Origin of the sequence: Anaerosphaera aminiphila DSM 21120 (genome assembly GCF_900129925.1) — a bacterium.
Taxonomy (GTDB): Bacteria; Bacillota; Clostridia; order Tissierellales; family Peptoniphilaceae; genus Anaerosphaera; species Anaerosphaera aminiphila.
In genome coordinates this window covers 1-54454 of record NZ_FQXI01000013.1, presented here as the reverse complement: position 1 = coordinate 54454, position 54454 = coordinate 1, and the positions used below count along the sequence as shown (strand labels likewise).

Below are 54454 nucleotides of genomic sequence, written 5' to 3'. Positions count from 1 at the left end.
GCCAAAGGGGACGGACTGTAAATCCGTTAGCTTAGCTTTCAGTGGTTCGAATCCACTCTCCTCCACCAAGAAAATTTAATAAATACATCATGCGGGTGTAGCTCAGTGGTAGAGCCCCAGCCTTCCAAGCTGGTTGCGAGGGTCCGATTCCCTTCACCCGCTCCAAATGCACCTATAGCTCAGTTGGATAGAGCAACGGACTTCTAATTCGTGTGCCGGGGGTTCAAATCCTCCTAGGTGCACCATAAAAAGTCGAAATAAAAATAGAATAAAAACAAATAGAAAATTTAATTTAAATATTATGCACCTATAGCTCAGTTGGATAGAGCAACGGACTTCTAATTCGTGTGCCGGGGGTTCGAATCCTCCTAGGTGCACCATTTTGGGGTGTAGCCAAGTCGGTAAGGCACCAGACTTTGACTCTGGCATTTCGTAGGTTCGAGTCCTGCCACCCCAGCCAAATTTTGACCCATTAGCTCAGCCGGCAGAGCACCTGACTTTTAATCAGGGTGTCGCGCGTTCGAATCGCGCATGGGTCACCAATTTAATACTGTGGAGAGGTACCGAAGTGGTCATAACGGGGCGGTCTTGAAAACCGTTAGGGTGCAAGCCCACGTGGGTTCGAATCCCACCCTCTCCGCCAAAATTCTGTAGTAAAAACTACAGAATTTTCTATGAAAAACGTAAAATTAAATATTTGATCCATTAGCTCAGCCGGTAGAGCACCTGACTTTTAATCAGGGTGTCGCGCGTTCGAATCGCGCATGGATCACCATTTAGAAGACAAATCAATTTATTGGTTTGTTTTTTTGTTTAAAACTATATTATTATACTTATAAAATATATTTAATTTAATAGTTGACTTTAGAAATTAAAAGTAGTAAGATTACATACAATATATAAAACTATATAAGAAGAAGAGTACTTTATTGAAATGAGCACAGAGAGCTTCGGTTGGTGAGAGAAGTAGAATGACAATAGGGGAACATGGTCTTTTTTTGGGAAGTGTCGAATTTATTTAGACATTTACGGGGGCGCCCGTTATAGCGATAGAGTATGAAGTACTTGAAGAGGTTATTATTGTGAAATAGTAACGAATAAAGGTGGTAACACGGAGTTTAACTTTCGTCCTTATTGGGATGGAAGTTTTTTTATTGCAAATTTTAAAGTGGAGGTAAAAAATGAAAGAATTAAAAGATTTAACAGTTGAAACGCTATGTGTACAAGGAGGATATCAACCTAAAAATGGTGAGCCGAGAATTTTACCGATTTTTCAATCAACTACTTACAAATATGATGATGCGGATGAGGTTGCAGCACTATTTGATTTAGAAAAAGATGGGCATATGTATTCAAGAATATCAAATCCAACAGTAAATGCCTTTGAAGAAAAAATAGCGCAAATGGAAGGTGGAGTTGGAGCCTTGGCCACTTCTTCAGGTCAAGCAGCGACTCTATTGGCTATCTTAACTATTTGTAGTGCAGGTGAACACATAGTTGCCATGAATAACCTATATGGAGGAACTTATACTCTTATTGGTTCTACTTTAGAAAAGTTTGGAATAAAAACTACATTCGTTCACTTAAATAATGTTGAAGAATTAGAAAATGCAATTCAAGATAATACTAAGTTAATTTTTTCAGAGACAATTGGAAATCCGGGAGTAGATGTTTTAGATATAGAATTAGTTGCAAATGTTGCACATAAAAATAACATTCCATTAATTGTAGACAATACTTTTGCCACACCTTATCTGTGTAGAGCTTTTGATTTTGGAGCTGATATAATAACACACTCTACTACAAAGTTTTTAGACGGACATGCTACAAGTGTAGGTGGAATAATTGTAGATAGTGGGAAATTTAATTGGAATAACGGAAAATTTTCTTGTCTAACTGATAAAGATCCAAACTATCATGGATTAAGTTATACTGAAACTTTTAAAGAGCAAGCTTATATTACAAAGGCAAGAGTAGTGTTTATGAGAGATTTAGGAACTACAATGAGCCCCTTTAATGCTTTTTTAACAAATCTTGGAGTTGAAACACTGGCTCTTAGAATGGATAAACACTCTACAAATGCTCTAAAAGTTGCAAAGTATTTGGAAAAGCAAGAAAAGGTAGATTGGGTAAATTATCCACTGTTAGAAGAAAATAAGAACTATGAGTTAAGTAAGAAATACTTATCTAAAGGCGCTAGTGGAATAATATCTTTTGGAGTTAAGGGCGGAACAGAGGAGACAAAGAAGTGGATTAATAATCTAAAACTTACAACTTTAGTAGTTCACGTGGGAGATATTAGAACTCATGCCCTTCATCCGGCTAGTATGACTCATAGACAATTAAGCGAAGAGGCACAAATTGAAGCAGGTATTTTACCAAACATGGTTAGATTATCTGTAGGAATAGAAAATGTAGATGAAATAATAGAAGACTTGGATCAGGCTTTTAAAAAAATATAGTAATGTTGTAAGGAGTTGAGAAAATGCCAGTAATAATACCTAAAGATTTAGTTGGAGAAGATGTTTTAGAAAGAGAGCAAATATTTATAATTGGTGAGAATAGAGCACAAACTCAAGATATTAGACCTATTAAAATTGCTATTGTGAATTTAATGCCCAAAAAGGAAGAGACAGAAATACAATTTTTAAGAATGTTGTCTAACACAGCACTACAAATTGATTTAGATTTAATACGTATGGGTTCACACCAATCAAAAAACACTGAAATGGAACACTTAAATAAGTTTTATAAAACTTATGATGAAATAAAAAATAATAAATATGATGCCATGATTATAACAGGAGCTCCAGTTGAAAAATTAGAATATGAAAATATCAAGTATTGGCAAGAGCTAAAAAATATATTGGAGTTTGCAAAGACTAATGTATATTCAACTATGTTTATCTGCTGGGCAGCTCAAGCAGCTCTTTACTACTACTATGGAATAAAAAATGAAGTAGTTGATGGAAAAATATTCGGAGTTTTTGAATACGAAAAACTAGAAGAAGATAAGTTATTAAAGGGATTTGATGATGAATTTTTAGTTCCTCAATCAAGGCACACCTATGTTAAGGAAAAAGAAGTTAGAAAACATTCAGATTTGAAAATTTTAGCAAGTAGAGAAGATACGGGAGTTGGGTTAGTTACAACTAGAGACAACAGATTTATATTTTCTTTTGGACATTGGGAGTATGATAGAGAAACTTTACACAGTGAGTATATAAGAGATTTAGAAAAGGGACTGGAAGTAAGTGTACCAAGGAATTACTATAAAGATGATACTCCTGAAAAAGGTATAAATGTAAAATGGAGATCAGCGGGAAATTTATTTTTTTCAAATTGGATAAATTACTGTGTATATCAAGTAACACCCTTTCATCTTGAAGAAATTCAACAGAAAAATGTATCAAAATTTGGTGGTACCTCTCTAAGTGATGCAAAGCAATTTTCAAAAGTTAAAAATATAATTTTATCTGAAGATGATAGGGGAGTTATTGTAGTATCTGCACCGGGAAAGAGAAGTAATGAAGATGAAAAAGTTACGGATTTATTAATAAAAACCAGTGATTTAAAAAAGAGACAAGAAAAAATAAATAAAATTCTAGCTAATTTAAAAAGAGAATTAAATATTTGTAATTTTGAAATATCAAAGGTACTTGAAACTGTAAAGAAGAGATTTGAAGATATTTCCTTGGATTTAAATTTAAATGAAGACATCTACTTGGAAATAGAAGAGTGTTTTAAAGACATAGAAGATTCTAGAGATCCAGATTTTATCATTAGCAGAGGAGAGTATTTAAATGCCAAATTAATGGCAAAATACTTAGATTATGAATTTATAGATGCTCTTGAGTTAATAGCTTTTGATGAAGCTGGAGAAATAAATGTGGAAGAGAGTCAGTCAAATATCAGAGAAAAGATAAAGTTAAATAAAAAATACGTAGTTCCGGGATTTTATGGTAAAGACTTAAGTGGAAATGTGAAAACATTTAACAGAGGAGGCTCTGACTTTACAGGTTCTATTATAGCCAGTGCTCTGGACTCAAATATATATGAGAACTGGACAGATGTAGACGGAGTAATGACTTCAGACCCAAGGAAAGATAATAATGCAAAAACCATACCTTCTTTAAAGTATAGTGAGCTTGCAAAAATTATTGACGATGGAGCAGAAGTCTATCAAAAAGATGCAATTGCTCCTGTAATGGAAAAAAATATAACTATAAAATTTTTAAATACAAATAGTCCCGATTCAAAAGGTACAGTAGTTAAAGATTAATAAAAAATTCTAGTAAAGTGCAGAAACATTTTACTAGAATTTTTTATATGCAAATTTAGCTTGATTAAAGTATTTAGTGTGGTAAAATAGAGCACAATATAAAAATCTTTATATACTATAAAATAGGAGGAAAGAAGGGAATGGAGAAAGCGGAGGGGTCAAAGAAAAATGGAATAATTATTTTATTTATTGTGTTATCTCTGTCATATTTTATTTCAAGTTTTCACAGAGTGGCATTATCAGTACTATCAGTACCTATTATGGAAGAAATAGACATAACCATAGATACTATTAGTACTTTGGGATCGGTATTATTTTTTATATACGCAATAATTCAAATTCCATGTGGACATCTATGCGACAGAATAGGGCCTAGAAAAATAATGTTAGTAAGCCTTGTAATCACATCACTAGGTTCGTTGTTGTTTGGATTAGCCAATAACTCAACAAGTTTACTCTTGGCTAGAATGGTGCTAAGTGTAGGTATATCAACTGTATATATCCCAGCTATAAGCTTTGTCCGACTGTTGTTTAAAAATGAAAAGCTGGGCACTTTTACAGGGGGACTACTGGCATTTGGAACTTTTGGAACTGTAGTTGCATCAAAACCTCTGCAAATTTTTATTGACCATTTTAGTTGGAGAATTTGTTTTTATATTTTTGCAGCCTTATCTTTAGTTTTATCTATAGTAATTGCAAGATTAACTAAGAACATTAAAATGGATACAGTGCAAAGTAAGTCAAATGATTTACAAAAATCAAAAGGATTGGGATTAAATACTTCCTTTGTACTCTTAATACTTATTTTTACTGCTTGTAGTGGAGCTGTTCAATCATTTCAAGGTTTATGGTTTATTCCATACTTTACAGAAGGATATAATTTCAGCTTTGAAAGTGCAAGTAATTTATTGCTGATGTTTTCCAGTGGATACTTTTTAGGCTCGCCAATAATGGGATGGATGTGTGACAGATTTGATACTAAAAAATTAGTTTCAATAGTTGCACTGTGCAATGCTTTTATTTGGGTGTTACTAGGAACAGAGTTAGTTCAGTCAAGTGGAGTTTATCTAATGCTTACACTATTGTTATTAGGATTTTTTAGCTCTGGAATGACTTCAATAGGATTTTATTATGTTGGAAAATATGCACGTTTAGACAAGAGAGCACTGATAACCAGTATCTTGGGCTTTGGTGGATATATGACTACTTCTATATTATTAAAGCTGATGGGAAGCATAATTTCAAGTTCAGGAGGAAACATGGGTAAATTGAACATGATTTTCTTAATTTATTCAGCTTTTATATTTGTTGCAGGAGTGCTATTTATAATTAATAAAAAAGAGAAAGTGTAAACTTTCTCTTTTTTATATTCTACAATGTGAAAAGTATTTTATATTTCGGGAAAAGACTTTACTTTTTGGAATACGTTATGTATAATGGAATTAATAAAAATAAGAAGGGAATGTTTTTTTGTGAAAGAATTTAGTACGTCTCAACTTGTTCTTATGGGAGATTTAAATCACCATGGAACACTTTTTGTAGGTAAGGCACTTACTTGGCTATCGGAAACTGGATTTATGACTGCTTCTATGAGTTATAAAAATCCTGATGAGCTTGTATTTTTGGCAATGAATGGGTTTAAGTTTTTAAAACCAGTTCCCAAAGGAGACATAGTTACTTTTACAGGAAAAATTGTCCACTTGGGAAATTCAAGTATAACAGTTTATGTTAAGGGAGTTTCGGCATTGACAAATGAAATACATGTAGAGGGTTTTATTACTTATGTTTGTATAGATCAAGTTACAAGAAAAAAGAAAAATCATGGTTTAATTATGGATGATGCATCTAGCACTGAAGAAATTAGAGTTAGGAATCGTGTATTAGAACATGTAAGTTAATTGCATAATTTAAATTTGGTGGTTAATAAATGTAAAATGCTATAAAACATACCTGATATTTAATAAAATATTGGGTATGTTTTATTTAAAATTTACTAATATTTTTAGCTAAATATGGGAATAAAACTACTTTAATAGTATATAATTAAGAGAGTTTTTAAATATATATAAATTGTGTTTTTTAGTTGTTTTAATGCAGTAAAGTGGGAATTGCTGGGGTATAATTTAAAATGAAGAGATTTAAGATATAGTAGACAAAAAATATTTAAAACGTTATGCTAATTTAATTTTAATTTATTAAAATCGCATAATGACTTTAAAAAAGTATATAATATAGTGAATAATGAGGGGTGGAAAATTGAAAAAGAAAATTGAATTTACAGAAACAATATTACGAGATGCACATCAGAGTTTAATGGCAACTAGAATGAAATATGAAGATATGCAAGGTGCTTTAGACCTTATAGATGAAGCGGGATATAGAGCGGTTGAATGTTGGGGTGGAGCAACTTTTGACTCATGTATCAGATTTTTAAATGAAGATCCATGGGAGAGAATAAGAAATATAAAGTCAAAGATGAAAAATACAAAGACTCAAATGCTCTTAAGAGGTCAAAACTTATTGGGTTATAAAAACTATCCAGACGATATAGTTGAAAAGTTTATTGAACTTTCAATAAAAAACGGAGTAGATATAATTAGAATATTTGACGCTTTAAATGACGTTAGAAATTTAGAAACTTCTATAAAGACTACTAAAAAATTTGGAGCAGAGGCACAAGTTGCTATAAGTTATACTGTTTCAGAAGTTCATACTATTGATTACTTTACAAAATTAAGTGAGACAGTAGCAGAAATGGGTGCTGACAGTATAGCAATAAAGGATATGTCAGGAATACTGACACCTTATGAGGCCTATGAATTAGTAAAAAATTTAAAGGGAAGACTTTCTATACCAATAGAGCTTCACACACATGAGACAACTGGTATGGGTTCAATGACTTATTTGAAATCAGTTGAAGCAGGAGCTGATATATTAGACACTGCAATTTCACCATTTTCAGGAGGAACATCTCAACCACCTACAGAGACACTTTATATGTTAGTTAAGGAAATGGGATATGACACATCACTAAAAATAGACAAGTTGGAAGAAATAGCAGATCACTTTGAAAAAGTTAAACAGAAGTATATAGAAGATAAAACACTTCCAATTAAAATGTTGTCAATAGATCCAAAGGGCTTAATTTATCAAGTTCCAGGTGGAATGTTATCTAATTTATATACTCAACTTGAAGGCTTAAAAAAACTTGAAAAATACAATGAAGTATTAGCGGAAATACCTAGAGTTAGAAAAGACTTAGGTTATCCACCACTAGTAACTCCAATGAGTCAAATGGTTGGAACTCAAGCTACATTTAACATAATACTGGGTGAGAGATATAAAATGGTTCCTACAGAAATAAAAGAGTATCTAAAGGGAAATTATGGAAAGCCGCCAGTAGAAATAGATGAAGATTTTAGAAAGTCAATAATAGGAGATGCTCCAGTAACTAAAGATAGACCAGCTGACCACTTATTACCTAGATTTGAAGAAGCAAAAAATGAAATAGGAAACTTGGCAAAAAGTGATGAAGACGTGTTGACTTATGCACTATTCCCAGAAGTTGGTAAAAAGTTTTTAGAAAATAGAAATATTTAAAATATTTTGTTTAATACACCTTTGAAAGTTAAATTTAACTTTTAAAGGTGTATTTTAATATCTAAGAAAAGGTTAAGTTTATGTAACTACATAAATTATTTTAAGCAATTTCATTGACTTTGTTTAATCTAAAAACTATAATAAGTATATAAAATAAATTACATAAAGAAATTTATACAAGTTACTTTATGTGTGGAGGTAAAAAAATGATATTAGATGATGTAAAAGAATTAGTAGCGGAAAACCTAGGTTGTGAAATAGAAGATTTAACTGAAAACACAAATTTAATAGACGATCTTAATGCAGATTCACTAGATATAGTTGAACTTACTATGGCAATAGAAGATAAATTTGGAGTTCAAATTCCAGATGAAGATTTGGAAAAAGTTAGAACTGTAAGTGATATTGTAAAGTATGTAGGAAAATAATGGATAAAGAGTTAAAAGATTTAATTAATTTATTTTCTAAGTCTAATTTAACTACTTTAAAATACAAAGATGAAGAAATTAGCTTAGAATTGGGAAAAGGAAGTACGGAAGTTAAAGAGAATGAGCTAAATATACCTGATGAGAGCATTCCTGTTAAAAGTATAGAAGAAAAGAGAGATTCTAATTCTAATATTGAAAGTCAATCGTATTATAAATTAGAATCTCCTCTTGTAGGAATATTTTTCTCAAGTCCATCGCCTGATAGTCCCAGCTTTGTAGAAGTGGATAAAGAAGTAAAAAAAGGTGACGTTCTCTGTATTGTTGAAGCTATGAAAATGTTTAATGAAGTAAAATCTCCAATGGATGGAATAGTTAAGAAAATTAACTTTAAAGATGAAGACTTAGTCCAATTTGGAGATATTATTTTTGAAATAGAGGAAAAATGATAAAAAAATTATTAATTGCAAATAGAGGAGAAATTGCTCTTAGAATTATTCGATCTGCTGAAGAGTTACAAATTAAGACAGTTGCAGTTTATTCTACAGAAGATGCGGAACAACTTCATGTTAAATTTGCCGATGAAAGTGTATGTATAGGTCCTGCTAAGAGTAGTGAGAGCTATTTAAATATAAATAACATTATTTCAGCCGCTTTGGCAACTAAGTGTGATGCTGTTGCTCCAGGATATGGATTTTTATCAGAAAATGCAAAATTTGTAAGAGCTTTAGAAGAAGCTGGTCTGAAGTTTGTTGGTCCATCATCAGAAGTAATTGATATGATGGGAGATAAAATTGCTGCAAGAGACTTGATGAAAAAAAATGGAGTACCCGTAGTTCCCGGTTCAGATGGTGAAGTTGTAGATGTAGAAGAAGCTTTTATTATAGCAGAAAAAATAGGATACCCCGTACTTATTAAAGCCTCTGGCGGAGGCGGCGGAAAGGGTATGAGAAGAGTATATAAAAGTGAAGATTTAAAAATTGAATTTGAATCTGCCAAGTCTGAAGCTATAGCGGCTTTTAACAATGGCAGTATGTATATAGAAAAACTTATAGTAAGCCCTAAACACGTTGAAGTTCAAATATTAGCTGATAAGTATTCAAATATTATAGCTCTGGGAGAACGAGATTGTTCCATTCAAAGGAAAAATCAAAAGATGATAGAGGAAACACCTTGTATTAGATTGACAGAAGAAAAGAGAAAAGAGCTCTATAGTGCTGCAATTAAAGCAGCAAAAGCTTGTAATTATGAAAATGCCGGCACAGTTGAATTTGTTCTAGATAGAGAAAATAATTTTTACTTTATTGAAATGAATACTAGAATTCAAGTTGAGCACCCGGTAACTGAAATGGTAACTGGAGTTGATTTGGTAAAAGAACAGTTAAAGATTACATCGGGATTAAAGTTAAAAATTAAGCAAGAAGATATTAATATTAATTCATATGCAATAGAGTGTAGACTAAATGCTGAAAAGCCTTTGGAAAATTTTCTTCCTGAATCTGGAAATGTCAACTTTTTTTATGCACCAGGAGGAGTCAATACGAGAGTTGACTCATACCTCTATAGTGGAGCAAAGGTAAGTCCCTACTATGATTCAATGCTTGGGAAAATAATTGTAAAAGATTCAACTAGAATTGGTGCAATTAGAAAGATGAGAAGAGCATTAGAAGAACTGATTATTGAGGGAATTAAAACCAATCAATATTTACTTTATGCTATATTATTTGACATGGATTTTATTAGGGGCAATTATTCAACTTCTTTTATTGAAGATAAATTGGAGGAATTGCTTAATTTAATGGAGGCATATAGATAAGATGGATTACTTTAAAGTAAATACAGACATATTTAAAAAAGTTAAAAACTTAAGGGACAGAAGAGAAAAGAAAATTTTAAAAAAACTGGAAAAGAATCAAGTAGAATTTATTCAATGTAAAAAATGTGGTTCTACAGTATTGAAAGAAGACCTAGTTGAAAATGAATATATTTGTCCAAAGTGCAATAAACACTTGAGAATGCCTGCAAAAGATAGATTGAATTTAATTCTGGATGAGGGATATGAAATAATAGAATCTGAGGAGAAGACTTTTAATCCCCTTAGATTTTCAAATTATGAAGAGAAGATTAATTCTCTTAGAGAAAACGACGGATTAAATGAAGCTGTGGTTCTTGCAAAGGGTAGCATTTATGGAAATAAATGTTACGTTTTTGTTATGGACAGTAATTTTTTAATGGGTAGTATGGGGCTTTACGTTGGAGAAAAAATTTCAAAGTGTTTTGAACTGGCTAAAGAAGAAAATTTGCCTGTAGTTTCATTTTCAGCAAGTGGTGGAGCGAGGATGCAGGAGGGGATTTTTTCTCTAATGCAAATGGCGAATACAACTTTTTCTCTTAGAGAACACAGCGAAAGTGGCAACCTATATGTGTCAGTTATGACGGATCCAACATCTGGAGGCGTTACTGCAAGTTTTGCAAGCTTAGGAGACATTATTATAGCAGAACCTGAGGCTCTTATTTGTTTTACAGGAAGAAGAGTAATTGAGCAAACTATAAAAGAAGAATTGCCAAAGGAGTTTCAAAGTGCAGAGTGTTTGCTTGAACATGGATTTTTAGATGACATTGTTCCAAGAAAAAAATTAAAAGATTATTTAGGATTAGTCTTAAAATATCACAGGAGAAGTTATGAAACTGAAGTTAGTATTTGAGGATTTAATAAAAGAAGAAAAAAATAGTGAAGAATATAGAAATTATAAAAAATTAAAATTAGAAGAAGCAAAGAAAAATATAACAGTTGAAGATAGAGTGTTTTTAGCTAGATATAAGAATAGACCCAAGGCAATGGACTTCATAAAAAATATTATTGAAAGTCCATTATTTTTTCATGGAGATAGAAAGTATGCAGATGACAAGGCAATTGTTGGTGGAGTGGGAATGTTGGGAGATATTCCTGTAACCTTTTTAGGTATTGAAAAGGGCAGAGGACTTGAAGAGAGTTTAGCTGCAAATTTTGGAATGCCACACCCTGAGGGATATAGAAAAGTACAAAGACTTGCCAGACAAGCTGAAAAATTTAATAGACCAATTATTTGTTTTGTAGATACACAGGGAGCATATCCGGGTGTTGAGGCGGAAGAAAGAGGTCAGGCAGAGGCAATTGCAAGTACAATTTATGAAATGTGTGGATTAAAGACAAATATAATATCCGTTATTATCGGAGAGGGATCAAGTGGAGGAGCATTAGCTCTTAGTGTTTGTGATCACTTAATAATGATGGAAAATTCAATATATTCCATACTTTCACCAGAGGGATTTGCATCAATATTGTGGAAGGACTCTCTAAGGGCTAGTGAAGCTATGGAAGTTATGAAATTAACTTCTGAAGATCTATTAAAATTTAAAGTTTGCGATGAAATTGTAGAAGAAGATTTAGCAGTAGAGCTAGAGGACTTTGAAGAAAACTACAATAGGTTAAAGAAATCCCTTAAGAAAAATTTAGAAATACTAGGAGATATTCCAATGGATAAGCTACTGCAAAATAGAAAAGGAAAATATAGGAATTTGGCATGGGACTAAAATTAATTAAAGCAGGTTATTATAAACCTAAAAATATTGTAGATAATAGTTTTTTTGAAAGTTACCTAGACACTACAAGTGAGTGGATAGTACAGAGAACTGGAATAAAGACTAGATATTGGGAAGAAAATGTAGATACTTCTGATATGGTTTTAGAGTCAGTTGGTGACTTAAAACTAAGTGAAGAAGATGTAAGTAAAATAAAAGTAGTAATAGTTGCTACAATTAGCCCGGACTATATAATGCCTTCAATTGCTTCAATAGTTACTAAAAAATTTAATTTAAATGAAGATGTATTTTCTGTAGACATAAACATGGCCTGTACCGGATTTGTCGGAGGGGCAATAATGGCACATGGTATGTTAGAAAATGGAGAATGTGCAATTATTATTGGAGCTGATAAACTTAGCAAACTCTTAGATAAAGAGGAAAGGTCTACTGTTGCTCTATTTGGAGATGGCTCCGGAGCAGTGCTGTTTGAAAAGACAGATGGAGACTTTTTTAATGAAAAGGGCACTATTGGAAGTGACGATTTAAGACTACTTAGAAGTGATGAAGATAAAATATATATGAACGGTCAAAATGTCTATAGATTTGGAATTGAAATCGTTCCAAAGTGCATTAAGAACTTACTTAATAAATCAAATATGACAATTGAAGAAATTGACCATGTTGTACTGCATCAAGCCAATATAAGAATAATAAATTCAGTTGCCAGAAAACTTGGTTCTTCTGAAAAATATTATACAAATATTGAAACATATGGAAATACGTCATCAGCTAGTATTCCAATATGTTTAGGTGAAATGCAAGAAAAAGATATGTTAAGAGAAAGAGAAAGTATATTAATGTTTGGATTTGGAGCAGGTCTTAGTTTTGCAGGCATAATTGTAGAGGTATAGAAATTAGGGAGAAAAGATGAAATTACAAGAAGTTTTAAATATAAAATATCCTTTTATTCAAGGGGGAATGGCTCATATTGCAACTGGAGAATTTGCAGCAGCAGTTAGTAATGCAGGCGGACTTGGATTAATAGGCACAGGTGGGTTAAGTGCACACGATTTAAGAGAGCAAATAGAAATTTGTAAGTCAAAGACAGACAAGCCCTTTGGAGTAAATATACTCTTAATAAATCCCGAAGTGGAAGAAATAGTAGAGATTACACGTGAATATAAAGTGCCGGTAGTAACAACTGGAGCTGGAAATCCAGGAAAGTACATTGAAAAATGGAAAGAGATAAACACAAAAATATTTCCAGTAGTGTCTTCAAAAGCACTGGCTATTAGAATGGAAAGACTGGGAGTAGATGGAATAATTGCAGAGGGCCAAGAAGCAGGTGGACATATAGGAGAACTTACTAGCATGGTTTTAATTCCTCAAATAGCAAATGCGCTCTCAATTCCCGTAATAGCAGCAGGTGGAATTGCAACCGGAAAACAAATACTTGCAGCTGAAGTACTGGGTGCAGTGGGAATACAAATGGGAACATGTCTTTTGGCAACTGATGAATGTCCTGTACATGAAAACTATAAAGATAAAATTATTTCAGCAAGATCTTCCCAAGTTACTGTCATGGGAAAAATTAGTGGAATGCCAAATAGAGTTTTAAAAAATAAAATGGTAAATGAATACATTGAAAAAGAAAAAGCAGGAGCGACTATGGAAGAACTTGAGTTGTTGACATTGGGCTCACTTAGAAAGGCTGTTTTCGATGGAGATGTTGTCAATGGAACTGTTATGGCAGGTCAAGTTGTAGAAGAAGTAAATGAAAAAATGAGTTTAGATGATTTATTTAATAAATTATATAGTGAATACCTTTTGGAGAAGAAAAAATTATGTGTTCAATAAATTTTGGAAGTAAAGTTATGGATATTCCAATAATTCAAGGCGGAATGGGCGTGGGAGTTTCCCTTGGTAATTTATCAGGCTCTGTTGCTAGAGAAGGTGGAATGGGCGTCATATCCGCAGTGGGAATAGGATTTAGAGAAGAAGGATATCTTGAAAATTCAATTGAAAAAAATAAAATAGCCTTAAAAAAAGAAATAGACAAGGCAAAAGACATATCTGAAGGAAGAGGTCTGCTTGCTGTCAATGTAATGACAGCTATAAAGGACTTCGAAGAAATGGTGAAATCCAGTAGTGAATTTGGTGCAGATGCAGTTATTTGCGGAGCGGGACTTCCACTGAATTTGCCGGAATTAGTAGGAGAAGAGACTTTAATAGCTCCCATAGTTTCCAGCAAGAGAGCCCTTGATTTAATAGTTAGAACTTGGAAAAAAAGATATAATAGATATCCTGATTTTGTAGTAGTTGAAGGACCAAAAGCCGGAGGTCATTTAGGATTTAAAGAAAATGAAATAAGAGAATTAAAATTGGAAGATATAGTATTGGAAATATCAGCTTACCTGACAGATTTAGAAGCAGAGACAAATAAAAAAATTTACTTATTTGCAGCAGGTGGAATAAGAAACAATGAAGACAGATTAAAGATGAAAAAGCTGGGGGCAGACGGAGTTCAAGTTGCCACACCTTTCATAGCAACAGAGGAGTGCGATGTAAGTATAGAATTTAAAGAAGCAATAGTAAATGCAAAAGATTCTGATTTGGAAATTATTCACAGTCCAGCAGGATTTTTGGCTAGAGCAGTTAAAAATGACTTTTTAGACAGTGTGGATTATTCAGATGTTCCAAAGAGAAGGTGTATTGACTGTTTAAAAACTTGTGATCCGAGAAAAACACCCTACTGTATTTCCAAGGCCCTTTCAAACAGTGCAAAGGGAAGATTAAATGTAGTTTTTTCAGGAGAAAATATAAATGGAATAGATAAAATTACAACTGTAAAGGAAGTTATAAAGACTTTAATGGAGGAAAAATGAAAGTAGCTTTTTTATATGGTGGACAGGGAAGTCAAAAATCTAAAATGGGATTAGACTTTTATGAAAACTCAGAAGTGGCAAAAAAATATTATGACTCTATAAATATAACTAAAGATGTAAAAGAACTGTCTTTTTTTACTGATGAAGAAGTATTAAAAGAAACTGAAAATACTCAAGTAGTACTTGTGGCATTTCAAATAATGGTAACAAAATTACTGGAGAGCAAGGGAATAATTGCAGATGCAGTTGCAGGGCTTAGCATTGGCGAATATGGAGCACTATATGCCTCAGGAGTACTAAGTGATGAAGATGCTTTAAAAGTTGCAGAACTTAGAGGTGAGGCAATGAAGAAGAGCTCTGAAAATATAGACACTTTAATGTATGCAATAATGGGTTCAACAGAAGAAGCAGTAAGAGAAGTTGTGGGAAAAAACAGCAGTGAATTAAATTTCACTTCTATTTCAAACTTAAACTGTCCAGGTCAAATTGTCATATCAGGGGAGAGAAGTTCGGTTTTAAGTTCTGTGGACCAGTTAAAAGAATTGGGATGTAGAGCTATAGAGTTAAAAGTTTCGGGTCCTTTTCATACTGAGTATATGAAACAGGCTTCAGAAGAACTGGAATATATTTTTAAAGATATAAATTTTAAAGAAGAAAAAATTGACTTGTACTACAATTTACTTGGCAGAAAAAGAGATGGAGAAGACATTAAAGAGATTATGACCAACCAAGTTATGCAGGCAGTTAGATTTGAAGATGCATTAAAAAATATGTTGGAAGACGGAGTAGATGAATTCGTTGAAATAGGATTTAATAATGTAATCAAAAGATTTATGAAGAAAATAGATAGAAAGATTAAAGTCAGTACAATTTCAACATATGAGGACTATCTAAAATTTGTGGAGGAATATAAGGGTGAGTAGAACAGCATTTGTAACTGGAGCTACAAGGGGAATTGGCCGTGCCATTGCCTTAAAACTTGCAGATGATGGAATGAATATTGTAATAAATTACAGAAACGAAGAAGCTGCTTTAAAATTAGAAGAAGAACTATTAAAAAAAGGTGTTGAAGTTTTAAAGCTAAAGGGCGACGTTTCAAGCTATGACGATTGTGAGAGTATGTTCAATGAAATTAAAGATAAGTTCGGCTCTTTAGAAGTCCTAGTAAATAATGCAGGTATTACAAAAGATAATTTGACGCTTAGACTTAGCGAAGAAGATTTTAAAGATGTAATAGATGTAAATTTAAATGGCAGCTTTTACTGTATGAAATTTGCTGCAAAACTAATGTTAAAAGCAAGATATGGAAGAATTATTTCAATGAGTTCAATAGTTGGACTACATGGAAATGCAGGACAAATTAACTATGCAGCAAGTAAGGCGGGAGTAATTGGAATGACAAAGTCACTTGCGCTGGAACTTGGTAAGAGGAATATTACAGTAAATGCAGTTGCACCGGGATTTATTGAAACTGAAATGACAGACAAGTTAAGTGAAGATGTAAAAGAAGAAATGTTAAATAAAATTCCAATGCACAAATATGGAAAAGTTGAAGATGTGGCTGATTTAATTTCTTTTTTATCATCAGATAGGGCAAATTATATAACGGGACAGGTAATTTCAGTAGATGGAGGAATGAATATATGAAAAGAGTTGTTGTTACGGGAATGGGATTTATATCTCCTATAGGAAATAGTATTGAAACTCTTTGGGACAGTGTAAAAAAAGGCAAAAGTGCCGTAGATTATATAGATGGATTTGACACCTCACAGCTTAGAGTAAAAGTTGCCTGTCAGTGTAAAGACTATGATCCAAGTGATTACTTTGATAAAAAAGAGCAGAGAAGAACAGATAGAGTAAATCAACTAGGTGTTGCAGCAGCAAGAAATGCAAAAGAAGACAGTGGAATTGATTTAGATAATTATGATCCAAGCAGAGTTTCAGTTATGGTTTCCTCTGGAATAGGTGGACTTAATACTATTGAAACAGAGACAATTAAAGCATCTGTTAAGGGTTTTGATAAAATTAGTCCCTTCTTTATTCCAATGGTAATCGCAAATATGACTGCAGCTCAAATAGCTATTGAACTTGGAGTTCATGGATATGTAGGTTGTTCAGTTACAGCTTGTGCTTCATCTAGTAACTCTATTTTAGACGGATACAGAAGTATAGTTGATGGTTATAATGACGTAGTATTTGCAGGAGGAGCAGAGGCAAGTATAAATCGCTTGGGAATAGGTGGATTTTCATCAATGAGAGCTCTAAATGAAAGTAATGATATAAAGCGTTCAAGTATACCTTTTGACAAGGAGAGATCCGGATTTGTAATGGGAGAGGGTTCAGGAGTACTAGTACTTGAAGAATTGGAAAGTGCCCTTAAAAGAGGAGCAAATATCTATGGAGAAATAGTTGGCGCTTCAATGACATGTGATGCAAATCACATAACTGCACCTGAGGAAAATGGAACTTGGGCAGCACTTGCAATGGAACAAGCAGTTAAAAATTCCGGAATGAAGTTAACAGATGTAGATTACATCAATGCTCATGGAACATCAACTCCACTAAACGATAAAATTGAAACAAAGGCAGTTAAAAAAGCATTTAAGGATCATGCCTATGACTTAAAACTCACAAGTACAAAATCTATGACAGGTCACTTATTGGGAGCTAGTGGAGCAATAGAGGCAATAATTACACTTCTTGCAATAAAAAATTCATTTATACCTCCAACAGTAAATTACTTAGTTAAAGATGAAGATTGTGATTTAGATGTAGTGCCAAATATGGGAGTAGATAAGGAAATAAAATTAGCTCTTTCAAACTCACTTGGATTTGGTGGACACAATGTGTCAATAGCAATGAAAGGATATGAAAATGCAATATAACTCAAATGAAATAATGGATATAATACCCCACAGATATCCCTTTTTATTAGTAGATAAAATAGTGGAAATAGAAGAGGGGCATTATGCCAAGGGAATAAAAAATATAAGTATATCAGATGCAGTATTTCAAGGACATTTTCCTGATAATCACGTTTATCCGGGAGTGTTAATAGTTGAGACAATGGCACAAGTTGGTGCAGTTGCAATATTGTCAACTGAAGATAATAAGGGGAAGACAGCTTACTTTACAAGTATAAAGTCGGCAAGATTTTTAAAAATGGTAAAACCAGGAGATACATTAGAGATTACATCTACACTAAAATCACAAAAATTAAACATAGGATTTGCAAGCTGCGAAGCATATGTAGAGGGTGAATTAGTTTGCAAAGCAGAGATTTCATTTGCAATAGGAGAGTAAAAAAACGCTTGCCTTAAAAATGTATTTTTGTTACTATGAATATGGAGGTGAGTGTAATGTTAGAGAAAGCATTTAATGAAGTATATGATAAATTTAAGTTGAATTTTTATAGAAATATTTTTACCGGATTTGAAAAAAGAGAAGCTACACTTACTGCAATTGAAACATTTTGTACAGAGGTAATATATGCCCTTGATAGACCTACAATAAATGAAGTTGGAAAGTTTTTGAGAATATCTCAACCAAATATTACTTATAAAGTAAACAATCTTGTGAAAAAGGGATATGTAAAAAAAGTTCAATCAGAAGAAGATAAACGAGAGTATTTCTTAGAGCTGACAGATAAATTTTATAAGTACAACAACATAAGAAATGAATATATGGATATAGTTTTAAGAAGGGCAAAAAATAGGTTTACAAAAGAAGAAGTAGACCAACTTGAGAGAATGTTATATATAATATCAGATGAGTTAATGCCTGAAGTAACAGAAGGTGTGGAAAAAATAAAAACGACTTAAGTTATCAGTTTGAAAACTTAAGTCGTTTTTTTAGGTTCTATAATAAATGTTGGGGTAACCACTCCAACATTTATTTTTTTGCAAAAAAAGAATGCACGTATCCCAAAAATCCTTTACCATATAAAGTGACTAAACCAAATAGAAAGGGTGAAATACGTGCAAGATAATTATATACAAAAACTTCTCAGTATTAAAGATATTATTGTAACAAATATAACAGAAAATAGTGAAACCATAGAAGTTTCCATTCAATCTACTAATAATACAGGTGTTTGTCCTTGTTGCAAACAATCTACTACGAGAATTCATGACTATAGACTCCAACGTGTAAGACATAGTAACATAGGATTAAGACAAGTGTGTCTACTTCTTCGAAAGAGACGATTTATTTGTAAAAAGTGTAACAAACGCTTTACAGAATCTCTAGACTTTTTAGGAAGATACCAACGAAATACAAAAGAATATATTTTTACTTTATTAGAAAAATTAAAAGATACTAGGTCTCTAAAGTCTATTTCTAAAGAATTTAAAACTTCAATTCCCAGTGTAACTAGACTTTTACACCTTACAACAACACAAACCTGGTCACTTCCTCGAGTACTGTGTATTGATGAATTTAAAGGCAATACAGGAAGAGAAAAGTATCAATGTATTCTTGTAGATGGAGTTCACAAAAGAATTTATGATGTTTTACCTAGTAGAAAAAAATCGGGCTTAGAAAACTATTTTTCACAAATATCAAAAAAAGAGCGCAATAAAGTGAAGTATTTTGTAATGGATATGTATAAAAACTATGCTGATATTGCAAAGACATACTTTCCTAAAGCTATGATTATCATTGATAAATTCCACTTTGCCAGACAGTGTTTCTGGGCTCTTGAAAATGTTCGTAAAAGATGCCAAAAGACTATGGATACAAAACTACGTAAATATTTTAAGAGAAGTAAATCACTCTTACGTAAGCGTAGAAATAAACTCACAGAAGAACAAAAAGAAGAAGTGGAAGTTATGAAATGGTATGAATCAGACTTAAGAGATGCATACAATTTAAAAGAAAATTTCTATCTATTTTTAGATGCAGAAAATAAAAATATTGCTGGGAAAGAATTAGAGAAATGGATAGAAAGAGCGAAACAATCAAAAATACCTGAATTCAAAGCATGTATTAAAGCTTTAGAAAACTGGAAAGAAGAAATACTTCATTATTTTGAAAGCAGATTTACCAACGGAAGAACGGAAGGATTTAACAATAAAATCAAAGTGATTAAACGAGTATCTTATGGATATCGTAATTTCGAGACCTTTAAGAAAAGGATTTTGTGGTGTTGCAGTTAATTTAAACAAAAAATTAGAATAAAAATTGAGGTAGGAAAAAACCTACCCCAACATTTGACAATGAACCTTTTTTTATTACTCTGATAAAGTGAAGCTATTAAATATTAGCGGAATATGTTATAATTTATGGTAATGAAACGAAAAACGATTTCAAATTAATACATATAGGAGGGCATTGAATGAAGGTTTATAATACAGAATTTGTTAGAAATTTAGCTTTAGTTGGACATAGTGGAAGTGGGAAGACAAACCTTACAGAAGCTATGCTGTTTCAAAGTGGAGCTACAAAAAAAATAGGAAGTGTAACAGAAAAAAACACTTTAAGTGACTTTTCTAAAGAAGAAATGGAAAGAGGAACTTCTATTGGAACTAGTATAATACCAGTAGAGTGGAGAAATTATAAAGTAAATATTATTGACACACCAGGTTACCTTGATTTTATGGGAGAAGCTTATGGTGCACTGCGTGCTTCAGAAGCGGCTTTAATGGTTATAGATGCCACTTCCGGTATAGAAGTTGGAACAGAGAGAATGTGGAAGTACACCGAAAAAATTGGACTTCCAAGAATAATCTTTGTAAATAAAATTGATGGAGAAAATGTTAACTTTAGAAAGTTAATGGAAAATTTAGAAGAAGCTTTTGGAAAAAAAGTAATTCCATTTTCTGTGCCAATAGGAGAGGGAGAAAATTTTGTTGGAGTTACAGATGTAATTTACCAAAAGGGATTTAAATACACTGATGGAGCTCCTGAAGAAACAGAATTATCTCATGATCAAATTAAGGCAACTGAGAGAATGTATGAAGAAATAGCTGAAGTTGTAGCCGGTTCTGATGAAGTTCTAATGGAAAAATATTTTTCCGGAGAAAAGTTCTCCAGAGAAGACTTGCTAAGAGGAGTTACCTCAGCTCTACTATCAGGGGAAGCTGTTCCACTATTAGTAGGTTCAGGAGAAAAGGGAATAGGAATAGATATACTATTAAACACAATAGTTAACTATATGCCATCTCCAGATGATGAAAGAGCTCATTTGGGCTTTAGATTTGGAGAGGGAGAAGAGAGAACTGTAGATGTAAAAGAACCTTTCTCAGCAGTTGTATTTAAAACTGTAACAGATCCTTTTATAGGAAAAATTTCCATATTTAAAGTAATTTCAGGAAAGATTACAAAAGATACGGCTCTATATAATTCAACAAAAGATCAATCTGAAAAAATGGGCGTACTATGTGTAGTACGAGGGAAATCACAATTAGATGTTGAAGAAATTCAAGCTGGAGATATAGGTGCCACTACAAAATTAAGTGTAACTGAAACAGGGGATACTCTCTGTGACAAGGCACATCCTGTTATTTATAAGAAGATTAAATATCCAACTCCTGTTTTATACTATGCAATTGAACCAAAGACAAAGGGCGATGAAGAAAAGCTATCTACTTCACTTAGAAGACTTAGAGAAGAAGATCCAAGTTTTACTATTGAGAGAAACCCTGAAACTAAACAGTTAACAATAGGTGGACAGGGAAAAGTTCAGTTAGACGTAGTACTTGAAAAACTAAAAAATATGTTTGGCGTAGAAGTTGAAATTGTTCCTTTTATAATTCCATATAGAGAGACAATTAAGGGAACTGCTTCAGTTCAAGGAAAACACAAAAAGCAATCAGGTGGAGCAGGACAGTATGGAGACGTTTGGATTAGATTTGAACCAAGCGAAGAAGACTTTGTATTTGACCAAGAAGTATTTGGAGGTTCAGTTCCAAGAAACTATTTCCCAGCTGTTGAAAAGGGAATAGTTGACTCAAAGGAAAAGGGAGTACTTGCAGGATATCCTGTAACTAACTTCAAAGCTGTACTATATGACGGTTCATATCACGATGTAGACTCAAATGAAATATCTTTTAAAATTGCAGCATCTATGGCATTTAAAAAGGGAATGGAAGAAGCAAATCCCGTATTATTAGAGCCTATAATGAAAGTAGAAGTATCAATACCGGACTCCTATTTGGGAGATGTAATGGGAGATATGAACAAGCGTAGAGGAAGAATTTTGGGGATGGATCAGCAATCTGATGGTACTCAACTTTTAATAGCCGAAGCACCTCAAGCTGAAATGTTTGAATACTCTATTGACTTAAGAGCGTTGACACAGGGAAGAGGTACATTTTCAATGGAATTTGTAAGATATGAAGAAGTGCCGGCAAATATTTCTCAAAAAATAATTGAAGAAGCAAAAAATAGAGAATAAATTTAATAAAAAATAACACAGGCTGTTAACAGCCTGTGTTATTTTTTATTAAATTATTTACTATCCCAGTAAAATGTCTAAAATCATCATTATAATAAATCCAATCATTATTCCATACGTGGCTTCACGCTCATATCCATTGCTATGTGTTTCAGGGATTATTTCATCACTTATAACGAATAGCATAGCTCCTCCGGCAAAGGCTAAAATAAATCCTAGAAGAGGCTCAAAAACACTTACTAGTCCATAGCCTAAAAATGCTCCAATTGGTTCAACAAGTCCGGTTGCAAGGGCAACTATAAATGCATATTTAACTGAATATTTTTCTCTTACAAGTGACAGTGCCACGGCTAAACCCTCTGGCATATTCTGTAGTCCGATACCTATGGCAATTGTAATTCCATTTTCTATATTGTCAGTTCCGAATCCAACTCCAGTTGCCATTCCCTCGGGAAAGTTGTGAATTGTAATTGCAATAATAAAAAGCCATATTTTTTTTAAAGAGTGCGTATTACCGCCACCTTCAACTCTCTTGTCAATTAAGTGCATATGTGGCGAGTGTTTATCTATAAAATCAAGAAAAATTCCTCCGGACATTATGCCTGCAGAGGTAATAAGTACAGCTTTTAAATCAGCTCCTCCAAAATCTATACTGGGCATTATTAAAGAAAAACAAGTAGCTGCAAGCATAACTCCTGCGGCAGCGCCAAGCAGTACATCAAGAAGCCTTTGACTTACACTTCGAGTAAAAAAAATAGGTAGTGCCCCAATGCCTGTCATAAGACCGGGAATTAAACAACCTAAAAAAATTAAAATACTTGGATTGATATAATCAAGCATAAAACTCCCCCTTCAATAACTATATTATAATATATGAAATAGAAAAGTGTACAATAATTTCATAAAATGGGATAAATATTGTTTTATAAAATTAAAATCCATATAAATATGGCGGTTTTATCAACTATCATAGCCATGAAGTGTAAAAATATAGGGTGGCGTAAATCTTTAGTGTATATGTAAGTTGTTCCAAACAGTAGTCCTATACAAGTAAAAAAATGATGTTTCTTCCATGCATAAGTCCAAAAATAATACTAGACACAACTATGGCTAATATATTATATAATTTATCGTTTTTATTGAAAAAATAATTAAAAAATATCACTCTAAATATGAGTTCTTCAAAGATAGGAGCACATATATATGTATTTAAAGTAGCAAATAAACTAGGGAAAAAATAATTTATAGAAGGAAAATTTGATAAATCAAGTTTATTTATAATACTAGAATATAGAATAATATCAAGTATTAAGTTAGTAAAAAGCATTATAAAAATGAAGTAGACAATTTTTATATTAATTTTATACTTACCAAATCCATTAGGATTATAATTTGATAATTGTAATTTATATCTATTGTAAATAAAAAGTCCTAATGGAATTAAGAGCATAACAAGAATTAATGAGGATATGATATCTGATTTAATTTTTATTGAACTTATAAAAATAAATATTCCATATATTGTACAAAAACAAATGAAATAAAATATTTTAATTATAGTATTTTCCATAGATAAATTTTTGTGATTTTGCATAAATAATACCCTTTCTAAAACATAAAAGTTAATTTTACATATCTTAGTATAATTTATGTGTAATATCAATACAATAGGTATTGTAATTAATATAAAAAATACTAGAGTACTTATAATACTCTAGTATTTGAAAATAAAAACTAATTACTTTTATGGGTATTGTTAAGAGAATTAATATATTTTTTCGTATCTTCAATTTGAATTTTAACGGCTTCCGGACTTGGACCTCCATATACTTTTCTCTGAGAGAGTATATAGTCTAGGTCAATAAAATTGTATACATCATCTTCAAATTTATCGGAGAACTTTTTAAATTCTTCAATAGACAAGTCGTCAAGAGCTTTAGATAAATCAATGCAATAACTTACCAGTTGACCTGTGACACTGTAGGCATCTCTAAATGGAAGTCCCTTTTTCACCAAGTAATCTGCAAGGTCAGTGGCATTGATAAAGCCTTTTTTTGCCTTTTCTCTCATATTGTCACTATTTACTTTTAAAGTCTTAACCATTCCGTTAAATACAAGGAGGCAAATTTCAAGTGTATCTATGCTGTCAAAGATATTTTCTTTGTCTTCTTGTAGGTCTTTATTGTAAGAGAGGGGAAGTCCTTTTATTAAATTTAAAGTTGCCATTAAATTTCCAAATACTCTGGAACTCTTCCCACGAATTAATTCTGCCATATCCGGATTTTTCTTTTGAGGCATTATGGAAGAGCCTGTGGAATAACTGTCGTCTAATTCTATAAATTTAAATTCTTGGCTTGCCCAAATAGTAATTTCTTCTGAAAATCTCGAAAGATGTAGCATAACCATGGAAATATCAAAGTTTAACTCTGCTACAAAATCTCTGTCTGAAACTGAGTCCATGCTATTTCTAGTAGGTTTTTTAAAGTTTAATAACTTAGTTGTTTCAAATCTGTCAATTGGATAGGTTGTAGTTGCCAGTGCACCACTTCCCAAAGGATTTTCATTCATTCTATTATAGCAGTCAATTAATCTGGATATATCTCTTGACAACATTTGAACGTAGGCCATAACATGGTGAGCAAATGTCACAGGTTGTGCAACTTGCATATGTGTATATCCGGGCATAATTGTATCTAAGTTTTCCTCTGAAACTGAAATTAAGGTTTCAATTAATTTATTTAAGTCTTCAATTAAAATATTTATTTTATTTTTTAAATACATTTTAACATCCATAGCCACTTGGTCATTTCTGGACCTGGCAGTGTGAAGTTTTTTACCGGGATCTCCAACTCGATTTGTAAGTTCTTCTTCGATAAACATGTGAATATCTTCGGCATTTAAGTTAAATTCTAACTTTTCTGAATCTATATCACTTAGAATGGAATTTAGTCCCTCATTAATTTTATTGAAGTCATCTTCAGTGATTACTCCTACGTTTTTAAGCATAGTAGCGTGGGCAATTGAGCCTTTAATATCTTCCTTATACATTTTGTAGTCAACGTCTATTGAGGAGTTAAAATCATTGGCTACGTTGTCTAGTTCTTTTTTAAATCGACTACTCCACATTTTCATATTATTATCTACTCCACACTTTCTTTAACTTTTTTCTTCATCATAGATTGAACTTTTGTTGAAAGGGCATATAGGTTTACAAATCCCTGACTGTCGTTTTGGTCATAAACACCATCTTCTCCAAATGTTGCAAATTCTTCGCTGTATAGTGTGTAAGGAGAGGTAACTCCTGCAGTTATTATATTGCCTTTGTAAAGTTTAAGTTTCACATCTCCAGTTACAGTTTCTTGAGTTTTATTTACAAAAGCTGAAAGAGATTCACGAAGAGGTGAGAACCACTTTCCATTATATACTACATTTGCAAATTCAATAGAAATTTTATCTTTGTAGTGCTTAGTATCTCCATCTAAAGTTATAGATTCTAATATTTCGTGAGCTCGGTATAAAATAGCTCCGCCCGGATTTTCATAAACTCCTCTGACTTTCATTCCAACTAATCTGTTTTCAACTATGTCGTCAATTCCAATTCCATTGGCACCACCAATTTTATTTAAGGTTTTTATAATGTCAGTACCCTTCATTTTTTTGCCATCAATTGCAACAGGTACTCCCTTTTCAAAAGCAATACTAATATATGTTGGCTCATCAGGTGCATCTTCAGGTGGCACAGACATTTTTAAAACTTTACTAAAGTCAGGTTCAGTGTCAGGAAATTCTAAATCAAGTCCTTCATGAGAAATGTGCCAAATATTTCTATCTTCAGAATAAATATTATCTTCTTTCATAGGAAGTGGAATATTACGTTCTTTTGCATATTCAATTTCATCTTCTCTGGATTTAAGTTCCCAAGTTCTCCAAGGAGCTATAATTTCCATATCCGGATCAAAGGCCTTTACTGCAAGTTCAAATCTAACCTGGTCATTTCCCTTTCCCGTGCAGCCGTGAGCTATTGCATCTGCTCCTTCACTGTGAGCTATTTCAACAAGTTTTTTTGCAATTACAGGTCTTGCAAAAGATGTTCCCAATAAGTACTTACCTTCATACTTAGCTCCTGCTTTTAGTGTTTCAAATACAAATTCTTCTACAAACTCATCAGTTAAGTCTTCAATAAAAATTTTACTGGCACCTGATTGAATGGCTTTTTCCTCTAAGCCGTCTAGCTCATTATCTTGTCCAACATTTCCAACTACAGCAATTACTTCACATCCGTAGTTCTCCTTTAGCCAAGGTATAGTAATAGAAGTATCTAAACCCCCTGAATATGCTAAAACTACTTTTTTAATATTAGTATTATTTTCTATCATCTTTATTCCTCCCATAAAATTTATAATAAAAAAATCTCTTTCTAAAAAGAAAGAGACGAAAATATCCGTGGTACCACTCTAATTGGTGTAACTATTCAATCTGGATACAGGTAATAAAAAACGTCTCTTTCTAAAAGAAAGAGACGGAAATATCCGCGGTACCACTCTGATTGATGTAATAACACCCACTCTAGTTTTAACGCAAACCTGACGGATAAAGCTAACAACTTGCTCGCCATATCATCTCTGTGGCCCTCTTTCATAACTATCTTCCTTGTTGAACTCACACTCTACTTCAACTCGCTGAAATTCCGATAATATTACTACCACTTCTAAGACTTATATTATTTTTTTATATTTTAATGACTATTGTAATAAGGATTGAGCATAAAGTCAAGCACAATTTTAAAATTTAAATATTTTTTATAAAAAAGTAATTTAAATTCTTAGACATATTATCATCAAAACTAAATCCGTCGTAGTTAAAATTCCTTAAATCATCAGTTGTTTTAATATTGTTTTTGACAATATATTTAACAAATTGTCCTCTACATTTTTTAGAAGTAGTAGAGTGTACTTTTAATTTACTATTTTCTCTTATTGCAAATTTAATAGATAGAGATTTATCTAAGACGTCTTTAGAAATTACTTTTAAGTATTCATCTGAAAGTAAGTTTATAAAAAAATCATCATCATCTAAAAGATAATTTGAAATACTGTCTTTCCAAAAATCTATTAGCTTTATATTATTTCCTAACACTATATTTTTACTAAAGTCCAATCTATGCTCATTTATTTCATCAAAGGGTCTAAGAACACCGTAAAGTGGAGATATAATTCTAATATATTTATTGAAAAGCTCCATTTCTAAAGGGTTATAGCTGTTTAAGTCCATATTTCTATACATTAGCCCATTAAATAAATTTATGGCAGATTCTTTTTTAATAGAGTCAATATTTTGCCACTCATTATAGGTTTTTTCAGCAAGATTGTCATTTAATTTATATATGTCTTTAAAGTCACTTATAGTAAATTTTTGAAAAGTATTTATAATTTCACTGTGTTTTCTTTGAAATAGTATAGTACTTTTTTTAGAAGTGTACACAGCACTTTTCATTTCCTTTGAAGGAGTTATTAATATTTTCATAAACTACATCCTTTAGTAAATTATTTAATTTATAATATTATTTTACTTGAGTCTAATTATAGTCAACTGACTAATAAATTATAAGTTTATTATGATACCGCAGAGAAGTGGAGTCTTGTTGTTGAAAAAAATAAATGGACTATTTAAAGACCAAATGTAATATAATATGTGTGTAAAGTAGAATATATTTCTATTCACATAGTATAAGGAGGAGAAAATTAATGAGTAAAGAAATGAGTAGGAGCAAGGCTCTTACTAGGTTTGTAATTTACAGTTTATTTGGAATTTTTATGTTTTTCGTATCTTTTGAATTCATGGGAAATAAGTCAATTCCACTAGACCATGTAGTTACACTAATACGTAAAATCCCATATTATAATTCAGTATATGGACTTGTTTTAGTTTTTGTGGGAGTTGCGTTGCCATTTATAAGGGGAACTTGGAAGAGCAATAAGGTAAAAATGTTTTTTTCAATAATTAATATTTTTGCCATCCCATTTGTAATAATGGCAGTATTTAATATTGGACCAGCAGGGTTACTAACAGATGATATGATACCATTTATTTATAACAAAGTAGTAGTTCCAGTTACTACTATAGTGCCGGTGGGTTCAGTATTTTTAGCATTTATAGTTTCATATGGGCTAATGGAATTTATAGGTATATTTATGAGACCAGTAATGGTGCCAATATTTAAAACACCGGGAAGATCTGCAGTAGATGCAGTTGCATCTTTCGTTGGGTCCTATTCTCTAGCACTATTAATAACTAATAGAGTATATGTAGAGGGAAAATACACAGGAAAAGAAGCGGCAATTATAGCTACAGGATTTTCTACAGTATCAGCTGCATTTATGATAATTGTAGCAACAACATTGGGCTTTATGGATCACTGGACAACGTATTTTTGGGTTGCACTTATAGTAACTTTTATAGTAACAGCTATAACTGCAAGAATATATCCACTGTCTAAAAAACCAGATGAATATTACAAAGGTCAAAAGGGTGATGTAGAACAGGATATAGAAGGTAGCAAGTGGAAGGCAGCTATTGATGTAGCAGCAGAAGTAAGCGCTAATGCTCCGGGAGTTTTTGAAAATATTAAAATTAACTTTATTGATGGATTCCAACTTGCACTAAATATGGCTCCTTCATTAATGGCAATAGGAACTTTAGGACTTATTGTAGCAAAATACACTCCGGTATTTGACATAGTTGGATATATTTTCTATCCGTTTACTTTAATTACTAGAATGCCAGAGCCATTCTTAGCTGCAAAGGCAATGTCTATGAGTATAGTTGAGATGTTTTTACCAACAGCACCAGTTGTTGGAGCACCTTTGGTTACACGTTTTGTAGTCGGAGTTGTATGTGTATCTGAAATACTCTTTTTCAGTGCTTCTATACCATGTATACTTGCCACTGAAATACCATTAAAAATGAAAGATTACTTTATTATCTGGTTTGAAAGAGTTGCACTGTCAATTTTGATAACAGCTCCAATAGCCTTTTTACTTTTTGGATAGTATATAAAAAGTATTAATATTTAATTTAAAGCAGAGGCTGAATTTAGCTTCTGTTTTTTACATAAACTTATACAAATTCAATAAAAGGTGAAAAAAATAGTTAAATATTGTAAAATAGATAGTAGAAATATTCGGAATAACCTTAAAGACGAGTGTGATGAAAATTTTAAAGCTTGAAAATATTAGGAAAAACATAATATAATTTAAAGCTTTAAAAGTTCTAATAAAATAAAGGAGACTAACATGAATATAAAAAACTATTCTCTTGAAAGTAAAGAAACTTGGAGTGGAAGAATTGATGATGAAAATGATTTTGACAGTTTCCGCTGGCATCAATGGGTTGAGCTAATTGATTTAAATGATGAAAATTTAAAGCCATTTAATGGAGAAATTGGCTTTGGATTTTTGGGATTTCAAAGTGATTTAGGAATTAAATTAAATAAAGGTCGTGCTGGAGCGGCAAATGGACCGGAGGCAATTAGAAGAGAACTTTCAAACTTACCTTGCCAATTTAATAAAAATGTAAAGCTCTTTGATTGTGGAAATATTAGTACAGTGGATAACCTGGAAGAATCTCAAGATGCACTGGCAATGGCAGTTGAGAGAATATTATCTTTTAACTTAATGCCCATACTCTTAGGCGGGGGGCATGAAATTGCCTTTGGCCATTACAAGGGGATTTCTCAATTATTAGAAAAAAGTTCAAAGAAAAATTTGGGAATTATAAATTTTGATGCCCATTTTGACTTGAGACCTTATAAAGAACATGGCACTTCAGGTACTATGTTTAGACAAATTGCAGACTATACAAAGGAGAAAAATTTAAACTATTCCTATTTTTGTCTGGGTATACAAAAACACTCAAATACAAAAAAACTATTTGAAGTTGCAGAAGAATTAGGTGTGGAATATATATTGGCAAAGGATATTGTAAACGGAGATTATGAAAGTACTATTCCAAAATTGGATATGTTTATTGAAAAACAAGATTATATTTACGCTACTATATGTTCTGACGTATTTTCAACAGCCTTTGCACCAGGAGTAAGTGCTCCTCAACCTCTTGGACTTGACCCTGAGATGGCAATATTATTTTTAAAGCACATTATAAAGTCAAAAAAATTAATAAGTTTTGACATTGCAGAAGTTTCGCCTCGTTTCGACTCTGACAATACAACAGCAAATTTAGCTGCTATTTTAATTTTTACCTTAGTTATAACTTTTTCAGAGATGAAATTTAATTAAATAAAATTGAAGAAAAGGTATTTTAGATTTAAAATAAAGTCTAAAATACCTTTTTAAATATTTGTAAGCTGTTAAAATATTTAAAGGTGAAAAAAGTTGATATTTACTGTAAAATATAGGAAGAATGTGGTGATTTTAAAATGAAAAAGACAAATGCAATGAGAATTTTAGAAAAAAACAATGTAAATTATGAAGTTATAGAATATTCTTCTAAAGGTGGAATCTCGGGAGTGGAAGTTGCAAAGACTTTAAAAGAAGATGTATATTTAGTTTATAAGACTTTAGTTACAGAATCTAAAGAAAGTTACTATGTATTTGTAATACCCGTATATGGAGAATTGGACTTAAAAAAAGCGGCAATTGTAAGCGGGGAGAAGAAAATTGAAATGCTTCCACAAAAAAATCTTTTGAGTTTGACAGGATATGTTCATGGAGGATGTTCCCCTGTTGGAATGAAAAAATTATTTACGACATTTATAGATGAAACTGCAAAAAGTAAAGATTATTTTTTTGTAAGTGGTGGAAAAGTGGGCATGCAGATAAAAGTAAATCCAGTAGAAGTTGCAAATTTAATAAATGCAAAATTTGCAGATTTAGTAAAGGGTGAAACAAGTGGATTATAGAAATAAAATGAATGAATGGCTTGAAAGTTCAGTAATTGATTTAGAATCAAAGGCTGAAATAGAAAATATAAAAGATGAAAATGAATTAAAAGATAGATTTTATAGAGATTTAGAGTTTGGAACTGCAGGACTTAGAGGAATTATAGGAGCTGGAACTAATAGAATGAACAAGTACGTAGTTTCACGAGCTACTCAAGGTCTGGCAAATGTAATAAAAAAACGTGGAACAGAAGCTATGGAAAGAGGAGTTGTAATAGCCTATGACGTGAGATTTATGTCTAAGGAATTTACAGATGTAGCATCAAGAGTATTTGCAGCAAATGGAATAAAAACTTATTTGTTTAGCGATATAAGACCTACGCCAATGCTATCATACGCAGTTAGGTATTTAGGGGCAATTTCAGGAATAGTAGTGACAGCAAGTCACAATCCGAAACAGTACAACGGCTATAAAGTTTACTGGGAGGAGGGCTCTCAAATATTAGATGATATTGCAAATGAAATACTTTCTGAAATTAAAAAGTTAAAATATGAAGACGTAGAAATTATGGACTATAAAAGAACCGTAGAAAGCGGACTAGTTGAGATAATAAAAAGTGATTTAGATGAGAGCTACTACAAGAAAACCCTCTCTAAGAGTTTAAGTGAAGATATAGACAAAGATATTTGTGTGGTATATTCTCCACTAAATGGAACGGGAAATAAGCCCGTTAGATATGTATTAGAGCAAAGGGGATTTACAAATATAAATGTAGTTTCTGAACAGGAGCATCCTGATCCTACATTTGAAACAGTGGGATATCCCAATCCTGAAGATATAAAAGCTTTTGAATATTCTATTAAACTGGCACAGGAGTTAAATGCAGATTTAATATTTGCCACAGATCCCGACTGTGATAGAGTTGCAATGATGGGAAAAAAATCTGTAGGTGAATACTACGCCTTTAATGGAAATCAAACAGGTGCACTTTTAATACACTATATATTAAACAGATTAAATGACAAAAATATTATTCCCTTTGACGCAGCCATGGTTAAGTCAATAGTCACAGGAGATTTGGGAAGAGAAATTGCAGAGAGTTTAGGTGTCAGCACATTTGAAACACTAACGGGATTTAAGCATATTTGTTCACTTGCAAATCTCTGGGACAAGACTAGAGAATATAAATTTATATTCGGCTATGAAGAGAGTATTGGATATGTGTATGGAGATCACGTGAGAGATAAAGATGCAGTTATTTCATCTATGATGATAGTTGAAATGGCAGCTTACTATAAAAAACGAGGTAAGAATTTAGTAGAAGTACTTGAAGAAATATATAGAGAATTTGGATATTTCAAGGAAGATTTAACAAGTATAGTACTTGAGGGAATTGAGGGAAGCGAGAGAATTTCCAGAATGATGAAGTATTTTAGAGAGCAGGAGTTTACTTCTTTTGGAAAAATAGAGCTAAAAGAAAGAATAGACTATTTAAATGGGTATAAAGATGTAGCAGCATCAAATGTTTTAAAATATTATTTAGAAGACGGCTCTTGGTTTGCAATAAGACCTTCAGGAACAGAGCCCAAGATAAAACTGTATATTTATACAAAGGACGAAGATGAGAAAAGAGCAGTTGAAAAACTAAGAGAAATTAAGGAAGATTTATTAAATAAACTTTATAGTATAAATTAATGGAGGATATATGATTATATATTGTGATCTCAACCCAAAGATAACTAGAAAATATAAAGTCAGCAATTTTAAAAAGAATGCTGAAAATGAGTCAGAAGAATCAAGAGTATATGCATCTGGATATGGAGTAGACAGCGTGTTTTTTTTAAGGTACTTAGGGGCAAATCCCAAACTTTTAACTTTTCTAGGAGGAGAAACAGGAGAAGAAATAAAGACAAGGTTAAGTGAAAATTCTGTGGACTATGATTTTATTAGAATTGTAGATGAAAACATTGAAGAGATTTTAATTCAAAACAAGTCTTTTAGAACAGTAGTTAGAACGAAAAGTCCTAGAATAACATCAGAAAACAGAGATGATTTTTTAATAAAACTATCAAAGGAAAGTACTAATAGAAATTTAGTGTGTATTCCGGAAATAGACTTTGATGCATGGGGAGATAGAACCTATGAAACGTTAATAAGCCTTTGCAACAGAAGGGGAATTGACGTTGCACTAAATATAAAAAGATTTGAAGATTTAGGGGAGCAAAAACCTTTTATTGCCATAGTTGAAAAGGAAGAGTTGGAGAGATTTACAAATACAATTATTAAAACTCAAAATGACGTAATAAGAGCATCTAAATTTGTATTAAACAAGGGAATAGTAAACCTAATAGTTATATCTGAAAATGGTGTAATAGTTGCAAACAAAACTGAATCTATAAAGGTAGACTTTGAAAGTTTTAAGAATGATATTACTAAAATAAATAAAAATTTAATATTGGCTGGAATCGGATTTGGATTTGAGAGAAAATATGACTTTGAAACTACTATAAAATTTTCAGTAGCCTCTTCAATTGTAGAAAATTTTGTAAAATTTAGAATGGTTTCAATGGCAGATATTAAAAAGCTAATGACCGGTATAAAAGTAAGTAAAATATAGGAGGATTTATGAAAAATTTTAATTTAGATAGAGAAAAAACTTTGTTCTTATTTGTAGATTTACAAGATAAACTTTTAAAAGCAATAAGTAATAAGGAAGAAGTTTTAAAAAATGCAAAAATACTGTCACATATGGCGCAGATAATGGATATAGATAGAATGGTAACAGCTCAATATCCAAAGGGTTTAGGCTATACAAATGCTGAGATAATAGAACCTATAGGAGAAACTAAGGAAATAGAAAAAAAGAGCTTTAGTTGCATGTTAGATGAAAATTTTAGAGCTGAACTGGAAGCTAAAAAGAAAAGTCAAATTGTAATGTGCGGAATAGAAGCTCATATATGTGTGTTGTTGACAGCAAGAGATTTAATTAAAGCAGGATATGAAGTATTTATTGCAAGTGATGCAATGGGCTCCAGATCTGAATTTAATTATAAAAATGCACTAAGCCAATTTAAAGATATGGGCTGTGTGGTTTCAAATGTGGAATCTATAATGTTTGACTTAAATTCAATTGCAGGCACTGATGAATTTAAGAAAGTTCAAAAATTAATAATGTAGTTGGAAATTTAGAGAATTTTGTATTTGTGAAAATAAGTAGTAAATTTTAAAATTAAAGAAATAGTATATTGGCAAAATATATAAATTTATGATAGAGACTTATAGTATGGCTATAGTCTCTATTTTTTAATGTGAAATGTTGTGATAGGTATTTATATAAGATATAATTATGGGGGTGATTATATGAAAATCTTACATACTGGAGATTTACACTTAGGTAGATTTTACAAAGGAGAACTACCTCAAAATATTTCTTCCATTAGAAGAGAAGAACTATGGGTGAGTTTTAAAAATACAATAGAATATGTAAATGACAATAATATAGATGTACTTTTAATATGTGGAGATATATATGAGAGAGAGTACTTTACTTTTTCAGATATGCTCAGATTTAGAGATATACTAAACAAATTAAATAGTGCATATACTTTTATTATTGGGGGAAATCATGATTATATAGATGAAAATTCTCTTTTATATAAGGTAGATTTTAATGAGAAAGTTTATATTTTTAATAAAGATGCATTTTTTGATATTGATGAGTTAAATTTAAGGGTACATGGCATTTCGTGGAACCGTCAATTTGACTTTAATACAGATTTAAACTTTAAAGTGGAAGATGAAAAGACAAATATACTAATGCTTCATGGAAGCGTCGGTGGAAGAGATTATTTTCCCATAGATATGAAAGTAATAGATGAATATAAATTTGACTATGTTGCCCTAGGTCACATTCACTTAGAGCAGAAAATAGAAGACAATTGCTATTACTGTGGTTCTCCTGAGGGGCTGAGTTTTTCGGAATTGGGAGACAGAGGATTTTTAGTTGTGGAAATTGAAAATGGAGAAAGAAAAGTTGATTTTATTTCCAATTCAATACGAAAGTACAATGAGATAATCTTAGAAGTTTCAGAGGATATTACAGTTGAAAAAGTTTTGGAGGAGTTTAATAATTTACTGTCTTCTAAAAAAGAAGATTTAAACAGAGTAATTGTAAGAGGAAAATACACTAATCCAAATTACTTAATAGAAGTACTAAAAAATCAAAGGGGATTTTTTTATGTAGAGATAGTAGATGAATTAAAACTCACTATATCAATTGAAGAGCTATATGAAAAAAATAGAGAAAATATAATAGGGAAGTATATTGCAGGTGCCAAAGCAGACACGAGATTGCTAAATATTGGCTTAAAAGCACTGTTAGAGGCGAAAAATGAAAATTAATGAAATTGGAATTTCAAATTTTGGAAAATTTCACAATAAAAAAATAAAGCTCTCAAAGGGGCTTAATTTAATAGTTGGAAATAATGAAAGTGGAAAATCAACTGTCTTTACATTTTTATTTGGGATGTTCTACGGCTTTGCAAAAGACTCTACAAAGAGGCGTATTTTTGATGAAAACTTTGAAAAATATAGACCTTGGCTGGGAACAGATTATAGAGGATATTTAGAAGTTGAAGATGGAAATATATTTAGAATTGAGAGAGATTTTAATAAAAATGAACTTAGTTTCATAAATTTATCCACGGGAGAAAACATTTCAAATTCTGATGAACTTATTAAATATACTAAGATAAAGCAACCTGGAGCTTATCTATTTGGGGTGAACAGCACTGTATTTTTAAACAGTTTTTTTGTGGGACAGTTACAAACTGAGCCCAAGCAAGAAAGTTACGAAGCTCTTAAGGAGAAAATTGAAAACTTTTCCACTGCCAGTGATGAGCTTGTAAATCCAATGAAGGCAATATCCTTAATTCAAGAGCAGTTAAATACTTTGGGAAAGCAGAGTTTAAGCAAAAGTGAAATTGGAAAATTAAGTAGTGAAATTGAAAAACTTAAAAGAGAAATATTTATTTTGGAAAATGAAAAATCTGATTATGATGATCTATTAACTGAACAAGAAAAATTAAAAAAGAGACAAGATTTTTTAAAAAGTGAAATAGGTAGAGCGGAGTTAATTGAAGATCAAAAGCGCTACAATGAGATTTTAGAAAAGAAAAGCGAAATTGCAGACTTATTAAATAAAAAAAGCAGTGACAATTTAATAAGCTATGAGTCCTATGAAAAAGTTATAGAACTTGAAAAGAAAATTTACAATATAGAGAGAAAAATAAGTGAACTTTCAATGCTCGGTTCAAGCACAAGTGAGCTTAACTTAGATGAGGAAGAGGAGTTAAAAAAGGACTTTGCTCATATACAAAATTTAAACAACACACTTCGTGAGTTAAATGCAATAAACTATTCTAAAGAAATAGAATTTATACGTCTGGATATTAAAAATGTTAAAAATTCCAGTGGCAAAATCACTTCACTAATAAGTTTATCGGGAGTAGCCATAGTATTAATACTTATTATTTCAATTTACTTTAAAAAATATTATTTAAATCTTATAAGTGTTGGATTTGGAATATATATTTACTTAAGGTCAATTAAAATTAGAATGAATTTAGATGTTGTAAATAGATTAAATACAAAAGTTGAAGATTATGAAAAAAAATCTAGTGAAAAAACTTTAAAGAAGAAAGAATTAGACATATTGTTAGATAATCTATGTAAAAAATACAAAGTAAAAGACAATGTGGAATTAGAACAATTTATAGATAGTAAATTAAAAACTTTAAATGAAAACAAATTAAAGACAGAGTTGTTAAACAGCGAAATTGAAAAACAAAAGTCTGAACTCTATACTTTAGATGAAGAACTTAAAAAATTAAAAAATGAACAAGACAATATTTTTAAAAGTTATGGCATTGAAAATATAAGTGAATTTAAAGATAAATTTAATGAAGATTTGAAAATAATTTCAGTAGATACAAAAATAGAAAATTTAGAAAATATAATTAATTTGCTTTTAGAAGGCAGAGACTTTGAAGAGTTAAATCACAAAGTGCAAATAGAAGATATAGATACTTCATCAGTAAAAGAAGAGTACAGAAATATTGAATTGGAATTAACCAGAGTAAAAGAGAGAATATCAATAGTTGAAGTGTCAATTAAAAAGTTGGAAAAATTTAAAGAGGAATTGAGTTTTAAAACTAAAGAACTTGATGAAAAAGAAAAAGATAAAAAGTCCAGTGAAGAGGCTATAGAGTTAATTAGAGAAATTTCAAAAGAAAACAAAGAAAATATACTTCCTCTACTAAGAGATAGTATATCTGATTTGTTAAAGAAGTTTACAAATTCCAAATACGACAATATAAATATTGACTCTCAATTTAATATAAGCGTGTATGACAGTGAAGTAGATAAGTATGTAAAGACAAGTGAACTAAGTAATGGAACAATTGATCAAATTTACTTGGCATTTAGAATATCAATTTTAAACTTATTGTTTGAAAATGCACCTATAGTTTTAGATGACCACTTTATTCAATATGATGATAATAGACTTGAAAGTACGATTAAATATCTAAATGAAATATCTAAATCAAAGCAAGTAATTATTTTTTCAGCAACTAATAGAGAAAAGATGGAAATGGAAAAAATGAATGTAGAATATAATTTAGTAAATATGGAGCAGATATGATTTGGGCACTAGGAGATTTACACTTTGACCCAGTGGGAGATAAACCAATGGATATTTTTGGAGAGAAGTGGGAAAAACACGAAGAGAAAATAATAGAACATTGGAAAAAAGTAGTCTTACCTGAAGATTTAGTACTACTTCCGGGAGATATTTCTTGGGGATTAAAACTTAAAGAATCAGAGAAAGACTTGAGAATTATAGATGAGTTGCCTGGAAAGAAGATAATTTCAAAGGGGAATCACGACTACTGGTGGAGTTCTTTAAATAAAATGAACGCTCTGGATTTAAAGACAATAGAGTTTTTGTCCAACAATTCCTTTTTATACAATGGAATTGGAATTTATGGAACTAGAGGTTGGATGTCAAAGGACACTCAGGGATTTAATGAAAACGATGAGACAATATATAAAAGAGAATTAAATAGACTTATGAACTCTTTAAATTCCGGAAGTGATGTTGATAAAAAAATAGTTATGCTACACTATCCACCTTTTGATCAAAATTTAAAGCCTAATGAATTTGCCAATCTGTTAAGCGAAAATGGAGTGGATTTGTGTATATATGGACATTTACATGCAGAGGGACACAAGTTTGTGGTTGAAGGAGAAATTGAAGGGGTAGAGTATAAGTGCGTATCCAGTGACTATGTGGATTTTAAATTACAGGAGATACTAATTTAATGGAAAGAGAAATAGAAGTTAAGCTCTTGGGCTTAGATGTAGAAAAAATTGAGAATCAGTTAATAAACTTAGGTGCTAAGTTAATAGCTAAAGAGTATCAGGAAAATACAACTATTGACTCCACGGTAAATCCCATTTCTAATAATACTGAAGGATACCTCAGAATTAGATATACTAAAGATTTAATAAATAAAAAAGAATATATGTATTTAACTTTTAAAGAACAAATTACAAATAAAAGAGTCAGAGAAAATATTGAGCATACTACAGAAATATCTAATAGAGAAGAAATGATAAACATATTAAAACTATTAGGTTACAATATATATGATACTGGATATAAAAATAGAGTGTCATATATCTATAAGAATGCTCGTTTTGATATAGATAAGTGGGATGAAAATACTTATCCTTACCCATATATTGAAGTAGAATCAGAAAGTGAAAGTGAGCTTTATAAATTATTAAAGGAGCTTAACATAGCTAAAGAGGCTGTTTCAACATTATCTATAGCAGAACTTAAAAATTCTTTAAAAAAGTAATGTAACATATATATTAAATGTGGTATAATAGTTCTGGAAAAAGGAGGATGACTATGTCAAATTATACTTATATTAAGTGGTTTAATGAAGTTAAAAAAGAAGATATTTCACAAGTTGGAGGAAAGGGAGCAAATTTAGGTGAGTTAACTCACATGGGTCTACCAGTGCCTCCGGGATTTTGTATTACAGCTGGCGGATATGATAAATTTATAGAATATGCAGAATTAGATGAAGTTGTAAAATTTTTAATGGAGCCATTAGATGTAGATAATGTTGATTCATTAACGGAAGTTAGTAGAGAAATCCAAGAAAAAATAAATAATGGAAAGATATATCCTAAATTAGAAGAAGAAATTGTAAGTGCCTATAGGGAATTTGCAAAAGAAATAAATGTTGAAAATCCGGAAGTTGCAGTTAGGTCTTCAGCTACAGCAGAAGATTTACCAGATGCTTCATTTGCAGGACAACAAGATACCTATCTTCACATAAGAGGTGAAGAAGAACTAGTAAAACACGTTAGAATGTGCTGGGCATCACTTTGGACATCAAGGGCAATTTACTACAGAGAAAAACAAAATTTTGACCACTTTGATGTGTCACTTTCTGTTGTAATACAAAAAATGGTAAATTCAGAAAAATCCGGAGTTATGTTTACTGCTAATCCAATAAACAACAATGTTGATGAAATGATGATAAATGCAAGTTGGGGATTGGGAGAAGCAGTAGTGTCGGGAACTGTTACACCGGATGAATATATAATAGACAAGAAAACTAAAAAAATCATTGAAAAAAATATAGCTTCTAAAAATTCCATGGTAATTAAAAAATCTAGTGGAGTGGGAACAGAAGAAGTAAGCGTAGCGGATTATCTTGGAAGAGAATATGTAGATGCTGAGTGTCTAAATGAAAAAGAACTAAATACTCTAATTGAAAGAGGACTTAAAGTTGAAGAGCTATATGGCAGTGTTCAAGATACAGAGTGGGGATTTGACATAGATACAAAAGAATTTTACTTTTTACAATCCAGACCGATAACCACATTAAAAAAAGAAGAAAAAGAAGTGTTGACGCCACTTGCCAAAGGACTTCCTGCATCACCGGGAATTGGAAGAGGGAGAGTAAAATTAATAAAAGATATTTCAGAAATAAACCTCGTTGAAGATGGAGATATACTAGTAACTGAAATGACAAATCCGGATATGGTTCCGGCAATGAGAAAAGCTGCTGGAGTAGTTACAGATGAAGGCGGAAGAACTTGCCATGCTGCAATAGTTTCTCGTGAACTTCAAATACCATGTATAGTTGGAGCAAAAAATGCAACTAAGGTTTTAAAAGATGGAGCTGAAGTTACAGTTGATGCTACAAGGGGAATAGTTTATGAGGGATTTGTACTAAAGGAAAAAGAAGAACCGAAACAAGAGGGAAAAGAAAATACAGTACAAGGTCAAGTAAATATAACTGACAGTTTAAAGAGTTTAATGGCTCCGGTAACTGCTACAAAAATTTATATGAACTTAGGAGAGCCTGAATTAATAGAGAAGTATAAAGACTTACCTTTTGATGGAATAGGACTTATGAGAACAGAGTTTATATTTACAAATATGATAGGTGCTCATCCAATGTACCTTGTAAAAACAGGTCAACAACAACTTATGATAGACAAGTTGGCAGAGGGTATTTCAAAAGTTGCATCGGCAATATATCCAAAAAATTTAGTAGTTAGAATGAGTGACTTTAGAACAAATGAATTTAGAGGACTTAAAGGCGGGGACGAAGTAGAACCAATAGAGTCTAACCCAATGATTGGATGGAGAGGAGTTTCCAGATATATTTCTCCAGAATATGAAGAGGGCTTTAGACTTGAGTGTAGAGCAATGTACAAAGTTAGAGAAGAATTCGGACTTAACAATGTAATAGCTATGCTTCCATTTGTGAGAACTACTGATGAGTTGGTTACAGTTAAGGAAATTATGGCAAGTGAAGGTTTAAAACAATCTAAAAACTTTAAAATTTGGATAATGGCAGAAGTTCCATCAGTAGTATTTCAAGCAGAGGAATTTGCTGAATTAGTAGATGGATTCTCAATAGGTTCAAATGACTTAACACAACTTGTAATGGGAGCAGATAGAGATTCAGGAGTTTTAAATAACATGGGTTACTTTGACGAGAGAAATGAACCTGTGAAAAGAGCTCTTAAGATTTTAATTGACGCTTGTAATAAAAAGGGAAAAACTTGTTCAATATGTGGACAAGGACCAAGTCAATATCCTGAACTTGCAGAGTATTTAGTTGAATGTGGCGTTACATCGATAAGTGTAAACCCTGATACAGTTGACTATACAAGAAGACTTGTGGCAAGTGTTGAACAAAAAATGATATTAAAAAAACTAAGAAATATGTAATAGGTTTATAATTTAAAATATTTAATAAGGCAGGTGTGGCCTTTAGCTGCACCTGTTTTTTATTTTTATAATATAGTTGAAAAACATTTTAAATAGCTATAGCATAAAAATATCAAAGCTTTGAATATAAAAACTTATAAAATAGAGAGTTGCTACTTAAAAATATAAAAATCACTTATTTTAAAACACTGTAATTTAAATAAGTGAAATGCAGGAGTGGATAGTGCAGTGAAACAGCTGTAAATGAGCTGTTTAGCAAGGTCTATGTTTGATTTTAATAAGTATATATGTTATAATCACAACGTTATAGATTTGGAGGGGAGTGCATTTATGGCTATTAATTTAGTTGAATATTTAGAGGAAAGTGCAGAGAAATTTCCAGATAAATTAGCTATTTCCGATGAAAAGTTAGAACTTACTTTTAGTGAGCTAAGAGATAGTGCAAAGAGTATAGCAAGTTATATTTCAAGTGTAACGACAAATACTAATATGCCAATAGCTGTTGAAGTAGATAGGTGTACTCAAAGTGTAGTTATGTTTTTAGGTGTGCTCTACAGCAGAAATTTTTACGTTCCAATAGACAATAAGATGCCAAAAGACAGAGTAGAGCTAATTTTAAATGACGTTGAACCTATTTTGTGTTTAGATATTAAAGAAAATGGATTTTTTAGTAAGTTTAATGTCAATAGAAATAATTTTGAAAATATAGCTAATTTTAAATGTGGAGAACTGGATTTAAAAAACAAATTAGAAAATTTAATAGATATTGATCCGGCATATATGATTTATACATCAGGCTCTACTGGAATGCCAAAGGGAGTAGTTATAAGTCATAGAATGGTAATAGATTTTGCAGATTTTTTAAGTGAAACTTTTGGAATAGGTGAAGATGACATACTTGCAAATCAAGCTCCTTTTTATTTTGACTGTTCTGTAAAGTGTATATATCAAATGCTTAGAAATGGATGCACACTTTATATAATGAAACCATCTTACTTTATGTTTCCAATAAAGGCGGTGGAGTTTTTTAATGAGAAAAAGATTACAACTTTGCTATGGGCTACATCAGGTTTAAATATATTGTCATCGTCAGGTGTTTTTGAAAAATTAAAGCCACTTACTGTAAATAAAGTATTTTTCTCAGGAGAGATGCTATATGCAAAAGATTACTTGCTTTGGAAAGAAGCTTGTAGTGAAGGATCAAAGTTCATAAATTTATATGGGCCAACTGAAGTTACAGTAGATTGCACTTATTATTTAATAGATAGAGAATTTAAAAAAGAAGATGTAATTCCAATAGGTAAAGCCTGTAGAAATATGAATGTCTACTTGTTAAATGAAAATGATGAGCTTGTAGAAGATGGTGAAGTAGGAGAAATTTGTGCCAGAGGTACGGGTATTTCCTATGGATACTACAATAATATAGAAAAGACAAATGAAGTATTTGTTCAAAATCCATTTAATAAAAATTATAGAGATATAATATATAGAACTGGAGATTTAGGAAAGTACAATGAATATGGAGAAATAGTTTATATTTCCAGAAAAGACAATCAAATAAAACACATGGGAAGTAGAATTGAACTTGGCGAAATAGAAGTTGCAGCTGTATCTATAGATAAAGTTGATGAAGCTGTAGTATTTTATGACAGTGAAAACAAAAAGATTATACTTTATTGTAGTGGAAATGTAGATAAAAATGAAATATTTAAAGAGCTAAAGCATAAACTTCCAAAGTATATGTTGCCAAGTGAACTCCTTGTATATGAAAAATTTCCCTATAATAGAAACGGGAAAATAGACAGAGTTAAATTAAAGGAGTTATACTTTGAAGAGTTTAGTTAAGGATACAACTGAATTTAACTTGCTGATTAAAAAATATATTTCAAAAAAATATTTAAATAATGGCAATAGATTAATTAGAGACTATAGAATTTTAATAGAAGAAAACAGCCTTTACTTTGTAGAGAGTCCGAATTATATATTGTTCTATGAAGACTGTGAAGATTTTTATAATTTATATTATTTTATAGATAGAGAACATGACAATGTAAATTTAGAAGATGTAAAGTGTAATAAGCCCATAGTTTTTGATGAGGTAATTAAAAACGGAGATGAGAGTAGTGAGGTTATAAAGTGTTTTTTAGGTTCGGGATTTAAAAAATACTTAAGCAGAAACTACAGGGAATTTAAGCTAGGTGAAAAGCAGTTTAATCTACCTGAAGAAGTTGAGTTTGCATCTGTAGATGAAGTTGATTTAATATGCAACTTACAAGATAGCAATATAGATAAGTACACGGGAAATATATTGTCAAAGGAAAATATGTTAAGGGCAATAGAAGATAAACAGGTTTTATCCATTAAGGACAAAGGTAAAACTGTAGGTTATTTGAGATTTTTAAAAGAAAAAAAGACAGTTTCACTAGAGGGGATTGTTGTAGATAGAGATTATAGGGGAAGTGGACTTGCTAAAAAACTAGTAGAGTATTTTATAAGTTATTTTTCAGCTAGTGACTATAAAAAAATAGCGTTGTGGGTTCGAGATGATAACCTGGGAGCTGAAAAGCTTTACGATTATTTTGGGTTTGAAAGTGGAAAGTATATTTGCCACAACTATATAAAATTTTAGGGGGATATTGTGAATATTAAGGAAAAAATTGTTGAAATAATACAAGATTTAAATGAAGATTTTGATCCAAGTGCAGATGTGGATATAATTGAAGATGAAATATTGGATTCTTTTGATATTATAAACTTTATAATGGAGGCAGATGAAGCCTTTGGAGTAAAAATAGGAGTAGAGGATATAGTACCTGAAAATTTTGGAAGTGTAGACTCTATTGAAAAGTTAATAGAAAAATTAAAAAATAATTAATTATGATTTTATTTGAAAGTAGTTTTATAATTTTTACAATTTTAATAATATTTTTATACTATACTTTTTTAAAAAATTATCAGTGGCAATTATTACTGGTTGGAAGTTTGTTTTTTTATTATTATTTTACAAAATCAAATTTCATATTCTTTAGCATTATCAATACATTTGTATTTGGTCTGCTAATTGAAAAGGTAGAAAAAAAACAATTAAAAAAAACACTGTTAATACTCTGTCTTTTAATTAATTTTGGTCTGTTATTTTTAATAAAGTATAGTAATTTTTTTGCAAATAAATATGGTATTTTAATACCTCTGGGAATATCTTTTTACATGTTTCAATCAATCTCCTATGTAATAGATGTCTATAGGGGAAGTTATAAGTCAGAAAAAAATCCCTTTAAGTTTGCTCTCTTTGTATCTTATTTTCCTCAAATAATTCAAGGGCCAATTGGAAGGTATAATAAACTGGCTCCGCAAATGTTTAAAAAGCATGAGTATAACAGCTCTGACTTTAGATATGGATTTGAAACTATTTGCTGGGGAGCTTTTAAAAAAATATTTATTGCAGATAGAATAGCCACATTTGTAAATGCTGTATTTGCAAATTATGAGGGCTACTATGGTGCTGTTATTTTTTTAGCGGTTTTTGCCTACAGTATTCAAATATATACTGACTTTTCAGGTGGAATTGACATTGTAAGGGGAATTTCACAGATACTTGGAATTGAACTGGACGTAAACTTTAGAAGGCCTTTTTTTGCAAGATCGGTTTCAGATTTTTGGAGGCGTTGGCATATAACACTAAGTGCTTGGATGAAGGACTATGTGTTTTATTCACTAAACCTTTCAAAACCACTGGCTTTTATTAATAAAAAGGCGAGAAAGGCACTTGGAAATAAGACGGGGAAGTTAATATCTGTATGTATCTCCACATATATTTTATATTTTATAGTTGGAATATGGCATGGGGCAGGTAGCAATTATGTGTTTTATGGTCTGTGGAATGGAACTATAATTTCTCTTAGCTTGTATTTTGAATCATACTTTAAAAAGATAAAGAAAAAGTTGCACATTACAGATTATACAAATTGGTTTATGTTGTTTCAAATTTTAAGAGCCAATGTGTTGGTTACATTGGGAAGGTATTTTAGTAGGGCAGATAGTGCTAAAACTGCATTTGCAATGTTAAAGAGGACATTTACTCAGTTTAGTTTTGCGGATGTGAAGTTGGCAACGCTTTATGACATGGGATATACCTTTAATGGAATTGCAGCACTTATCTTATGTATACTTATCGTTTTTGTAGTGGACTTGTGCTTTGAAAAGAAAGTTAATTTATATAAGAAGTTTGACAGTGCAAATACTTTTATACAATTATTGGTGATTACAATATTTGTACTTTTAATAGTATTTGGAGTTATATATGCAGAGGGTTATGTGTCTACAGAATTTATCTATAGACAATATTAGTGGGAGGACGTATGAGTACTAAGAAATTTTTTACAATGTTTATATCAGTAGTACTAATTATTTTTGCCGCCATTCTGCTCTTAAATGTTTTAGTGGACCCCTTTGGGCTATTTGGAGATAAGATTTATAAGTGGGATTCCTATAATTTTACTCAAAATCCCAGAACTGCAAAAATAGGATATATTAATAAGCACAAAGGTGAATTTAATTCATATATAGTTGGGTCTTCAGGTTGTGGTTCTATAAAAGTGGACACTATTAATAAATATACAGGTGACAAGTACTACAATTCTTTTTACTATGGGTCTGATTTAATGGACTCTTATAATACAGTTAAGTATTTAAGCGAAAATACAGAAGTGGAAAACATAGTCTTGGGAATTAACTACAACACAGCTATGTTTTTTGATATTGGAGACGATGAAATAAATCAGAGAATGCATGGGAAAGTTGCAGAAAAAAACTTGTTTGATTTCTATAAGACTTTTTTATTTGCCAATCCGCAATATTCACTTGCGAAAATTAAAGATGCAAGGGAAGATTCCTTTTTCCAGAAGGACTTTGATGTATTTATTCCTGAAACCGGAGTTTATGACAAGAGTACAAGAGATGTAGAAAATATTGGAAATTTGGAAGACTATTTAAATAGAGAAACTTATAGCGTGTTTAAAAATTATCCAAGAGAAGAAAAAAAATTAGTTGAGCTAGATTCATTTAAAAATTGTATGAGTGATATAAAAAAATTGTGTGATGAGAAAAATATAAATTTACAGGTAATAGTGTTTCCAATTTACTGGGAGGACTTTGACAATTACAATATAGATGAACTTGAAACTTTTTATAGAGATTTAGGAGAAATTACTGACTTTTGGGATTTTTCTAAATCCACTATAAGTACTGAATCCAGATATTTTTATGACAGTACGCACTTTAGAAATAGCGTGGGAGATATGATGTTGGCAAAAATTTACGGTGATGAAAGTGTATATATGCCGGAAGATTTTGGAAATCATGTAGATAGTAGTAATATAGATGAATTTATATTAAATTTTAAAAACTATGAATTAAAATTTGATGATTCTACTTACACAGATAGCATTCCGATTATTTTACTTCACAGTATTGATGATGGAGAGTACTCAATTTCAAGTGAACAGTTTAAAAGACAAATGGAACTTATTAAAAAAAGTGGGTATAATACAATATCCTTTAGTGACTTGTATAATTACACAGAGAAGGGAACAGAACTTCCTGAAAATCCAATCTTAATTACCTTCGATGATGGATACTACTCAAATTATAAAATAGCCTATCCTATATTAAAGGAGCTGGACATGAAAGCTACGATTTATATCATAGGTTCAAGTTTGGGAAAGGACACTTATAAAGACACTAAGGAGAAGATTATTCCGCATTTTGGCACTAGTGAGGCCGCTGAAATGTATAATAGTGGTCTAATAGATATACAAAGTCATAGCTATGATATGCACCAATCGGAAAAATTTGAAAAGAGCACTCCAGTTAGAAGTAGTGTAAAGCAATTTGAAAATGAAAGTGAAGTGGATTATATAAAAGCCTTTAATAAGGATTTTTATGAGGAAGATAGTATAATAAAAAATATAACTAACAAAAATATCCATTCTTTTAGCTACCCTACAGGTTATTATAGTGAACACTCGGAAATTTTACTGGGACTGTTAGGGGTGAAGTCCACAGTTACTATAAATGAAGGAACAAATACAGTTATAAAAGGGCTTCCTCAGTCGCTTTTTGAACTTAAGAGAATAGACGTATATAGAGATATGCCAGATGAAAATTTACTAAATGCAATAAGATAAAGCTGCTTAAACTAAGTAGCTTTATTTTTTATGGCAGAATCTTAAAGTGTTTTTAGTTTAAAATACAAGAAAAATATTTAAATAAATATAGTAATTAAAAACTGCATTACTTGAATAAAATAGTATAAGTGATATTATTTATAATAATAAAGAGGTGATTTATATGAAGGAAAGAATAAAAAAAGTATGCTCAAAGATGAAAGAAGAGAATATAGGACAAGTGTTAGTTAGCGATCCGTATTCTATTTTTTACTTAATAGGTAGAAAAATAGAACCGGGTGAGAGATTACTTATCCTATCTATTGAAAACTCCGGAGAATTAAAACTATTTATAAATAAGTTATTTCCAATTGATGAAATAGAAGGAGTTGAAATAATTTGGTTAGATGATACAGATGATCAAATGAAAATTTTATCAAGTGCTATAAAAGACAGTGAAATAATTGGAGTAGATAAAAATTTAAGAGCAAGATTCTTAATTCCCCTTATGAATGCTAGATCAAGTATAAAATTTATAGAAGCTTCCTACCTTGTAGATGATTTTAGATCTAGAAAAGATTCGGAAGAAATAAAGAAAATGGAAGAAGCTTCAAAGTTAAATGACAGTGCAATGGGGAAAATGCAAGAGAAGCTATCTGAGGACTTAACTGAAAAAGAAATGAGTACTTATTTAATGGAAGTGTATAATTCACTGGGTGCCTATGAATTTAGTTTTGATCCTATCATAGGATATGGCGATAATGCAGCAGATCCACACCATGTAATAGACAATTCCAAGAAAAAAGTTGGAGAAAGTATTGTAGTTGACATGGGATGTATTTTAAATGACTACTGTTCAGATATGACTAGAACATTTTTTTATAGAGAAGTAAGTGAAGAGGCAAAAAAAGTTTATGAGACAGTTCTTGCGGCAAATTTAGCGGGAATAGCTGCAGCAAAGCCCGGAGCAAGATTTTGTGACGTAGATAAAGCGGCTAGAGATGTAATAGAAAAAGCAGGATACGGAAAATACTTCACTCATAGAACAGGGCATTCAATAGGAATGGAAACTCATGAAATTGGAGATGTTTCCTCAATTAATAAAAATGTTTTACAGCCGGGGAATATTTTTTCTGTAGAGCCGGGAATTTATATTCCGGGGGTTGCAGGAGTTAGAATTGAAGATTTAGTTTTAATAACAGAAGATGGCTGTGAAGTTTTAAATAGCTATCCAAAAGACCTTACAATTATTAGGTGATTTCATGGATGATGTAAATATAGTTACTCTAACTGTTGTAAGTTCTAATTTTGAACTTTCAATGGTAGTTGGAACACTGGAAGAAAACAATATTCCCTATTTATTAAGAAATTATGATGCGGGAAACTATATGAGATTACTTACAGGATCTGCAATGAGCAGCACAGAAGTTTTAGTGGAGGAGAACTCTTATACTAAGGCAAAAGATTTGATTATGTTGGTTTTAGGTCATGAATAATATAGATATTTAATTTGAAAAGGTAGATGTTTTGTACATCTACCTTTTTTGTTAGCATTTTCTAATTACATATACAGGTCTTTTTTTAATATTAATTTCCATAAAATAAAGTTAATAATTGAAATACTTACAAATGTAATTATTCCCAGTTGAACATTATCTAGTAGCAGCTTTGATTTAATAACAAAGATTATTAAAAGGGGAATAATTAAAACCAGCATTACGACAATCATAGAAAACCTCTGCTTCACAACTTCATTTGAGTTGGTCCAATTGTAGTTTACAGTTTTTAAATCATATAAAAGTCCTACAAGGTTAGAAAATATAGAATAGTTTATGGGAACTGCTATATTTATTATAAGTGGTATAAAACCCTGTTTAAAGTGAAGAGTTAAAACAATTGCTCCAATAATTAGAGGAACTGACATTATACTTACTCCAACTCTTACCTTAGATAAAAATATTTGTTCTTTTTTTATTGGCAAGCTAAGGGGAATCCAAATATTATTTCCTTCAATAGACATTGAGCAATAGGCCGTTTGAGCCATAACTGAAAACATACACAGAAGTATTAAAGTATAGGAGTTTATAGTTTCAGTTAAATTTGTAATGCCGGAGAGATTATTTAAACTTTCATCACCTAAAAAGGATGAAAAAATTACAATAACTATCATTGTAATTGGAATTGCAATTGTGTTGGAAATATAAGTACTATTGGAAAAAAACAGTTTCAACTCTTTTTTTTGAAGGGCGCTTTGCAGTGAATGCTTTTTAAAGGTTTCCTTAACTTTATTTTTATTATTGGACTTAGTGTTAGCTCTATTGTAAAGTGTGAAGTAATTTTTTTCTATATATATGAATGCTGCTATTACTATAAATCCGGAAATTATAATAAAGAGTAGTGCATTTAAAATATTATTTGTTAAAATTGCCTTTTCAAAGAAAATAATTGGAAAGTATATAACTTCAAATATTGATTTAATATTTAGTACTACACTTTCTAAGTTGTTGTAAAATAATTTTTGAAATACGTATATTAACAAATAAAATATCACAACTAATACAATTCCCAGTATGGAGCCAAGTTGTTTTTTATATTTAAAAGTAAAGTGCTTTGACAGAAACATTGTAACCAGTAGAGAAACTACAATTGGAATTGCAGGAAAAACCAGCAGCATAATTATAGCAATTAGTATAAAGGCAGGTGTTTCACTCTTTATTGCCATATAGCATATGGGAAATGAAAGTATCACAAGAATATAAAACAAACTTGAAATATATAGACCAATTAATTTACTGGTTATTACTTCTGAATCTTTAAGTGGAAGTGGAAATAATATATTATATTCTTTTTCACTAAACAAACTTAAATATCCTGTAGTAGCAACAGAAAACACAATGATAACTACACTTATTAGTCCGAATACACCGGGTATTAAATTCTTGTCATAGTTGTATAAAAAAACTGTTCCTGCAATTGAATATATAAAGACAAAGATTCCCACAAATAACATTGCAACACTTGCAAAGGAGTTTTTAGATTTATTGGAATTTGCATATTTTTTTATCTCAATACTAAGTAGTAGTTTTAATTTATCAATTCTCATCTTTCATTAACTCCATAAAAATGTTTTCCAGAGAAGAATTTTCCGCGATTTCTTTGGTATTTCCCTGTTCTACAATAACACCATCTTTTATAATTGCTATTTTATTACATAGGTTTTGAGCCACTTCCAATACGTGAGTTGAGAAAAAAATTGCACAGCCTCTATTACACATTTCTTTAAACTGTTCTTTTAGAAAGTGAGTTGCTGTTGGGTCAAGACCAACAAAGGGCTCATCTAAAATTAAAAGTTTGGGATTGTGAATTAGGGCACTTATAATTGCAAGTTTTTGTTTCATTCCATGAGAGTATGTGGAAATTAATGAACTTAAATCGTCTTTTAAGTCAAATATTTCTGAATACTCGTTAATTTTTTCTGTACGTTCAAATAATTCAATATCAAATACATCGGCAATGAAGTTTAAGTATTCAGTCCCCGTCATAAATTCATATAGGTCAGGATTATCGGGAATATAAGCGGTAACTTCTTTGCACTCTAAGGGGTGAGCTTTTATATTTAAACTATTTATTTCTATATTTCCGCTGTCAAAGTCTATTAAGCCTACAGCACATTTAATAGTAGTAGTCTTACCTGCACCATTTTTTCCTATAAATCCGAATATATCTCCGGACTCTATATTTAAGTTAATGTCTTTAAGTACGTTTTTATCTCCATAATTTTTAATTAAATTTTCGATTTTTAACATAGAACCACCAATTTTAAAATATTTTTCAAGAAAAACGCCCAACAATATTGTTGGGAGTTAATATAATAATTAAATTTTATCAGAATCTGTTTTATTATCCAAGTTGTTTTTGTCATCACTACTTTTATCTTCAACTGTATCACTGGTTGAAGTTATGCTAGAGTTTATAACTTTTAAATTGTTTAAATAAGTATTTAAGTTAATTTTTTCAGTGGCATATAACTCTCTAATAATATTGTCAATATCAGGAGAATTTTTTCTCACTAATTCAGCCCTTATCCTATTTAAAATTTTAATTTTTTCTTCATCATAAGTTTCAAATAACTTTTCTATGTCCTCATAGATAATATCTGAAATAGTTGGATTTAATTTATCTGTAGTAATTCCAATTGCAAGTCCACCTTTTTCCAATATTCTATTCATAAGCATAGTTGAATTAGAAAATACATCGCATCTTTCATATAAGATATTAGATTTTTGAGCACGTTTTTCCAAGGCATTATTTAATACAAAGTCATTAGTTGCAATGAGCACATAGTCATATGCAAAAAATATAAAGTTGCCATCTAAACTTTCTTCCTTTAAAAATAATTTGTCTGCATATTCTTTTTCCAGTTCGTATATTTCATCTACAAAGGTATCAGAGATTACATATATATTAAACTCAGTTTTTAAAAGAACTTTAATTTTTGAAAGACTTAAAAGTCCACCGCCTAAAACTAATACATTTTTATTTCTAGTGTCGAAGCTTACAGGTAAGTATCTCATAGAACTCCTCCCGTTCATATTTTTATATAATAGTATTATACAGTAAAACATAGGGAATAAACAAGGTTATTAGAAAGTTAATATGAGGAAAAGGTTTAATAAATGCAATATATTTGTAATATTACTAAAGGTTTTGTGTGATATAATAATTGTAGTTATTTATTATTGAATGGGAGGTTTGAAAAATGAATAATAAAAAAATTACAAGGATATTATCTGTTGGCCTTTGTGCCATCATGTTAGTTCCAAGTGTAGTTTCAGCAAAGGAATTTAATGACGTTAAAAAAAGCGGTGGATATAGTTGGGCCTATGATTATATAGACGAAATGAGTGACAAGGGCATAATTGAAGGATATCCAGGCGGAGACTTTCAACCAACTAAACCTGTAAGCTTAGAAGAAACTCTTCAACTGTTAAAGGGAATAATAAATCCATCAAAAGACGATTTAACTAAAGCAGTTGATAAATACGGTTCAATATGTGATAAATATGGAGTTAGCTCATGGGCAAAAGAAGCAGTATCTCTTGCTGTTGACAAAAATATCATAACTGAAGAAACTCTTAAAGAAGCTAAAAGTAAAGGCTTTATAGATTCAGATAGTATGGTATATCCAAATAGAAACACAGTTGCTGTATATTTTGGTAGAGGATTAAACTTATCTTCAAGTGGAAATGATTCAGTTTTAAAACACAAAGACATTGACAAAATACCGGCTTCTACTAAGGGATATTTGGCGTCACTAGTTGAGGCGGGAATTTTCTCAGCTACTGGATCAGAGGGAAACTTTGATGGAGATAGGTACATTAGAAGATCTGAAATGGCTAAAATTACAAAGTTATCTTATGACTATAAGACAAAAACCGGTGCCGTAAGCTCTGAAACTAAAGAGGCAACAGGTACAGTAGTTTTATCTACAAGCTTAAATAACTTAGATGCCATTATCATTGAAAAAGATGCAAAGAGATCACAATTTAGAGTGAACTCAAGTACTACTTATAAAATGAATGACAAAACTGCAGCGTTTAGCGATATAAAAGCCGGACAAGAAGTTAAAGTAACTTATTCAGAAAGTAGTGACACAACTGTTGCAGGTGTGGCAAAAACTATAGAAGTTACTAACAGCTCTAAAGACTTAATTGGCTATATTACTGCAACTAATTCAAATGGAATAACAGTTAAGTACACTACAAATAAGGACAATATTGACGTAAAATCAGACGATATTAAAACTACAGACAATAGCAACTTTGAACTTGCTACAAATGCAAAAATTTATGAACTTGGAAAAGAAGTAAAATCAGGTGATTTAAAATTAGATTCACTAGTTGAATTTAAAACTGACTCTTCTGGAAAAGTTATAGAAGTTATGTCTTATCCAAAGAGTGGTTCAGTTACAGGAGAAATAACTAGCAAGAGTACTACTTCAATTTCAGACTCTTCAAGTTCTTCTGATAGAAGAGAAACTATAAAACTTAAATTGGACAATGGAAAAACTTATACTTTCTACGGTAACTATATAAATAATAACAACAGTGAATTATTTAATAACCTTAAAGTTGGAGAAAAAGTAACACTTACTACAAACTTTAAAATAGTTACTAGAACTGGTTCAAGTGATGAAAAATTAAATATTGGTAGAATTACAAATATAGATGTATATTCTAGTACTAATTCAAATAATGAAACTGGAAGTGTTACACTTGAAAGTTCAAATGGCAACAGAACAACTTATTATTTGACTAGAAATACGTCTGTATACGAAGAAGATGGACTTAGAATAAATAGCATTGATTCAGGATATTTAAGAAATAAGTATGTTGAACTTGAACTTGATGGTAGCAAGATATTAAAAATAAAAATCATTAATGAAAATAACCAGTTTGATACTGTGGCTCAAATAACTCATATAACAGTAGATGGAGTGTTTAACAGCACTACAAAAACTTATAGAATAAAAGTGCTAAATGATGGAACAGGTGCTTTAAGAAAAGGCGAAGAATATTATTTCGATGCTGAAAAAGGCTTTGATATATATGACATAATTAGAATAAGTGGCTATAAATCTGGAAACACATTGGGTGGAGTATCTATAGAAAAGATAGATAAAGAAAGTAAAGAAATTGACCACTATGACAACTATACGGGAAGTGGAACAATAATTAATTAAAAAAATTCAAATATAAAAAATCAGAGTAGAGAACTTCTACTCTGATTTTTTATATTTATCCTTAATATTACGAAGTAAAAAAAGGTTCTATAATAAATGTTGGGGTGAGTACTCCAACATTTATTTTTTTGCAAAAAAAGAATGCACGTATCCCAAAAATCCTTTACCATAT

Annotated in this window: 47 protein-coding genes, 7 tRNA genes and 1 other annotated feature; of the genes, 46 read left to right on the top strand and 8 right to left on the bottom strand. The window is 31.1% G+C overall.

The features are described 5' to 3' along the window. The first annotated feature begins 91 nt into the window (after window positions 1–91). The 27 genes from BUB47_RS08130 to fusA all read left to right on the top strand — a co-directional run bounded on the left by BUB47_RS08130 (window position 92) and on the right by fusA (window position 22152). Window positions 92–165: transfer RNA gene (locus BUB47_RS08130), tRNA-Gly, on the top strand. 3 nt (window positions 166–168) lie between these two features. Beyond that, window positions 169–245, top strand: a tRNA-Arg gene (locus BUB47_RS08125). Window positions 246–303: 58 nt separating this feature from the next. Further along, window positions 304–380 (top strand) — tRNA-Arg (locus BUB47_RS08120). Between the two features lie 3 nt (window positions 381–383). Further along, window positions 384–460, top strand: a tRNA-Gln gene (locus BUB47_RS08115). A 6-nt stretch (window positions 461–466) separates the two neighbouring features. Then, a tRNA-Lys gene (locus BUB47_RS08110) sits at window positions 467–542 on the top strand. Window positions 543–554: 12 nt separating this feature from the next. Further along, window positions 555–643: transfer RNA gene (locus BUB47_RS08105), tRNA-Ser, on the top strand. A 56-nt stretch (window positions 644–699) separates the two neighbouring features. Then, a tRNA-Lys gene (locus BUB47_RS08100) sits at window positions 700–775 on the top strand. A gap of 406 nt (window positions 776–1181) precedes the next feature. Then, window positions 1182–2462 (top strand): O-acetylhomoserine aminocarboxypropyltransferase/cysteine synthase family protein, encoded by a 1281-nt coding sequence (locus tag BUB47_RS08095; RefSeq protein ID WP_073185268.1) that lies wholly within the window; start codon window positions 1182–1184, stop codon window positions 2460–2462. 23 nt (window positions 2463–2485) lie between these two features. Next, the gene (locus BUB47_RS08090; RefSeq protein WP_073185266.1) at window positions 2486–4282 is read left to right on the top strand and encodes a homoserine O-acetyltransferase/O-succinyltransferase family protein; all 1797 of its coding nucleotides are present in this window, start codon (window positions 2486–2488) and stop codon (window positions 4280–4282) included. A gap of 140 nt (window positions 4283–4422) precedes the next feature. Further along, on the top strand, window positions 4423–5634 hold the full coding sequence (locus tag BUB47_RS08085) for an MFS transporter (RefSeq protein ID WP_073185265.1): 1212 nt from the start codon (window positions 4423–4425) through the stop codon (window positions 5632–5634). Between the two features lie 120 nt (window positions 5635–5754). After that, on the top strand, window positions 5755–6180 hold the full coding sequence (locus tag BUB47_RS08080; RefSeq protein ID WP_073185276.1) for an acyl-CoA thioesterase: 426 nt from the start codon (window positions 5755–5757) through the stop codon (window positions 6178–6180). Window positions 6181–6538: 358 nt separating this feature from the next. Further along, complete coding sequence (locus BUB47_RS08075; RefSeq protein ID WP_234945652.1) at window positions 6539–7882, top strand: oxaloacetate decarboxylase subunit alpha; 1344 nt, start codon at window positions 6539–6541, stop codon at window positions 7880–7882. Window positions 7883–8088: 206 nt separating this feature from the next. Continuing rightward, on the top strand, window positions 8089–8310 hold the full coding sequence (gene acpP / locus BUB47_RS08070) for an acyl carrier protein (RefSeq protein ID WP_073185261.1): 222 nt from the start codon (window positions 8089–8091) through the stop codon (window positions 8308–8310). Beyond that, entirely contained in the window at window positions 8310–8756 is a 447-nt protein-coding gene (locus tag BUB47_RS08065) for an acetyl-CoA carboxylase biotin carboxyl carrier protein (protein WP_073185259.1), read from the top strand. The genes acpP and BUB47_RS08065 overlap by 1 nt, the downstream gene beginning before the upstream one ends. Continuing rightward, window positions 8753–10123 carry an acetyl-CoA carboxylase biotin carboxylase subunit gene (gene accC / locus BUB47_RS08060; protein ID WP_073185257.1) on the top strand — a complete coding sequence of 457 codons (1371 nt, stop codon included), beginning with the start codon at window positions 8753–8755 and terminating at the stop codon, window positions 10121–10123. Before BUB47_RS08065 ends, accC begins: the two co-directional genes overlap by 4 nt. A 1-nt stretch (window position 10124) precedes the next feature. Then, window positions 10125–11012, top strand: coding sequence for an acetyl-CoA carboxylase carboxyltransferase subunit beta (locus BUB47_RS08055; RefSeq protein WP_073185256.1), 888 nt, complete (start codon window positions 10125–10127; stop codon window positions 11010–11012). Next, window positions 10990–11880, top strand: a complete 891-nt coding sequence (gene accA / locus BUB47_RS08050) for an acetyl-CoA carboxylase carboxyl transferase subunit alpha (RefSeq protein ID WP_073185254.1) — start codon at window positions 10990–10992, stop codon at window positions 11878–11880. The genes BUB47_RS08055 and accA overlap by 23 nt, the downstream gene beginning before the upstream one ends. Then, window positions 11871–12782, top strand: a complete 912-nt coding sequence (locus BUB47_RS08045; protein WP_073185252.1) for a ketoacyl-ACP synthase III — start codon at window positions 11871–11873, stop codon at window positions 12780–12782. Before accA ends, BUB47_RS08045 begins: the two co-directional genes overlap by 10 nt. Before the next feature lie 16 nt (window positions 12783–12798). Further along, on the top strand, window positions 12799–13728 hold the full coding sequence (locus BUB47_RS08040) for a nitronate monooxygenase (RefSeq protein WP_073185250.1): 930 nt from the start codon (window positions 12799–12801) through the stop codon (window positions 13726–13728). Further along, on the top strand, window positions 13716–14756 hold the full coding sequence (locus BUB47_RS08035; RefSeq protein ID WP_073185248.1) for an NAD(P)H-dependent flavin oxidoreductase: 1041 nt from the start codon (window positions 13716–13718) through the stop codon (window positions 14754–14756). Before BUB47_RS08040 ends, BUB47_RS08035 begins: the two co-directional genes overlap by 13 nt. Further along, window positions 14753–15679, top strand: a complete 927-nt coding sequence (locus BUB47_RS08030; protein ID WP_073185247.1) for an ACP S-malonyltransferase — start codon at window positions 14753–14755, stop codon at window positions 15677–15679. Before BUB47_RS08035 ends, BUB47_RS08030 begins: the two co-directional genes overlap by 4 nt. Beyond that, window positions 15672–16403, top strand: coding sequence for a 3-oxoacyl-[acyl-carrier-protein] reductase (fabG, locus tag BUB47_RS08025; RefSeq protein WP_200779507.1), 732 nt, complete (start codon window positions 15672–15674; stop codon window positions 16401–16403). Before BUB47_RS08030 ends, fabG begins: the two co-directional genes overlap by 8 nt. After that, window positions 16400–17641: a beta-ketoacyl-ACP synthase II gene (gene fabF, locus BUB47_RS08020; RefSeq protein WP_073185245.1), complete on the top strand. Its 1242-nt coding sequence runs from the start codon at window positions 16400–16402 to the stop codon at window positions 17639–17641. The genes fabG and fabF overlap by 4 nt, the downstream gene beginning before the upstream one ends. Continuing rightward, window positions 17631–18059: a 3-hydroxyacyl-ACP dehydratase FabZ gene (fabZ, locus tag BUB47_RS08015; RefSeq protein ID WP_073185274.1), complete on the top strand. Its 429-nt coding sequence runs from the start codon at window positions 17631–17633 to the stop codon at window positions 18057–18059. The genes fabF and fabZ overlap by 11 nt, the downstream gene beginning before the upstream one ends. Window positions 18060–18115: 56 nt before the next feature. Then, window positions 18116–18577, top strand: a complete 462-nt coding sequence (locus tag BUB47_RS08010; protein ID WP_200779505.1) for a MarR family winged helix-turn-helix transcriptional regulator — start codon at window positions 18116–18118, stop codon at window positions 18575–18577. Between the two features lie 156 nt (window positions 18578–18733). After that, window positions 18734–19912 carry an ISL3 family transposase gene (locus BUB47_RS08005; RefSeq protein WP_073185241.1) on the top strand — a complete coding sequence of 393 codons (1179 nt, stop codon included), beginning with the start codon at window positions 18734–18736 and terminating at the stop codon, window positions 19910–19912. Window positions 19913–20091: 179 nt separating this feature from the next. Continuing rightward, the gene (fusA, locus tag BUB47_RS08000) at window positions 20092–22152 is read left to right on the top strand and encodes an elongation factor G (RefSeq protein ID WP_073185239.1); all 2061 of its coding nucleotides are present in this window, start codon (window positions 20092–20094) and stop codon (window positions 22150–22152) included. 60 nt (window positions 22153–22212) lie between these two features. On the opposite strand, the gene BUB47_RS07995 is transcribed toward fusA, so the two are convergent. The 5 genes from BUB47_RS07995 to yaaA form a co-directional block, all read right to left on the bottom strand. Beyond that, window positions 22213–22992 (bottom strand): ZIP family metal transporter, encoded by a 780-nt coding sequence (locus BUB47_RS07995; protein ID WP_073185238.1) that lies wholly within the window; start codon window positions 22990–22992, stop codon window positions 22213–22215. A gap of 202 nt (window positions 22993–23194) precedes the next feature. Then, window positions 23195–23479 (bottom strand): CPBP family intramembrane glutamic endopeptidase, encoded by a 285-nt coding sequence (locus BUB47_RS10240; protein ID WP_407639562.1) that lies wholly within the window; start codon window positions 23477–23479, stop codon window positions 23195–23197. Between the two features lie 407 nt (window positions 23480–23886). Next, the gene (argH, locus tag BUB47_RS07985; RefSeq protein WP_073185234.1) at window positions 23887–25284 is read right to left on the bottom strand and encodes an argininosuccinate lyase; all 1398 of its coding nucleotides are present in this window, start codon (window positions 25282–25284) and stop codon (window positions 23887–23889) included. A gap of 8 nt (window positions 25285–25292) precedes the next feature. Then, window positions 25293–26528 carry an argininosuccinate synthase gene (locus BUB47_RS07980; RefSeq protein WP_073185232.1) on the bottom strand — a complete coding sequence of 412 codons (1236 nt, stop codon included), beginning with the start codon at window positions 26526–26528 and terminating at the stop codon, window positions 25293–25295. 136 nt (window positions 26529–26664) lie between these two features. Beyond that, window positions 26665–26872: a binding site (T-box leader), on the bottom strand. 68 nt (window positions 26873–26940) lie between these two features. Then, complete coding sequence (gene yaaA, locus BUB47_RS07975) at window positions 26941–27675, bottom strand: peroxide stress protein YaaA (protein ID WP_073185231.1); 735 nt, start codon at window positions 27673–27675, stop codon at window positions 26941–26943. A 221-nt stretch (window positions 27676–27896) separates the two neighbouring features. Here yaaA and BUB47_RS07970 point away from each other — a divergent pair, with 221 nt between their 5' ends. From BUB47_RS07970 to BUB47_RS07885, 18 genes are all read left to right on the top strand, one after another. Then, window positions 27897–29201: a YjiH family protein gene (locus BUB47_RS07970; RefSeq protein ID WP_073185229.1), complete on the top strand. Its 1305-nt coding sequence runs from the start codon at window positions 27897–27899 to the stop codon at window positions 29199–29201. A 243-nt stretch (window positions 29202–29444) separates the two neighbouring features. Next, window positions 29445–30446: a formimidoylglutamase gene (gene hutG / locus BUB47_RS07965; protein ID WP_073185227.1), complete on the top strand. Its 1002-nt coding sequence runs from the start codon at window positions 29445–29447 to the stop codon at window positions 30444–30446. Window positions 30447–30586: 140 nt separating this feature from the next. Continuing rightward, window positions 30587–31069, top strand: coding sequence for a Cys-tRNA(Pro) deacylase (gene ybaK, locus BUB47_RS07960; RefSeq protein WP_073185225.1), 483 nt, complete (start codon window positions 30587–30589; stop codon window positions 31067–31069). Beyond that, window positions 31059–32744, top strand: a complete 1686-nt coding sequence (locus tag BUB47_RS07955; protein ID WP_073185223.1) for a phospho-sugar mutase — start codon at window positions 31059–31061, stop codon at window positions 32742–32744. Before ybaK ends, BUB47_RS07955 begins: the two co-directional genes overlap by 11 nt. Before the next feature lie 10 nt (window positions 32745–32754). Continuing rightward, window positions 32755–33666, top strand: a complete 912-nt coding sequence (locus BUB47_RS07950) for a PfkB family carbohydrate kinase (protein WP_073185222.1) — start codon at window positions 32755–32757, stop codon at window positions 33664–33666. An 8-nt stretch (window positions 33667–33674) separates the two neighbouring features. Continuing rightward, the gene (locus BUB47_RS07945; RefSeq protein WP_073185220.1) at window positions 33675–34226 is read left to right on the top strand and encodes an isochorismatase family protein; all 552 of its coding nucleotides are present in this window, start codon (window positions 33675–33677) and stop codon (window positions 34224–34226) included. Between the two features lie 183 nt (window positions 34227–34409). Then, window positions 34410–35450 (top strand): metallophosphoesterase family protein, encoded by a 1041-nt coding sequence (locus tag BUB47_RS07940; protein WP_073185219.1) that lies wholly within the window; start codon window positions 34410–34412, stop codon window positions 35448–35450. Next, the gene (locus tag BUB47_RS07935) at window positions 35440–37752 is read left to right on the top strand and encodes an ATP-binding protein (protein WP_073185217.1); all 2313 of its coding nucleotides are present in this window, start codon (window positions 35440–35442) and stop codon (window positions 37750–37752) included. The genes BUB47_RS07940 and BUB47_RS07935 overlap by 11 nt, the downstream gene beginning before the upstream one ends. Continuing rightward, window positions 37749–38432 carry a metallophosphoesterase gene (locus tag BUB47_RS07930; protein WP_073185215.1) on the top strand — a complete coding sequence of 228 codons (684 nt, stop codon included), beginning with the start codon at window positions 37749–37751 and terminating at the stop codon, window positions 38430–38432. Before BUB47_RS07935 ends, BUB47_RS07930 begins: the two co-directional genes overlap by 4 nt. Then, a complete protein-coding gene (locus tag BUB47_RS07925) occupies window positions 38432–38974 on the top strand; it encodes a class IV adenylate cyclase (protein WP_073185213.1) in 543 nt (180 codons plus the stop codon). Before BUB47_RS07930 ends, BUB47_RS07925 begins: the two co-directional genes overlap by 1 nt. Window positions 38975–39027: 53 nt before the next feature. After that, window positions 39028–41376 (top strand): phosphoenolpyruvate synthase, encoded by a 2349-nt coding sequence (gene ppsA, locus BUB47_RS07920; protein WP_073185211.1) that lies wholly within the window; start codon window positions 39028–39030, stop codon window positions 41374–41376. A gap of 330 nt (window positions 41377–41706) precedes the next feature. Next, window positions 41707–43221, top strand: coding sequence for an amino acid adenylation domain-containing protein (locus BUB47_RS07915; protein WP_073185209.1), 1515 nt, complete (start codon window positions 41707–41709; stop codon window positions 43219–43221). Continuing rightward, window positions 43205–44005, top strand: coding sequence for a GNAT family N-acetyltransferase (locus BUB47_RS07910; protein WP_073185207.1), 801 nt, complete (start codon window positions 43205–43207; stop codon window positions 44003–44005). Before BUB47_RS07915 ends, BUB47_RS07910 begins: the two co-directional genes overlap by 17 nt. Before the next feature lie 9 nt (window positions 44006–44014). Beyond that, window positions 44015–44251, top strand: coding sequence for an acyl carrier protein (locus BUB47_RS07905; RefSeq protein ID WP_234945651.1), 237 nt, complete (start codon window positions 44015–44017; stop codon window positions 44249–44251). A 107-nt stretch (window positions 44252–44358) separates the two neighbouring features. After that, window positions 44359–45723 carry an MBOAT family O-acyltransferase gene (locus BUB47_RS07900; protein ID WP_159430547.1) on the top strand — a complete coding sequence of 455 codons (1365 nt, stop codon included), beginning with the start codon at window positions 44359–44361 and terminating at the stop codon, window positions 45721–45723. An 11-nt stretch (window positions 45724–45734) separates the two neighbouring features. Next, window positions 45735–47561, top strand: coding sequence for a polysaccharide deacetylase family protein (locus BUB47_RS07895; RefSeq protein WP_073185203.1), 1827 nt, complete (start codon window positions 45735–45737; stop codon window positions 47559–47561). A 163-nt stretch (window positions 47562–47724) separates the two neighbouring features. Beyond that, complete coding sequence (locus BUB47_RS07890; RefSeq protein ID WP_073185201.1) at window positions 47725–48798, top strand: M24 family metallopeptidase; 1074 nt, start codon at window positions 47725–47727, stop codon at window positions 48796–48798. 4 nt (window positions 48799–48802) lie between these two features. Further along, on the top strand, window positions 48803–49036 hold the full coding sequence (locus tag BUB47_RS07885) for a putative signal transducing protein (protein ID WP_073185199.1): 234 nt from the start codon (window positions 48803–48805) through the stop codon (window positions 49034–49036). A gap of 65 nt (window positions 49037–49101) precedes the next feature. On the opposite strand, the gene BUB47_RS07880 is transcribed toward BUB47_RS07885, so the two are convergent. The 3 genes from BUB47_RS07880 to BUB47_RS07870 all read right to left on the bottom strand — a co-directional run bounded on the left by BUB47_RS07880 (window position 49102) and on the right by BUB47_RS07870 (window position 52114). Then, the gene (locus BUB47_RS07880; RefSeq protein WP_073185195.1) at window positions 49102–50643 is read right to left on the bottom strand and encodes a putative ABC transporter permease subunit; all 1542 of its coding nucleotides are present in this window, start codon (window positions 50641–50643) and stop codon (window positions 49102–49104) included. Beyond that, window positions 50633–51346: an ABC transporter ATP-binding protein gene (locus BUB47_RS07875; RefSeq protein WP_073185190.1), complete on the bottom strand. Its 714-nt coding sequence runs from the start codon at window positions 51344–51346 to the stop codon at window positions 50633–50635. Before BUB47_RS07875 ends, BUB47_RS07880 begins: the two co-directional genes overlap by 11 nt. Before the next feature lie 69 nt (window positions 51347–51415). Beyond that, window positions 51416–52114, bottom strand: a complete 699-nt coding sequence (locus BUB47_RS07870; RefSeq protein WP_073185187.1) for a precorrin-2 dehydrogenase/sirohydrochlorin ferrochelatase family protein — start codon at window positions 52112–52114, stop codon at window positions 51416–51418. A 185-nt stretch (window positions 52115–52299) separates the two neighbouring features. Here BUB47_RS07870 and BUB47_RS07865 point away from each other — a divergent pair, with 185 nt between their 5' ends. After that, window positions 52300–54282, top strand: coding sequence for an S-layer homology domain-containing protein (locus BUB47_RS07865; RefSeq protein WP_073185185.1), 1983 nt, complete (start codon window positions 52300–52302; stop codon window positions 54280–54282). The last annotated feature ends 172 nt before the right edge of the window (window positions 54283–54454 follow it).

Bases quoted from the DNA above. Each gene is read 5' to 3' on its own strand.
- BUB47_RS07935 (WP_073185217.1), top strand. From the start codon at position 35,440: ATGAAAATTAATGAAATTGGAATTTCAAATTTTGGAAAATTTCACAAT.
- acpP (WP_073185261.1), top strand. From the start codon at position 8,089: ATGATATTAGATGATGTAAAAGAATTAGTAGCGGAAAACCTAGGTTGT.
- BUB47_RS08040 (WP_073185250.1), top strand. From the start codon at position 12,799: ATGAAATTACAAGAAGTTTTAAATATAAAATATCCTTTTATTCAAGGG.
- BUB47_RS08045 (WP_073185252.1), top strand. From the start codon at position 11,871: ATGGGACTAAAATTAATTAAAGCAGGTTATTATAAACCTAAAAATATT.
- BUB47_RS08030 (WP_073185247.1), top strand. From the start codon at position 14,753: ATGAAAGTAGCTTTTTTATATGGTGGACAGGGAAGTCAAAAATCTAAA.
- BUB47_RS07880 (WP_073185195.1), bottom strand. From the start codon at position 50,643: ATGAGAATTGATAAATTAAAACTACTACTTAGTATTGAGATAAAAAAA.
- accA (WP_073185254.1), top strand. From the start codon at position 10,990: ATGAAACTGAAGTTAGTATTTGAGGATTTAATAAAAGAAGAAAAAAAT.
- BUB47_RS07885 (WP_073185199.1), top strand. From the start codon at position 48,803: ATGGATGATGTAAATATAGTTACTCTAACTGTTGTAAGTTCTAATTTT.
- BUB47_RS08095 (WP_073185268.1), top strand. From the start codon at position 1,182: ATGAAAGAATTAAAAGATTTAACAGTTGAAACGCTATGTGTACAAGGA.
- BUB47_RS07950 (WP_073185222.1), top strand. From the start codon at position 32,755: ATGATTATATATTGTGATCTCAACCCAAAGATAACTAGAAAATATAAA.
- BUB47_RS07925 (WP_073185213.1), top strand. From the start codon at position 38,432: ATGGAAAGAGAAATAGAAGTTAAGCTCTTGGGCTTAGATGTAGAAAAA.
- BUB47_RS07970 (WP_073185229.1), top strand. From the start codon at position 27,897: ATGAGTAAAGAAATGAGTAGGAGCAAGGCTCTTACTAGGTTTGTAATT.
- BUB47_RS07915 (WP_073185209.1), top strand. From the start codon at position 41,707: ATGGCTATTAATTTAGTTGAATATTTAGAGGAAAGTGCAGAGAAATTT.
- BUB47_RS07940 (WP_073185219.1), top strand. From the start codon at position 34,410: ATGAAAATCTTACATACTGGAGATTTACACTTAGGTAGATTTTACAAA.
- fusA (WP_073185239.1), top strand. From the start codon at position 20,092: ATGAAGGTTTATAATACAGAATTTGTTAGAAATTTAGCTTTAGTTGGA.
- BUB47_RS07930 (WP_073185215.1), top strand. From the start codon at position 37,749: ATGATTTGGGCACTAGGAGATTTACACTTTGACCCAGTGGGAGATAAA.
- BUB47_RS10240 (WP_407639562.1), bottom strand. From the start codon at position 23,479: ATGCTTTTTACTAACTTAATACTTGATATTATTCTATATTCTAGTATT.
- BUB47_RS08065 (WP_073185259.1), top strand. From the start codon at position 8,310: ATGGATAAAGAGTTAAAAGATTTAATTAATTTATTTTCTAAGTCTAAT.
- BUB47_RS07995 (WP_073185238.1), bottom strand. From the start codon at position 22,992: ATGCTTGATTATATCAATCCAAGTATTTTAATTTTTTTAGGTTGTTTA.
- BUB47_RS08035 (WP_073185248.1), top strand. From the start codon at position 13,716: ATGTGTTCAATAAATTTTGGAAGTAAAGTTATGGATATTCCAATAATT.
- argH (WP_073185234.1), bottom strand. From the start codon at position 25,284: ATGAAAATGTGGAGTAGTCGATTTAAAAAAGAACTAGACAACGTAGCC.
- BUB47_RS08055 (WP_073185256.1), top strand. From the start codon at position 10,125: ATGGATTACTTTAAAGTAAATACAGACATATTTAAAAAAGTTAAAAAC.
- BUB47_RS07865 (WP_073185185.1), top strand. From the start codon at position 52,300: ATGAATAATAAAAAAATTACAAGGATATTATCTGTTGGCCTTTGTGCC.
- BUB47_RS07875 (WP_073185190.1), bottom strand. From the start codon at position 51,346: ATGTTAAAAATCGAAAATTTAATTAAAAATTATGGAGATAAAAACGTA.
- BUB47_RS07945 (WP_073185220.1), top strand. From the start codon at position 33,675: ATGAAAAATTTTAATTTAGATAGAGAAAAAACTTTGTTCTTATTTGTA.
- ppsA (WP_073185211.1), top strand. From the start codon at position 39,028: ATGTCAAATTATACTTATATTAAGTGGTTTAATGAAGTTAAAAAAGAA.
- BUB47_RS08010 (WP_200779505.1), top strand. From the start codon at position 18,116: ATGTTAGAGAAAGCATTTAATGAAGTATATGATAAATTTAAGTTGAAT.
- BUB47_RS08085 (WP_073185265.1), top strand. From the start codon at position 4,423: ATGGAGAAAGCGGAGGGGTCAAAGAAAAATGGAATAATTATTTTATTT.
- fabZ (WP_073185274.1), top strand. From the start codon at position 17,631: ATGCAATATAACTCAAATGAAATAATGGATATAATACCCCACAGATAT.
- BUB47_RS07890 (WP_073185201.1), top strand. From the start codon at position 47,725: ATGAAGGAAAGAATAAAAAAAGTATGCTCAAAGATGAAAGAAGAGAAT.
- fabF (WP_073185245.1), top strand. From the start codon at position 16,400: ATGAAAAGAGTTGTTGTTACGGGAATGGGATTTATATCTCCTATAGGA.
- accC (WP_073185257.1), top strand. From the start codon at position 8,753: ATGATAAAAAAATTATTAATTGCAAATAGAGGAGAAATTGCTCTTAGA.
- hutG (WP_073185227.1), top strand. From the start codon at position 29,445: ATGAATATAAAAAACTATTCTCTTGAAAGTAAAGAAACTTGGAGTGGA.
- BUB47_RS08090 (WP_073185266.1), top strand. From the start codon at position 2,486: ATGCCAGTAATAATACCTAAAGATTTAGTTGGAGAAGATGTTTTAGAA.
- yaaA (WP_073185231.1), bottom strand. From the start codon at position 27,675: ATGAAAATATTAATAACTCCTTCAAAGGAAATGAAAAGTGCTGTGTAC.
- BUB47_RS07895 (WP_073185203.1), top strand. From the start codon at position 45,735: ATGAGTACTAAGAAATTTTTTACAATGTTTATATCAGTAGTACTAATT.
- BUB47_RS07870 (WP_073185187.1), bottom strand. From the start codon at position 52,114: ATGAGATACTTACCTGTAAGCTTCGACACTAGAAATAAAAATGTATTA.
- ybaK (WP_073185225.1), top strand. From the start codon at position 30,587: ATGAAAAAGACAAATGCAATGAGAATTTTAGAAAAAAACAATGTAAAT.
- BUB47_RS07980 (WP_073185232.1), bottom strand. From the start codon at position 26,528: ATGATAGAAAATAATACTAATATTAAAAAAGTAGTTTTAGCATATTCA.